This is a genomic window from Microbacterium wangyouchuni, assembly GCF_051546305.1.
In the GTDB taxonomy this organism is placed as follows: Bacteria; Actinomycetota; Actinomycetes; order Actinomycetales; family Microbacteriaceae; genus Microbacterium.
This window is the reverse complement of record NZ_JBPTMA010000002.1, coordinates 115,344-173,014: the sequence shown is the minus strand read 5'-3', so window position 1 is coordinate 173,014 and position 57,671 is coordinate 115,344. Positions and strand designations below refer to the sequence as shown.

Here is a 57,671-nt window from a genome sequence, read left to right as displayed (position 1 = left end):
GAGATCGGCAGCCGGCCGGAGGGGTTGACGCGTCCAGCGATCACTCCGGCCAACGCGGATGCGCCTTCCTCGCCGGGGAAGAATGACTGCACGACGGCAGCCGGGCGCTTGTCACCGTCGAGTGCCCAGCCGATCGCATACGGGCGTCCGGTGAGCATGACCATGACCACCGGCGTACCCGTGGCCACAACCGCTTCGACGAGCTCGCGCTGCACGCCGGGCAGGTCCAGACTCTCCGAGTCGTTGCCTTCGCCGACCGTGCCGCGACCGAACAGGCCGGCCTGATCTCCCACGACGACAATTGCGACGTCAGCGCCGGCTGCGGCGGCCTCAGCAGCGGCGAAGCCCGACCGGTCATCGCCCTCCACTTCGGAACCCTGCGCATAGACGACGTCGGCATCCACTCCGAACTCTGCGGTAACGCCCTCGAGCACGGTGGGGATCTCGATCCCGATCGGGAACTCCGGGTGGTGGGCGAGCACATGGTTGGCGAAGGAATAGCAGCCCATTAGCGCTTCTGCGCGGTGGGCGTTGGGCCCGATGACGGCAACCCGCGATTTTCCGGCATCCGCACTCATCGGCAGAATGCCGTCATTCGAGAGCAGGACCACCGACTCCTCAGCGAGGCGCCGAGCGACGTCGCGGTGGCGCGGCGAATCCAGATCGATGTTCGTCGGAGCCTCATCCTCGAAGACATCCGGCTCCAGCAGCCCGAGCTCCTCCTTTTGCGCGAGCGCACGCAGCACGGCACGGTCAACGAGGGCCTCATCGAACTGGCCCGCACGGATGCGCTCCGCCAGCGGCGCGAGATACGCGTCACCGGTCGGCAGTTCGATATCGATGCCGGCGGTGAGAGCGGCAGCTGCAGCAGCCCCACGGTCGGCGGCGATGGCGTGCATCACCTCGAGGAACGCGACGGCAAAGTAGTCGGCGACGACGACGCCATCGAACCCCCAGCGCTCACGGAGCAGCTCGGTCAGATACTCCTCGCTCGACCCGAGCGGCACCCCGTCGATCTCCGCGTAGGAGTTCATCACCGAGCGTGCGCCGCCATCAAGCAGCGCCATCTCGAATGGCGGCAGGAAGACGTCTGCGATCTCGCGTGCACCGGCAGAGACAGGAGCATGGTTTCGGCCGGCGCGTGTAGCCGAGTAACCGACGAAGTGCTTCAGCGTCGCATGGATGCCGGTCGCCTGAAGCCCCTGCACGTAGGAGGTGCCCAGCACACCGACGACGTACGGATCCTCAGCGATACACTCATCCACCCGGCCCCAGCGCGGATCGCGAATGACGTCGAGCACCGGCGCGAGGCCCTGGTTGATGCCCAGCTCCCGCATCGATTCACCGATGACAACGGCCATCTCGTGCACGAGCTCCGGATCGAACGACGCTCCCCAGGCCAACGGCGTGGGGAAAGCGGCCGCCTTCCAGACAGCGAGACCTGTCAGGCACTCCTCGTGCACGAGCGCGGGGATCCCCAGACGCGTCTCGCGCTTGAGCCGGCGCTGCTCATCCCACAGCCATGCCGCGCGCTCGTCCGGATCCACCGGCCTCGTGCCATACACGCGGCTGTACTGGCCCAGCCCGTGCTTGGTCACCTCGGCGAGCTGGCCGGCGTCCTTCTGCCCGGCAGCCATCTCGGACTGCATGGGCGCTGCCATACCGTTCTGGTCGAGCCAGTACCCGACGATCTGCGCCAGCTTCTCGTCCAGAGTCATTCGCGCGTGCAGTGCACGGACGCGTTCGGAAACTGCAGGCATTGCGGGAACTCCCGCTGTCGTATTCGACACGGATCTCTCTTTCATTGTGCTCAGCCCTTGACTGCCCCGGTGAGTCCGCCGACGATACGGCGCTCGAACAGACTGAAGAACACCAGTGCGGGCACCATCGACAGCGACGTGTACGCGAGCACACGCGCGGTGTCGACGGAGTACTGCGAGGCGAAGTTCTGCACGCCCAGTGGGAGCGTGAACAGACTGGAGTCGTTGAGGATGAACAGCGGCAGCATGTAGCCATTCCACGAGCCGACGAAGGCCAGGATGCCGACGGTGACGACGCCGGGCAGACTCAGCGGGATCACCATTCGCCAGAAGAACCCGAGACGGGACGCGCCGTCAATGGATGCTGCCTCCTCGAGCTCCTTCGGGATCGCTCGCAGGAACGGTACGAGGATGATGATCGTCGTCGGCAGGGCGAAGGCGATCTGCGGCAGGATGATGCCGGCCAGACTGTTGACCAGTCCGAGGTTGCGGATCAGAAGATACAGCGGCGTGATCGCGACCGTGATCGGGAACATCAGACCCGCGGCGAACAGCGAGTACATCACGCCCCGGCCGCCGAAGTCGTAGCGGGCGATCACGTAACTGGCCATCAGGCCCAGCAACACCGCACCGAGGGTGGTTCCGACGGCGGCGATGGTCGAGTTGATCATCGCTGTCCAGAACTCCGAGCTGGCCAGCACGTCGCCATAGTTGGCGATCTGCCAGGGCGCCGGGAACCCGGACGGGTCCAGCGTGATCTGGGAGTTCGTGCGGAACCCGCCGACGATGATGTACAGCACCGGTGTGATGCAGATCGTGATCAGCACGATCGCGATCAGGTAGATGCCGGGGCTCCCCCAGCGGACCTTCGGCGACCGTCGCCGGCCGCGCGGTCCAGAGGGCTGGACGAGCACGGAAGTGGGCAAGCTCTCGGTGGTCATTTGCGCTTCCTTCCGCTTTCTCCGGTCACGGCGCCCTGTGTGTCACGACGCAGCACGAAGCGCTGGTAGACGAGGGCGATCACCAGGGAGATGAGGAACAGCATCACGGCGACGGCGTTTCCGTAGCCGTAGCTGCCAGCGAGGTGTCCGTTCTGGTACATGTATGTCGCCATCGTGGATGTGCCGGCGGTCGCAGCGATGTACTGGCCCCAGATGATGTTGACGAGGTCGAACAGCTGCAGCGAACCAATGATGGACAGGAACGCCCAGATGCGCAGGGTCGGCCCGAGCAGCGGCAGCGTGATGTGCCACTGGATTTTCCAGAAGCTGGCGCCGTCGATGGCCGCAGCCTCGTAGAGCTCCTCCGGGATCGACTGCATGCCGGCAAGCATCAGGATCACGGCGAAGCCGATGTACTTCCAGGTGATGATGACCATCAGCGTCCATATGGCAATGGACGGGTCTGCCAGCCAGGACTGCTGGAACTCGCCCAGACCCCACTTCTCCAGCAGGGAGTTCACAGCGCCCGCATCCTGCATCATCAGGCTCCACCCGATACCGACGATGACCTCAGAGATCACGTACGGCATGAAGATGAGCACGCGGATGATGGAGCGGCCGCGGATCTTCTGGTTCAGCAGCAGCGCGAACAGGATCGCAACCGGCCCCTGCATGATCAGCGAGAGAACCACGATGACGAAGTTGTGCGTCACCGCCTCGCGGAACGTGTCGTCCTGCCAGATCAGGATGTAGTTATCCAGTCCGACGAACTCGGTCGGCCAGCCGAAGCCGTTCCATTTGAAGAAGCCGTAGAACGCCGCCATCATCACCGGGAAGATGACGAAGCCGACGAAGACGATCAGAGCGGGGCCCGAGAGAAGCGCGATCTCGCCGCGCTTGCGCCAGTCGACGCGTCGCGGTCGACGCACTGGGGCCGACGAGTTGTCGGCCCCAGCACGAACGTTCTTCTCAGGCACGGCGACCGCCGCCACCTGGGTTTCGATCATCGCCCCGATCAGCCTCTCGCCGCAGCGGTGGTGATCTGCTCCACGAGCTTGTCGGGGGTGCCCTGACCGGCGAGCATCTCCACGACGCCGACGTTGAGCGCGTTGCCGACGTTCTGGCCCAGCGCGGTGTCCAGCCACAGCGAGACGTACGGCGCCTGCGCGTATGCCTCCATCAACGGCACCAGTGACGGGTCGGTGACGGCGCCCGTGGCGTCCTGGGAAGCGGGGATGGTCTGGAAGGCCACCGCGTACTTCTCCTGCCACTCGGTTGTCGAGACGAAGTTGAGGAACTCCTCGCACGCTGCGGGCGAGTCGGCTGAACACGAGTAGCCATCGACGCCACCCATCATCGCTCCGGCTCCGCCGTCGCCACCGCTCACCTCAGGGAACGGGAACCAGCCGAGGTCCGGCAGCGGCTGCTCGTCGGCAGTCAGACTCGCGATCACACCGACGTTCCAGGCGCCCATCAGTTCCATGGCTGCCTTGTGGTTCGCCAGCAGTCCGGCGGACGAGTTCGCGCCCTCCTGCGGGGACGTGGTCAAGAAGCCCTGGTTGAACGGCTCGATGCCGGCGAAGTCGGCGAGGTTCTCAGCGGCGGTCAGCCAGCACTCGTCAGTGAAATCGGGATTGGTGGCGAGGCTGGAGACGATGGCCTTGTCGCAGGCACGCAGCGCGAAGAAGTAGTACCAGTGTGCGGCGGGCCAGGCTGCCTTCGCACCGAGAGCGATCGGCGCGATGCCAGCACTCTTGAGCTTGTCGACAGCACCCTCGAGGTCATCCAGGGTCTTGGGCTCTTCGGTGATTCCGGCCTGTTCGAACAGGTCCTTGCTGTAGAAGATGCCGCCGGGGAGCACGGCGCTGGGCATGCCGTAGATCTTGTCGTCGACAGTGAATGCTGCGAACGGCGCTTCGCCGAATGCGGTCTTCACATCGGCGTCGATCAGTCCGGTGAGGTCTTTCACTTTGCCTGCGTCGACGATGTCGGCGAGTTTGCCGCCACCGCGAGCCATGAAGATGTCGGGCATGTCGCCCGAGTTCACGGCGGTCTGGAGTTTGCCGTCCATGTCTTCGTTCTGGATGGAGGTGACCTTGATGGTCACTTCGGGGTTCTCTTCTTTGAAGGCGGCCGCAGCATCGTCCCAGTACTGCTTGCCATCTCCGGTGGTGGAGTTGTGCCACATGGTGAGCGTGACGTCTCCGCCGTCGCTCCCCTGGTCGCCTCCGCCACCTGCACAGCCGGACAGCAGCATCGCAATGCCGGCCCCCAGCGCAACTGCTGTCGCGCCTCGCGTCTTGCGTGTCATCATCAGCCCTTTCGTCATCCTTGACAGATCGTGGGACCGCTCCCTGAGCGGTTCAATTCTTGACATTGCCAGACTCGGCACCGTTTAGTCAATCGATATCGATAACGTTTTCCAAACACCTCGTAAATCCACCCGATCGACCGCTCCGGCGGTTACGATCACGATGTGGACCTTAATATTCGCCCTAGTCGCGCAACGATCACCGATGTCGCACGGGTCGCGGGAGTCTCCGTCTCAACCGTGTCGAAGGTGATCAACGGCAAGGACGGCATCGCCGCCACCACTGCCGCGCACGTCCTCGCCGTCGTCGCGGACCTCGGATACGAGTCTTCCATCGTCGCAAGCAGCCTCCGCCGCGGACGCACTGGCGTCATCGGCGTGCTGCTGGCCGATTTCGAACCGTACTCCACCGAGCTGCTGAAGGGGATCTCTCGGGCAGCCGAGGCGACCGACTATGAACTCCTCGCTTACGCCGGCGGCAATGACAACGGCAAACGCACGAACTGGGAGCGGCGCTCACTGTCCCGCTTGGGCGGAACGCTCATCGACGGTGCGGTGGTCGTGGCACCAACTATGTCGATGACTAACGGCACCAGCATCCCTGTGGTTGCCATCGACCCGCATTCCGGAGCCGAGAGCGTACCGACTGTCGACGGCGACAACATCGGCGGCGCACGCGCGGCGACGGAGCTGCTGATCGGCCTTGGCCACCGTCGCATCGCCCACCTGGGCGGGCGGCCCGGACTCGAATCGTCCCGCTTGCGCCGCGAGGGGTACCTGCAGGCACTCGAGGCAGCAGGCATCCCGGTCCACCCCGCTCTCGACCGGGTCGGAGGCTACCGAGCCGATCTCACCGACGCTCCTGCCCACGAACTGCTGGGACTGCCCGCCGACCAACGCCCGACGGCCATCTTCGCCGCGAACGACCTCTCTGCCCTGCACGTCATGGAGGTCGCGCACGAGTTGGGTCTACGGGTGCCGCACGACCTCTCGATCATCGGATTCGATGACATTCCGGAATCATCGACCAGCTCCCCGCCTCTCACGACAGTGACCCAGCCCCTTCAGTTGATGGGCGCGGAGGCCCTGCGCATCCTCGTCTCCCTCCTCACCGGCGTCACGGTCGAGCAGCAGCATCGACGCCTGCCTGCCAGCCTCACCGTGCGGGAGAGCGTCGCCGCGCCCCCGAGCGTGCGCTGATTCCCCACCTCCGCCTCGGCGTCATCGACGCCCCAGCCGAGCCGGGCGCATGGCCACCAGCATCCCACCGATCACGAGCAGCAGGGCGGCCGCCAATGCGATGCCCCACGGTAGCTGCGCACCGGTGACGGCGAGTTGCCCGGGCGCAACGACCCTGACCTCCGCACTGATCGGTTCGAGCTCCCCGGACGCGATAACCAGGGTGTGTGCACCGAGTGGCAGATCCGCAGGGATCGACACGTCGAAGGCCACCCGACCTGAGGAATCAGCCGCGGAGATGCCGGCGATCTCGATCGGATCGCTGAACAGCGTCGCCGTGATCTGCTGACCGGGCTCCAGACCCGACACGGTCACAGGCAGGGCTCCACCCTGCTCCACGCTGCCGTCGCCGACGTCAACCGTCGCCCAGACGACCACTCCATCCTCGCCCGGATCCCCCGGCTCCGTCGGCGTACCGGGTTCCGTCGGTTCCGACGGTTCCGTCGGCTCCGTCGGCTCCGTCGGCTCCGTCGGCTCCGTCGGCTCGCCCGGCTCGCCCGGCTCGCCCGGCTCTTCGGCCGACACCAGGCGTGCGACGCCCCAGCGTGCGGTGTTCTGGTATCCGGTGCCGGTCGGCTCCGCCCAGGTGTGCACGGCGAAGCGGGCGCCGTCTCGTCCATCATTGACCTGGAAATCCAGTCCATGGAAGGTGTTGAGGCCGCCGAGTGGAACGTCGCTCTGACCGCCAGACTCGCCGACGAGGTCGATCGCGACCTCCACGACATATCCAGTTTCGGTCAGAGCCGTCGCGCTACTGGCCACACGTGCCTGCTGCAGCGCGGCATCGCCCGTGCCGAACGACAGGTCCCCGTCGGTCGTGATCCGGATCTGCGTGTCGTTCGGGCCGTACGTCCCAGCCTTCGTGTTGCCCAGATCGAGAAACACTTCAACGGAATCGCGGTTCCATGCATCACTGTTGCTGTTGTCGACGACCGGATCGGTCACCTCGTACAGCACGTAGAGCTGGTTCCCCTGCCAGAGCGTGCGCACCTGCGCCTGGGCGCCGCTCGCATCCCCCTCGACCGTCCTCGCCGTCTGCGCCACGGCGGCATCTGCCCACACCTCGTCGACGATGCCATCGACCGTCGGGGCAGGCAGCTCCGGGATCTCCAGGTAGGAGAGCGGCTCCAGGAATGTGAGCCGGCCCGTCTCACCGGGCGAATTCCATGCGCCGGCGACCGAGTCGTTGACGATGACACGCACATCGAATTTCGCCGAGGAGCCCTCGACGACCTCGCTGTGCGGCACGTGCACCGCAATGAGATGCTCACCCTCGACAACGGTCTCGATACCGGGGACGGAGTCCGGGGCATCCTTCTGGTAGACGAACTCTTGGTCGCCATAGGTGAACTCGACACGGTCTGGGGCGACCGTGCTACGAACCAGAACGGTCAGGTGGTCATCGCTCCAGCGCGATTGGAACCCACCCACGTCTCCGGTCAGCACGTTCTCTGGCAGGTTCTGCCATTCGATCGCGCCCGCGAATCCATCGGTCAGCGCGATGTCACCGGCGAACACGTTCGCGGTCGTGATCAGCGCCGGCAGGCCATCCGGATCATCGATGACTCCGTAATAGGCGGGCTTGGCCTGCAAACCGGCACCGAACACCAGTGGCTCCTGCTCAGATCGCCATGAGCGGTTGTCGGTGAGACCCCAGATAGTGGCGGCAAACACCTTCTCCGCATCCGGTGCCGCCGCGTCATAGTCACGCAGCAGCCGGAACACATCGCGGTAGAAGTATCCCTGCCGGATCCGGTTAGCCTCTGTGGCCGGGTTGATCGTGACGTCGAGCTCCGTGACTTCCTGCAGCAAGCCGAGGCCGGCGAATCGGTCGAGCGCACCCTGCAGCGACGCGATCGTGGTGTTGATTGAGACGTGGAACTGGTGGCCCACGCCGTCCAATGGCACTCCAGCTGCCAACAGTCTCTTCACGAGGGCCTCATACTGCGCGCCCTTACGATCTTGCTCGGTGTTGTAGTCGTTGATGAAGAGCATCACCGGGCGATCGGTGCCCGACGCTGCGTACGTATTGTTGAAGGCCTCCTCCGCGAGCTCGAAAGCGAGCGGGATGTACTCCTCGCCCAGCACTTGATACCAGCGGCTCGTGCGCAGCCCATCGTCAGTGCTCTGATCCGCCACCACCTCGTTGACGACGTCCCACGCGATAATCGGATTGGTCGATGAGCCGTACAGGCCGTAGTCATCAGAAATCGATCGGGCCACGTTGTCGATGTGGGTCGCAAGACGGTCGCGGAGGATCTGCTTGTCAGCATCGGTGTCGGTCAGTTCGCGTCCGGAGTCATCCTGGAAGAACCAGTCCGGCGTCTGCGAGTGCCACAGCAGCACGTGTCCATACATTCGCAGGTCATTCTGCTGCGAGAAGTCCAGCAGCGCCGTTGCCTCGGCGTTGCGCTGGAAGTCACCGTTCTCGTCGTACCAGGCTTCCACCTTCATGTGGTTCTCAGGCGTGATCTGGTCGAAGTGGTGCAGCAGCAGGTCGGCTGCGGCTCCGCTCGTCTCCCGAGAATCGATCGCGACACCGACCGGGAAGTCCACGGTGTCCTTGATCGGCACCAGGCTGGTGTCGACCGGGTTCGGCTCCGGTACGCTCACGCGCAGCTGATCGACCAGGAACGCCGAGGTATTGCCACTGTCGTAGCGAGCCTCGACATAGAGTTCGGCGGCCGTGTCGTAGGCGGGCACCGTGAACTCACCGGACACGGTGGTCCACACCTCGGCGCTGGCATCCTCGATCTGGAGCAGGTTGGCGTACGAGGCGGACTCGCCCGTAACGGTACGCATCGAGATACTCAGCCCCTGTCCGACGTCTGCGCCCTCGGCGAAGCGCACAGCGGCCTCGAGCAGGTAGGTATTTCCTGGCAGCAGCACGTCAACGACGTCGAACTGGATGCCGTCACCCTCGTGCGTGCGGTCGGAGACCTGCGCGGCGAATGCCGAGTCGTCGGCACCGCCTGGCACGACTGAGATGGTCGGTGCCGATTCTCCCGATCCGGAGCGGGCGAACCATCCGTCCAACTCGCCATCGTCGAAGTTCGTGTCGATGAGTGCGCCCGTCTGCTGCGGGGCGGGAGTGCCGAGCGGGAGGGTGAAGACCCAGCCGTCGGCCAGCCGCTCGTCGACGACGGTCGCGACCGCCTGCAGCGACGGTTCGCGGTCACCGCCGCCGTCATGCACGAGCACGATCTCGCCGGGCTTCATCGCGGTGCGCAGATTCTCGGTGAGTACGGCCGGGTCGGTCTCTGCCCAGTCGTTAATCGTGTTGGTGACGGCCAGCGGCTGCATGCCGAGCGAGACAGCGACGGCGGCAGTGGCGCCCCAGCTGCCGTTGGGCGCGCGGAAGAACGGCACCTGTGCGTCAGGGTCGCCGAGCGCCTCGCGAATGATGCGCAGATTCTCGACGAGATCGGTGCGGATGCTGTCGGCATCCCAGGAACCCATGTCCGTGTAGCTCGTGGTGTGGTTACACAGTGTGTGCCCCTCGGCGACGGTGCGCCTGAGCAGATCGGCACCGCCGGGCGCGGTGATGTTCTGGCCGATGACGCAGAACACCGCGTGGATGTCGTTGGCCTTCAGATAATCGAGCAGCGCCGCGGTGGTGGCACCGTTGGGTCCGTCATCGAATGTGAGGGCAGAGACGTTCCCGCTGCCGGAGGCGAGGCTGACCGGTGTGGTTGTCGGGTCGACGGCGCCGCCAGGGGCGACGTCGGAATCTCCTCCGCCGGGCGCGGGGGCACGCGTGATGAGCACATCGTCAAGATAGAACGATGATGTCGCCGGGTCCACCTCGATGTAGACCTGCGTGTCATCCGCGTCTGCGGTCAACGTGCCGGAGATCGTGGTCCACTCCCCCGCGGGGATCGCCTTGTCGGCGACCCAGTGATAGCCATCCTTGACGAGGAATCGGGCTTGCGCGGCAGCATCCTGTACCAGCACTCGCGCCGAGAGCGTATACGTCACGCCCTCGGTGAATAGGCCCTCAGGGCTCTGCAGCGTGTGCCACGTCTCGGTGCGGTCGGCCACGCTCAGTACCTGACCCGCGCCTCCGTTCGGGTCGGCGGTGACGGTGAGGGTGGGGTCGCCGCTGGCGAACCAGTCGCCGGTCGTACCGTCCTCGAAATCGACGCTCGAGATGATCTCAGGATCTGCCGCAGCAGCGGAGATAGGGATAAGTGGGGCCGCGATGAGAGCAGCGGCGGCGGAGAATGCCAGCAGGGTTGATCGACGTTGCACGGGGCGCTCCTTTGCGCAGATGATTTGTCGTTGGCCCAAACATATGGAGTAAGCCCCCACCCGTGTCAACCCGTTACCAGAAAGTTACGTGCAGTCCGCCGATAGTTTCGACGGACACCATCGGACACCTTTCGAGCGCCGGAAGCGCTGGACGTAGGTGCCCATCCTGCTATAGGTTGTGAACAGCAACAATTTACGTACGCGACGACGCGTCGCAAGAAGGAGCCGTCATGGTCACCCCCACCCGCGAAGACAAGTTCTCCTTTGGTCTGTGGACCATCGATTACAACGGCACCGACCCGTTCGGCGGTCCGACCCGGCCGCGTCTCGACGTCGTACATGCAGTTGAGAAGCTCTCCGAACTCGGCGCCTACGGTCTCACCTTCCATGACGATGATCTGTTCGCCTTCGGCTCGACCGATGCCGAACGCCAGAAGCAGATCGATCGTCTGAAGGGCGCGCTGGCCGACACCGGCCTGGTCGTGCCGATGGTCACCACCAACCTGTTCAGCGCACCGGTCTTCAAGGATGGCGGCTTCACCTCGAACGACCGCGACGTGCGCCGCTTCGCCCTGCGCAAGGTTTTCCGCCAGCTCGACCTCGGTGCTGAGCTCGGCGCCAAGACGTTCGTAATGTGGGGCGGCCGCGAGGGCGCCGAGTACGACTCGGCCAAGGACGTCCGCTCGGCGCTGGAGCGCTACCGCGAGGCCGTGAACCTCCTCGGCGACTACGTCACCGACAAGGGCTACGACATCCGTTTCGCCATCGAGCCCAAGCCCAACGAGCCCCGCGGCGACATCCTCCTGCCGACGCTTGGCCACGCGATCGCGTTCATCGGCTCGCTTGCACGCCCCGAGCTCTTCGGCGTTAACCCCGAGGTCGGCCACGAGCAGATGGCTGGGCTCAACTTCACCGCCGGCATCGCGCAGGCGCTGTACCACGACAAGCTCTTCCACATCGACCTCAACGGTCAGCGCGGCATCAAGTACGACCAGGACCTCGTGTTCGGTCACGGCGACCTGCACAACGCATTCTCACTGGTCGACCTGCTCGAAAACGGCGGCCCTGGCGGTGTCCCGGCCTACGACGGACCGCGCCACTTCGACTACAAGCCGTCGCGCACCGAAGACGAGACCGGCGTCTGGGACTCTGCCGCCGCCAACATGCGCACCTACCTGCTGCTGAAGGAGCGTGCTGCGGCCTTCCGCGCCGATCCCGAAGTGCAGGAGGCACTCGCCGCGGCCAAGGTCGACGAGCTGGCCAAGCCCACGCTGAACGACGGTGAGACATACGACGACTTCCTCGCCGACCGCAGCGCCTACGAAGACTTCGACGCCGACGCTTACCTCGGCGGCAAGGGCTTCGGGTTCGTTCGTCTGCAGCAGCTCGCTACCGAGCACCTGCTCGGCGCACGCTGATCGTGACGCTGGTCGCCGGCGTCGACTCGTCGACGCAGAGTTGCAAGGTCGTCATCCGTGATGTCGACTCCGGTGCTGTCATCCGGTCCGGCCGTGCCGGGCATCCGGAAGGCACCGAGGTCGATCCCGCCGCCTGGTGGGACGCGCTGCAGAGCGCGATCACGGATGCCGGTGGCCTTGACGACGTCGCCGCCATCGGCGTCGGCGGCCAGCAGCACGGCCTGGTGGCGCTTGACGCCGCCGGTCACGTCATCCGTCCGGCACTGCTGTGGAACGACACCCGTTCCGCAGACGCAGCAGCAGCCCTCGACTCCGAAGTCGGAGCCGCCGAATACGCTCGGCGCACCGGCGTCGTGCCGGTCGCATCGTTCACGGCGAGCAAGGTGCGCTGGGTCGCTGATGCCGAACCCGAAAATGCCGCCCGCATCGCGGCGATCGCGCTCCCCCACGACTGGCTGACCTGGCGTCTGCGCGGCTACGGTCCCGCAGACCAATCACCGCTCGGCGCCGTGCTCAGCGAGCTCGTCACCGATCGATCGGATGCCAGCGGCACCGCATACTTCGATCCGGCCAGAAACGAATACGACCGGGAGCTGCTGTCGATCGCGCTGCGTCGCGATGCCGCTGACATCGTGCTCCCCCGGGTCCTCGGCCCCTCCGATCACGTCTCGGGGCACAACGGCATCCTCGTCACCGGTGGCGCTGGAGACAACGCCGCCGCAGCTCTCGGAATGGGCGCCGGCAGCGGAGATATCGGTGTCTCCATCGGTACCAGCGGCACCGTGTTCGCAGTGACTGATGTCGCTGTCACCGACGCCTCCGGCACCGTCGCCGGCTTTGCTGATGCCTCCGGTGGATTCCTTCCCCTGGTGGCGACGCTCAACGCGGCCCGTGTGCTGGATGCCACGGCATCCCTGCTCGGTGTCGATCACGATGAACTCGGCCGGCTGGCGCTGGCGGCAGAACCCGGTGCCGGCGGACTCGTCCTGCAGCCCTGGTTCGAGGGCGAACGCACACCGAATCTGCCGAATGCCACGGCGACCCTGTTCGGGATGACACTGGGCTCCACCAGCCGTGAGAACCTTGCCCGCGCTGCGATCGAGGGCGTGCTGTGCGGTCTGGCTGAGGGCCTTGACCGCATCCGCAGCCACGGTGTCAGTGCCGAGCGCATCCTGCTTGTGGGCGGGGCGGCGCAGAATGAGGCCGTTGCACGGATCGCGGCGCAGGTGTTCGACGCCCCCGTCGTGGTGCCCGCTCCCGGCGAGTACGTCGCGATGGGCGCTGCAATCCAGGCGGCTTGGGGCCTCACCGGCACCGTGCCGACCTGGTCGGTCGCGATCACCGCGCGTGTCGATGCGCAAACTCAGCCGATCATCCGCGAGCAGTACGCCGCGCGGCTCGAAGTGAGCAAAAGTGGCGAACTCATAGGCGGAGCCTCCACACTAGAAGCATGACCTTCGCAGCCCTGCAGCCTCTCGCCGATCGCGCCGCACTGTTCGTCGCTCTCCGACAGGAGGCGCTCACCGCCGCCGCCGAGCGACTCGGTGAGCACCGCTGGGATGCGGACATGACAGCGGGAACGCTCACCTTCACGTCCAATGCGAATCCGGAGCAGCAGCTGGTCAGCGCTGCACACCTGGTGGCGACGATCGCTCCGGGGCCACGATCGCTGCTGTGGGCGTGGGCGCACCCGCAGGGCGACCCGAACGGCATCGCCGGACAGTTGCGCGACTATGGCATCAAGTACGACATCGCAGCGCTGGCACAGTCCGAGCTGCTCTTCCCCGAAGACACCGGCGACGATCTCGATGAGTGGATGACGCAGGCCGCACACCAGGTCGGCAACGTCGCGGTGGAGATCACCGGACGCTCGCCGTACTACTCGGCTCCGATCGATGGCGGCACACGCGCGGTCTTCCTGCTGGATGCTCCCCTCGATCCGCTCACTGTGCGAGATGCCGTGATCGCCGCGCCCCGCTTGTTGGAAAGCCTCGCGCTGCGCGACGCCCGCTCGGCGGTGTGGGATGCCGCTCGCCTCGCCGGCTGGAACATGCAGTGGACGGACGAGCAGTTCTCGGGTGCCACTGTCAGCGACGCCAGCGGCGAAGCCACTTTCCGCTTCGACGAGCAGGCTCGAGTCATCGGTGTGGAAAGCACACTCGGAGCCTAAATCTCTTCGGTGTTCTCGCGCCGTCCGGTGCGAACGTGACATGCTGTGAACATGAAGAAGTGGCTGGTGCGGGCCGTCTCGCTGTATGTGTTCAACGTGGCAGCGCTGCTGTTGATCGGACTGATCATGCGCAGCGTGCAGGTCGGCTGGCATGCACTGTGGGCAGCGGTCGTCTTGACACTGGCAACGCTTGCGCTGAAGCCCCTGCTGCTGAAGTTGTTCCGCCAGTCAGCCGCGAAGTCGGCCAGCGCACGCACGAGGTTCGGCGAGAAGCTCGTGCAGTACGTGCTCGTGTTCGTCGTCGAACTGATCGTGTGGGTGCTGACCGTTATCTTCAGCGGTGTCGCGGTGCACGGATGGTTCTGGGGCTACGTTCTCCCGCCGGTCTACCTGCTCATCGCCTGGGTGATCTACGACCAGATAGACGATCGGATCGAAGCGAAGACCGGCGCCGTGATCGGGTCGGTGCGGTCGAAGATGACGGGTACGACGGCATCCGATTCGATGCCGCCGTCGCCTGCGGCATCCTCGGGGCGTGCCGAACTGAATGATGGTCTGACGCCCGAACAGCGGCGGATGCTGGACAACCTGTAGCCGGCGGGCCGCCGCGTTGTTGCATTCCGCGGAGCCTGTGACGAATGTCGGAGGTTCTCGCCGAATCTCTCCGACATGCGTCACAGGGTCCGACAGGTGTAACAGTCAGTCCGCGGCAGCAAGCCGTTCCGCGGCCTCGACCACGTTCGTCAGGAGCAAGGCGACGGTCATCGGACCGACACCACCGGGGTTCGGCGACAGGAAACCGGCGACCTCGGCGACATCAGGATGCACATCGCCATAGACCTTGTTCTTACCGGTCTCCGGGTCGCTTTCGCGCGTGACGCCGACGTCGAGAACAGCTGCCCCCGGCTTCACGTCTTCCGCACGGATGAGGTGCTTCACACCCGCACCGGCGACGATCACATCGGCCTGACGAAGGTACGGCGACATGTCGGGCGTGCCGGTGTGCACCTGGGTCACGGTCGCGTTGATGTCGCGGCGCGTCAGCAGCAGCCCCATCGGCCGCCCGATAGTCACCCCGCGTCCGACGACCACGACGTGCTTCCCCGCGAGGTCGTATCCACTTCGCTGCAGCAGCTCGATCACGCCGCGCGGTGTGCACGGCAGCGGCGTGTGGATCGGCGCGTTGACGTTGAGCACAAGCCGACCGAGGTTGGTCGGGTGCAGGCCGTCGGCGTCCTTGTCCGGGTCGATCCGCTCGAGAATCGCATCGGTGTCGATGTGCTTCGGCAGCGGCAGCTGCACGATGTAGCCGTGGCAGTCCGGGTCGGCGTTGAGCTCGTCGATCAGCGATTCGACCTGCTCCTGTGTGGCATCCGCCGGTAGCTCACGCTGGATCGAGTTCATTCCGACCGCCTCGGACTGCCGATGCTTCATCCCGACATACAACTGGGATGCCGGATCTGCGCCGACGAGCACCGTTGCGATGCCGGGCGTGATGCCCTTCGCCCTGAGCGCGGCGACGCGTTCGGTCAGTTCCGCTTTGATCTCCGCGGAGGCCGCTTTGCCGTCGAGGACGACAGCGGTCACTGCTGCAGCCCCGGGTAGAGCGGGAACGCACCGGTGAGAGCATCGACGCGCGCCTTGAGAGCCTCGACATCGGCGCCCGGCAGCAGCGCCAAGGCGATGACGTCGGCAGCCTCGGTGAACTCGGCGTCGCCGAAACCACGGGTCGCAAGCGCCGGGGTGCCGATGCGCAGGCCCGACGTCACCATCGGCGGACGCGGGTCGTTCGGCACAGCGTTGCGGTTGACCGTGATGTGAATATCGTGCAGCAGATCCTCGGCCTGCTTGCCGTCGATCTCGGCGTCACGCAGGTCGACGAGCACGAGGTGCACGTCGGTTCCGCCAGAGCGCACGGCGATGCCGGCATCCTTCACGTCCTGCTGGGTGAGTCGCTCGGCGAGGATTGCAGCCCCGCGGACGGTGCGCTCCTGGCGCTCCTTGAACTCCGGCGACGCCGCGATCTTGAACGCGGTCGCCTTGGCCGCGATCACATGCATGAGCGGTCCGCCCTGCTGGCCGGGGAAGACCGCCGAGTTGATCTTCTTCGCAAGGTCGGCGTCGTTGGTCAGGATGAAGCCCGAGCGCGGACCACCGATTGTCTTGTGCACGGTTGAGGAGACGACGTGCGCGTACGGTACGGGGTTCGGGTGGATGCCGGCGGCGACGAGACCGGCGAAGTGAGCCATGTCGACCCAGAGTAGGGCACCGACCTCATCGGCGATCGCGCGGAACGCGGCGAAGTCGAGCTGGCGCGGATAGGCAGACCAGCCAGCGATGATGACCTTGGGCTTGTGCTCGATGGCCAGTCGGCGCACCTCGTCCATGTCGACGAGCGAGGTCTCCGGGTTCACCCCGTAGGCGACGATGTCGTAGAGGCGGCCGGAGAAGTTGATCTTCATGCCGTGCGTCAGGTGCCCGCCGTGGTCGAGCGACAGCCCGAGCAGCGTGTCACCGGGACGTGCGATGGCGTGCAGCACGGCGGCGTTCGCGGTCGCACCGGAGTGCGGCTGAACGTTCGCGAACTGGGCACCGAACAGGCTCTTGGCCCGCTCGATCGCGAGGGACTCGGCGACGTCGACCTCTTCGCAGCCACCGTAGTAGCGGCGACCGGGGTAGCCCTCGGCGTACTTGTTCGTCAGCACCGATCCCTGAGACTGCAGGATGGAGACGGGTACGAAGTTCTCGGATGCGATCATCTCGAGGTAGCCGCGCTGCCGGTTCAGCTCGCGCTCGAGAACCTCGGCGATCTCAGGATCAACCTCGGAAAGCGGGGCGTTGAAGTACGGGTCGGTCATGTCGTCCTCTTTTCGTCAGGATTCGGTCGTGTGAGCACATCCGCACAGCGGACGCGTCAAAACGCATCGGCCCAGGCGCGCGGTCGAATTTCCGTAACGGTCGCTCCCCGGTGGTGACCCACCCAGACGCCAGTCGCGACGGTTCGAGCATAGCGGAATTCCCGAGTCCCACAGTAGCCGTGAAGCCCCGCGGACACAGCGCCACAGGATAGATTTCGTTCATGGTCCTTCCTGTTGTTCCGCTCCCTGCTTCTCTCGTGGAATCCCCCGGCTCGCTCACGCTCACCCCCCGCACACGCATCGTCGCGAATGACGAGACGGATGCCGCGGCATCCATCCTCGCGAAGTCGATCGCCGAACGCACCGGGCTCACGCTCCCGGTCGTCGCAGAACCGGCCGCAGCCGGTGACCTCGTGCTGCGACACACGAAAGACACCGGCGAGGGGTACGCACTTCGCATCGACGACGCCGTCGAGCTCTCCGGATCAGCCGCTGGTCTCTTCTACGGCATCCAGACCATCCGTCAGCTGTTGACCGGCGCCGATGACGTCTGGACTCTCCCCCGCGTCGCGATCGACGACGCGCCGCGCTTCGGCTACCGCGGCGTGATGCTCGATGTCGTTCGCACCTTCTTCGATGTCGACACCGTCAAGGCGTTCATCGACCGGGCGGCGTCGCTGAAGTTCAACCGTCTGCACCTGCATCTCACCGACGATCAGGGTTGGCGTCTGCATATCGAGAGCCGCCCGCTGCTGACCGAACGCGCCGCCAGCACGGCTTCCCTCGGTCGCCCTGGCGGGTTCTACACGCACGACGACTTCCGCGAGATCGTCCGATATGCCGCTGAGCAGCACGTGATGGTGATTCCGGAGATTGATCTGCCCGGCCATACCCATGCGATCGGTCTCGCCTACCCCGAGCTCGTCGAGGATCCGGTGATGACCGACAACCTCCGCGCACAGGCTCGCGAACTCGGACAGCCCCTGCCCGTGGCGGGCGAACCGTACCGGGGCTGGGGTGTCGGACACTCGTCGGTGAAGATCCATGACGAGGCGACGTGGACGTTCCTCAGTGACGTGCTGACCGAGGTCGTAGCGCTCACTCCGGGTCCGTATCTGCATGTCGGTGGCGATGAGGCTCACGGCACACCGCAGACCGACTTCGACGCATTCGTCGAACGTGTCACGGCACTCACCACGCGCCTCGGAAAAACTCCCGTCGCCTGGCATGAAGCAGGATCCGCGCAGGTCGCCGAGGGAACCATCGGCCAGTACTGGGGCAGCACAACTCCTGCCGGCACGAACGCTGACGATGTTCGTCGGTTCGCCGAGCGCGACGGCGCGGTGATCATGTCACCGTCAGATACGGCCTACCTCGATCAGAAGTACGACGCGGACTTCCCCCTCGGGCTGGATTGGGCGGCGCTCATCGATCTGGAGACCGCGTACAGCTGGGAACCGGCATCCATCGTCGCCGGTCTGCCGGAGACCGCGATCATCGGTGTCGAAGCGCCGCTATGGTCTGAGACTCTCACCTCGCTGGCCGACATCGACCAGCTCTTCTTCCCCCGTGCCGCAGCAATCGCCGAGGTGGCTTGGTCATCAGCCGATTCTCGCGATTGGGCATCGTTCCGTTCTCGCATCGGGCATCTCGATGTGCGTTGGGATGCCGCAGGCTGGGGAGGACACCGTCCCGCCGAGATCACTTGGAGCAACCGTTGAACACCACCCTGATCCACTCCGCTCGCCTCATCACCGAAGGTGAGGAAACCGCTGATGCCTGGGTGCGGTTCGAAGGTGGCGTCGTCGCGGCCACCGGCACGGGTAGCGATTGGGCACCTGCTGACGCCGTGATCGACGCGACCGAGGTTGCCGGTGCCGGCGCCATCCTCACGCCCGGATTCATCGATATCCACGGTCACGGCGGCGCCGGGGCAGCCTTCGACGACGGCATCGAGGCGATCCGCACCGCCCGCGACCTGCATCGCACGCACGGTACGACGCGAGCTGTGATCTCTCTGGTTACAGCCCCCGTCGATGATCTCGTCCGTCGGGTCGGTGAGATCGCCGATCTCATGCAGACGGATGCCGACATCGTCGGTTCCCACCTCGAGGGCCCTTACCTCGACCCGGCACACAAAGGTGCGCACGAGCCGACGCTGCTGCGGCATCCGGAAGCCTCCGAGGTGCAGCGCCTGCTGGATGCCGGTCGCGGCACGATCCGCCAAGTCACCATCGCCCCCGAGCTTCCCGGTGGAATCGAAGCGATCCGGTTGATCGTGGCTTCGGGCGCCGCCGCGGCTGTCGGTCATACGAGTGCCGATGCCGCGCAGGCCGTCGCCGCGTTCGAGGCGGGTGCGACGATCCTCACGCACGCTTTCAACGCCATGCCGGGCATCCACCACCGCGCCCCGGGACCCGTGCTCACCGCTGCAGCCGACCACCGCGTAATCCTCGAGGCGATCGCCGACAATGTGCACCTGCACCCGCCCGTGATCAAGTTGCTCTTCGACTCGGCGCCGGGACGCGTGGCGCTGGTGACGGATGCCATGGCCGCAGCCGGCAGCGCCGATGGCAGCTACGACCTGGGGGCGGTGAAGGTGACGGTGACCGATGGCATCGCCCGCACCGACGAGACCGGATCGATCGCCGGATCGACGTTGACGCAGGATGTGGCCTTGCGACGAGCCGTGCAGGCCGGGGCGTCTCTCGTCGAGGCGATTCGCGCGCTGACGGAGACGCCGGCTCGAGCTATTGGTCTCGGTGACCAGCTCGGACGGCTCATTCCCGGATATCAGGCGGATGCCGTACTGCTGGATGCCGACCTGCAGGTCGTCCACGTGCAGACGGGCGGCGCACTGCGCTGAGCGCGGGCGCGGGCGCGGGGCTGAGCGCAGGGGCGGGCCACCACTCCCCAGCAGCAGCCCGCGCTCCCCAGACGCGAGACAGGCGGCCCAGGAACTCCTCCCCCGAGGCACCTGAGCCGCCTAACCGTGCATTTCCCCCGCACGGTGCCGAACTCCGCCCCCCGGTGGAGTTCTGATGGCTGTCTCTATTTGATGAGACGACGACCTGGTGGATTCATTACGCGAAAGTCGAAGATTCTTTTCGAGAGTTGTTCGTTCGCGATGAACAGGGGTGACATCACAGGCAATTTCGAGGAGAATAGGCCAGTCGCGTGATGAAAGACAGCATCCCGCGTCTCTTCTTGTGAGAGCAACTCCGTCTCTCACGACCAATGGAAACCAGTGCAGAACGACGAGACTTTTGAGGCCGGCCCCGCCGATGCCGATCTGATCCTGCGCACCCGTTCGGGTGACAGCGCAGCATTCGGTGAACTCTGGCGACGCCACTACCCGTCGGGGATGTCCGTCGCGCGCTCGATCACCTCCAGCATCGACCCGGACGATCTGGTGCAAGAGGCGTACACACGCATCTATCAGGCGGTGCTCAAAGGCGGCGGACCGAACGGTTCGTTCCGTGCATATCTGTTCACCAGCATCCGGAACACCGCGGCATCGTGGGGCCGTTCGCGTGTCGAAACGCCGATGGACGAGCTCGAGACCATCCCGGATCCGGACAGCACCGACCAGGCCGCGAACGATGCTCTCGACCGCAGCCTCACCGCCCAGGCATTCCGCAGCCTTCCCACGCGCTGGCAGGAGGTGCTCTGGTACACCGAGATCGAGCGGATGAAGCCAGCAGAGGTCGCACCGCTGCTGGGGATGAAGGCTGGCGCGGTCTCGCAACTGGCATTCCGTGCGCGCGAGGGCTTGCGAGAAGCGTGGATCGGTGCGCATCTGCGCAGCACGAAAGACGGCTCCGAGTGCCACTGGACCATCGAACACCTCGGTGCGTATTCGCGCGGCAACCTCAGCGCTCGCGATCAGAAGCGCGCTGATCTGCACCTCGATGAGTGTGCCCGATGCATGATCGTGGCAGCAGAGGCGAAGGACGTATCCAACCGGCTTGCTCTCGTTCTGCTCCCTCTCGTGCTCGGTGTTGCCGGGGCAGCCGGATACGCCGCGATGCTTCAGGGCAGCGGGGTGCCAATCGTGGCGCTGGCTGCGATGCCGTCATCCGTAAGCGGTAGTGCTGTCAGCGTCGGCGGCGCGGGAGTGACTGCAGGAACCGGCGCGCTTCACGGCAATAGTGGGGCGGCTGGAGGCACAACGGCAGGAGCCGGTTCCGGCGGCGCAGTCGGAGGCGGCGCGACCGGGGTCGGTGCAGCAGGCGGTGGTATCTTCACCGGCATCGGCGCTCTGGTCGGCGCCGGATCCGCGGCAGTTCTCGTCGCCGGCGCAGTCGCAGCGGCAGCGATCGTCCCGGGGCTGGTCAACGCCGCTCCCGTCATGTCGATGTCCAGCGCCAGCGTGCCGGGCGACTCATTGATCACAACGGAAGTCGCCCCGGACGAGAATCTGGATGCTGACGAGAAGTTCGTCCTCGAGATCGCCGAGGATGCTCCCGAGCACGGCACCGACACGAGCACGGAGCCTGAAGTTGAGGCTTCCACTCCACAACCGTCGACTCGGCCCGCCGAGCAGGAAGATCGCCGAGAGGGCGAGGGTGGCGACCAAGTCCCGGCGCCCGAGTCGGAAAAGCCAGCTGAGCCTGGGCCTGAGGTTGTGCCTGACGAGCCGGTCGAGATTGTGCCGGTCGATCCGGCAGACCCGCCTGTCGAGCCAGAGACTCCGCCTGTGCCGGAGATTCCCGGCGATATCCCGACCGGGCCTGTGCCGGATCCTGTTCCCGTGCCGGAGCCCGCGCCTGAGCCAGCCCCCGCGCCTGAGCCAGCCCCCGCGCCGAAGCCTGAGCCAGCCCCCGCGCCTGAGCCAGCCCCCGCGCCGAAGCCTGAGCCAGCCCCCGCGCCTGAGCCAGCCCCCGCGCCGACACCGACACCGACACCGACTCCAGAACCAACACCGGAGCCGACACCAGAACCAACACCGGAGCCGACACCAGAACCAACACCGGAGCCGACACCAGAACCAACACCGGAGCCGACACCAGAACCAACACCGGAGCCGACACCAGAACCAACACCGGAGCCGACACCAGAACCAACACCGGAGCCGACACCAGAACCAACACCGGAGCCGACACCAGAACCAACACCGGAGCCGACTCCAGAACCGACCGACCCTCCCATCGATGAACCGGAAACTACCGTCCCAACCGCTGCAGTCACGCTCGGCGCGACTACGGTCTGGTACGAAGACACCGGTGAACTGTTCAAGAAGACCCACATCACCGTGGTTGTCTCGGGCGTTCCCGGCGAATGGGTTCAGCCGCGAATAGCCGGTGATACCGACGGTACGACTGCGATGATGCTGGATGAGAATGGCCAGGCCACATTCGACCTACGCCCGGGCGGCCTGGAGTTGCTACTCGGCGCGACAGTCACTTTTTCGTATACCGATCATCCGGATGCGCCAGTGGCTACGACGACTCTTGCTGCGCTGATGGGCGCAGCCGTCGACTGAGCAACCTCCCCCGGCCGAATAGACTGGGAGCATGTCCGAAGCTCCTGACGCAATCCCCGGTGTCAATCGTCCGAACATCGCTCCGCTCGACATCATCCGGGCCGTGATCCTGGTCGCAGCGATCGCATCGCTCGTGCTCTGGGGCTTTGCGATGTGGGCCTTCCCGTGGAACCTCGTGTTCGGTATCGGTGCGCCGTTGCTCGTTCTGGTCATCTGGGCGCTGTTCCTGTCGCCGCGTCCTCTGCTTCGCCTGCATCCATTCGTGCGCGCGGTCGTTGAACTGCTCATCTATGCCGGTGTCACCGTTGTTTGGTGGTCGATGGATCAGGCCTGGGTCGGACTCGGCTTCGCCCTCGTCGCCGTCACCGCCGGACTCTTCGCGGGTCGGAGAAACCTGCAGTGACCGTCGCTGCGGCCCTGCGGGACGCTCTCGGCGACATCGTCGATGTCACCGACGGCACGCTTGAAGCCGCGCGCGCAGACCGTTCCGGGCATGCCTCCCCAGGCCGCCCGCTCGCTGTCATTCATGCCGAGACCGTCGAGCATGTGCAGCAGACGATGCGAATCGCCACGCAGACCCGCACACCTGTCGTGGTGCGCGGTGCAGGCACCGGGCTCGCGGGGGCTGCCAACGCCGGGCCCGGTGAGATCGTCCTGTCGACTGTGCGGATGAACCGGGTGCTCGAAGTGCGCCCCGATGATCTCTTCGCCGTCGTCGAGCCCGGCATCCTGAACGCCGAGCTGAACACGCTGCTCGCAGAACACGGGCTGTGGTGGCCGCCCGACCCGGCCAGCCGAGACATCTCCACGGTCGGCGGCAACATCGCCACCGGTGCCGGTGGACTGCTGTGCGCGAAGTACGGCGTCGTGCGCGATGCGGTTCTTGCGATCGATCTCGTACTCGCGGATGGACGGCTCCTGCATCTGGGCCACCGCAGCGTCAAGGGCGTGACCGGGCTCGATCTGACCTCTCTCGTCATCGGTTCGGAGGGAACCCTCGGCGTCGTGGTCGGCGCGACGCTGAAGCTCAAGCGTGTCGTGGCCGGAGACGTCTGCACCATCACAGCGCTGTTTCCCACCGTCACCGATGCGGCCACCGGGTCGGCAGTGGTGACGGCATCCGGCGCTCAGCCCGCGATCATGGAACTCATCGATGCGACCAGCCTCGCAGCCGTCCACCGATTGCTGAGCCTGCCCGCTCCCCCGGCTGGATCGTCTCAACTGACGATCCAGACAGACGGCCCGGCTGCCACGGCAGAGGCCGATCTCATCGCCGCAGTGCTCACCGACGCCGGCGGGCAGGTCGTGCTGAGCTACGACCGCGCTGAAGGCGAACGGTTGCTCGCGATCCGCCGCTCGATCCATCCGGCGCTGTCAGCTCTTGGCACCACGCTGATCGAAGACGTCTCGGTTCCGCGCAGCGCCCTGCCGAGCATGTTTGACGAGATCGCGCGGATCGAGCAGAAGTTTGGCCTGACGATCCCCACCGTTGCGCATGCGGGTGATGGCAACCTGCATCCGAATTTCATCTTCGAGGGGCCCGACGTTCCTGCCCAAATCTGGGAGGCGGCCGATGAACTGTTCCGTGCCGCCATCCGCTTGGGAGGGACGCTGACCGGCGAGCACGGCATCGGGATGCTGAAGAGCCGCTGGCTCGCCGAAGAACTCGGTGAAAACCAGTGGGAGCTGCAGCGTCAGATCAAAGCTGTCTTCGATCCTCTCGGCATCCTCAATCCCGGGAAGGTATTCAACCGTGCCTGACATTCATGTGAGCGCAGCGATCATCCAGGACCCCGCTGGCCGGGTGCTCGTGGTTCGCAAGCAAGGCACGATCGCCTTCATGCAGCCGGGCGGGAAGCCCGAGGCTGGCGAGAACCCCGCGCAGACACTCGCCCGGGAACTCGATGAGGAACTCGGCCTCAAGGTCGATGAGAACGCACTGCGCCCGCTCGGACGGTTCATCTCTGCCGCCGCGAATGAGCCGGGATACCGTGTGGTCGCGGATGCCTTCGCCCTCACGATCGATGCGAGCGAGGTCGCGGTGCAGGCGGAAATCGCCGAGCTGCGTTGGATCACTCCTGCGGAGATCGGCACGCTGCCCTTGGCCCCGCTGAGCGTGGAGCATCTGCTCCCCCTCGCCTGGCCCGCTGTTTCCCCCTAGCGAGCGGGCGGCTGTGGCTCATAAATCGCGAAAACTTGAGCCACGCGCGCCCACTCGCAAGCAGGGGGTGAGGGTGTGGGTGGGGTGGGGGTTAAATTCCCTGCCAGGCGGGCTTGTTCGCGAAGGCGTACCGGTAGTAGTCGACGAGCTTCAGCTTCGACGCTGCTGCCTCGTCGACGACGACTGTGACGTGCTGATGCATCTGAATCGCGGATGCCGGCACCAGCGCGCTGACCGGTCCTTCAACAGCCTCCGCCACAGCACGTGCCTTGCCCTCGCCGAACGCCAGCAGTACCAGGTGACGCGCGCGCAGGATCGTGCCGAGCCCCTGCGTGATGCAGTGCCTCGGCACGTCATCAATCGAGTCGAAGAAGCGCGCGTTGTCCTTGCGTGTCTGCTCGGTGAGTGTCTTCACCCGGGTCTGTGAAGCAAACGACGAGCCCGGCTCGTTGAAGCCGATGTGCCCATCGGTTCCGATCCCGAGGATCTGCAGGTCGACGCCGCCCGCTGCGGTGATCGCTGCTTCGTAGTCGGCGCCGGCGTGCTCGATTCCGTCGAGAGAGCCGTTGGGCACGTGTACGTTCTCCGGGTTCAGCCCGAGAGGTTCGACGACCTCTCGAGTGATCACCGAGCGATAGCTCTCCGGATGCTTCGGGTCGATGCCCGCATACTCATCCAGCGCGAAGCCGCGGACCTGCGACACATCGGTGCCCGCGAGTCGTCCGTGAAGCGCCTGGTAAACCGGCAGTGGCGTCGAACCGGTCGCAAGGCCCAGCACCGTATCCGGGCGGTGTGCGATGAGTCGCACAATCTCGCCCGCCACCAGTGCACCTGCAGCAGCGGCGTTCTCGACAACAACGACTTCAGCCATGGACGACAGTCTCCTCTTCACGAACATGTGCTCCCACCGGCGCGGCGCTGAGAGCAGCCGCAGGGGAACCGGATGGAAGCAGTTCAATTCTCTCATCGAGGCGCGATGGAATCCGCCCGGCCAGACCTCTGACCGGGCGCACCACTGCCACTATGAGACTCCTAATTGTCCCGACAGCACCATCACCGTGGTGCCGAGCAGGACGATGTCATCCTGCGGGGTCAGACGAATTACCACGTCGCGGAACTCGTCGAGAGTCCGCTCGCGAAATGCTGCGAGTGCGGCATCGATGAACGTTCCGCTGAGCAGTTCCGCTGGTCCGTCAACGACGACGTCAGTCAGATCGAGTGCAGCGACGGTGGCAGCGATCGCGATCGCCAATCGGGTACCGGCGTCGCGCAAGATCTCCTCGCGCGCCTCGGGATTGGCATCGATCTCGGCGGTCAGGCGCGTGACGCTCAGCCACGCTTCCAGGCAACCGCGTTTGCCGCAGATGCACTGTGGGCCCCCATCGGTGCCGACCACGACATGGCCGATTTCACCAGCGGCGAAGCGACTGCCGCGCAACGGTTGTCCACCGGAGATGAGTCCGGATCCCACGCCGACCCCGATCTTGATCAGGATGAAGTCCGCACGAGCGGCGCCGAAGGTGTATTCGGCGAGCGCTGCCGCGTTGGCATCATTGCGCACCAGAACCGGGAGGCCGAGAGCAGCGTTCAGCTTCTCCTCCAGCGGAAAATCGATCCAGCCCAGGTTCGGCGAGTTGAGTACGACCCCGTCGGTGCGCACGACACCGGGGGTTCCGACGCCGACGCCGAGCAGGGTTTCTGTGGATGCCGCGATGAGGTCGCGGCCGAGTCCCAGCACCGCGGCAAATGCGGCATCCCCGTCGCCCCGCTCTGTGCGTGCGATCTCGCGACGCTCCACGACTTCACCATCCAGGGTGAGCACGGCGCCCCGGAAGACCTCAGCATCGGAAAGATCTATTCCGATGATCTGATGTCCCTTGCGGTCGATGTCGATGAGAATCGGTGGTTTGCCCGGACCAGAGGTCTCTCGCACACCGAGCTCGACGACGATGCCGTCAGCGATGAACTCCGAGACCAGATCCGAAATAGTCACCCGGGTCAGGCCCGTCTCGCGAGCCAGATCCGCCCGGCTCATCTCGCCTTCGTGGTACAGCATCTGCAGCACCAACGCGCGGTTGTGGCCGCGGGCGTGCTCAGGAAGCGCCTTGACCCGCGAGCGCAGCCTGCGCGATGGCCCGAAGGCATGAGAGCCGACAGTAACTGACTCAGTTACGGGCGCCTGAGGCGTGTCATCCAATGCGGACATATTTGTTAGTAGACCTTACGAACGACAGTTTCGCAACCACTTTTACCCCCAGAGTAAAAAGTCCACGAAAGCAATTTCCTCATCCTACGCCGCAGCTCACCCCTGCCCCGCGACCAACCGTTGCCTCTCCGTTACCCGGCGCACCGTATGATAAAGGGAAGTATGTCGCGTCAAAATCACGGGGGGTGAATTCGTGACTGATCTTGCTGCCACTCCAGGCGCAGACACTGCACAGACCACGGTTGTCACACCGGCGCCACCGCCGCCGGGCGGCAGTGGCCCGTCAGTCGAATGGGCTCCGCACGAGCCCGCACCGAAGAAACGCCGTGTCGGCCTCTGGGTCGGAATTGGCGCAGGAGCTCTGCTGGTCGCTGCCGGTGTTGCCTCCGTATTCTTGATCGCACCGGGAACGACGATCGCTGGCGTCCCTGTCGGAGGCCTGACCCCCGGTGGCGCAACGGATGCCGTCAACTCGCGCCTAGCGAACCTCGAGATCACCCTCACCGATGTCGCCGACGAGCAGGTCATCACCGGCGCCGAGCTCGGCGCTGCCATCGACGCCGGACCTCTGGCTGAAGAAGCATTCGCCGCTCACCCGATGTGGAAGCTCGGCGAATGGATGCCAGAACCGCTCACCGGCACGATCGCCGTCGATCCGGAACTGGCGACCGACGCATTGCGTGCGCTGATTCCGGCCAGCTACACGGATGCTGTCGACGCAACCGTCGCGTTTGACGCGGGCACCGGCACTTACGTCTCCACGGCAGCTGAAGCCGGAACCGGCATCAACCTTGCCGATCTCACCACCGCCATCACCGAAGCTCTCGCTGACGGTGAGAGCTCGATGAGCTACTCCGCGGCTCCCGCCGAATCTCCGGCGCTCATCAGCGACCAAGAAGCCGCCACCACCGTGGAAGAGCTGAACACCATGCTCGCCGCCATCGGCTTCTACGTCGGCGAAGAGCGCACGGTCCCCGTCGAACCAGCCGTCGCCGCCACCTGGCTCAACGTCTCCAACGACGGCAGTGAGTTGAACATCACCGCGGACGAGTCCGCGATCCAGGCTATCGTCGACACCCTGCCCGAACTCGTCAATCGTGCCGCCGTCAACGCCGATGTGATCGTCAACGGCGCAGGAGACGTGCTCCGCGAGATCGTCGCCGGCGTCAGCGGTCGCGAGTTGGGCGACGTCAGCAATGCGGCATCCGACTTCGCTGAGCAGCTTCAAAGCGGCGACGCCGCATTCGAACTGAACGTCAACGAAACCGCGTTCGAGACCACGACGCGGCTGCGTCAGATCGACATCAACCTCGCCACTCAGACCATCACTGTTCTGGAGAACGGCAACGCCATCGACTCTTGGCTCGTCTCCTCCGGCGTCAATGGTTTCAACACGCACACCGGCTCGTACCAGGTCGGCTGGAAGACGTCCAGCCAGAACATGGGCAACCGTGACCTCGCACAGGCTCCGCACTACTTCCAGCCGAATGTGAAGTCGGTCATGTATTTCAACGGCGACCAGGCAATCCACGGTGTGTACTGGCACGAAGCCTGGGGCACGCCCAAGAGCCACGGTTGCGTGGGGATGCCTGAGTGGCGCGCGCAGTGGCTCTACGACTGGTCACCCGAGGGCGTCGGCATCAATATCCACTACTGAGCCAACACTGGCAACAGACAACAATGGGGCCGGATGCCACAGCATCCGGCCCCATTGTTGTCCCTGTGCTTACGCCAGAGCGTCGATGATGCTGTTCAGCGTCGCTGACGGACGCATGATCTTCGCGACCTTGGCGGTGTCGGGGCGGTAGTAGCCACCGATGTCGACGGGGTTGCCCTGTGCGGCCTTCAACTCCTCGACGATCTCCTGCTCCTTGGCAGTGAGGTCTGCGGCGATCGGACCGAAGGCGGCGGCCAGATCTGCATCCTTCGTCTGTGCCGCGAGCTCCTGCGCCCAGTACAGCCCCAGGTAGAAGTGGCTGCCGCGGTTGTCGATCGTGCCGAGCTTGCGGCCGGGCGAACGATCCTCTTCGAGGAACGTTCCGGTCGCAGCATCCAACGTCTCGGCGAGAACGCGCGCCTTCTCGTTTTTGGTGCGGTCTGCGAAGTGCTCGAATGACGCTGCCAGCGCGAAGAACTCGCCCAGCGAGTCCCAGCGCAGGTAGTTCTCCTCCACCAGCTGCTGCACGTGCTTCGGCGCCGATCCACCGGCACCGGTCTCGAACAGGCCTCCGCCGGCGAGCAGCGGAACGATCGAAAGCATCTTGGCGCTCGTTCCGACCTCGAGGATCGGGAACAGGTCGGTCAGGTAGTCACGCAGCACGTTTCCGGTGACCGAGATGGTGTCTTCACCGCGACGCAGGCGCTCCAGCGAGTAACGGGTGGCGTCCTCCGGAGCGAGGACCTTGATCGTCAGCCCCTCGGTGTCGTGATCCTTCAGGTACTCATTGACCTTGGCGATGAGTGCCGCGTCGTGCGAACGTGCCTCGTCCAGCCAGAAGACGGCCGGCGTCGCACTCGCGCGAGCTCGCGTGACGGCCAGCTTCACCCAGTCACGGATCGCAACGTCCTTGGCCTGAGTGCCGCGCCAGATGTCGCCCGGCTGAACGCTGTGCTCGAGCACGACGTCGCCAGCTGCGGTGACTACCTGGATGCGGCCGGCTGCAGTGACCTCGAAGGTCTTGTCGTGGCTACCGTACTCTTCGGCCGCCTGTGCCATGAGGCCGACGTTCGGAACAGTACCGATCGTGGCCGGGTCAAGCGGACCATTGGCGATGACGTCTTCGATGGTCGCCTGGTAGACGCCCGCGTAAGACGAGTCGGGGATGACCGCAATCGTGTCGTCCTCGCCGCCATCCGCTCCCCAGAGCTTTCCGCCGTTGCGGACGAGCGCCGGCATGGATGCATCGACGATGACGTCGGAGGGCACGTGCAGGTTCGTGATGCCCTTGTCGGAGTTCACGTACGACAGGCGCGGCCCATTCTGCATGGCACGGAAGAACGCCTCGGCGATCGTCTCGCCACCGTCGAGGTCGGCGAGTCCTGCGAGGATCGAGCCGAGACCGTCGTTGGCGCTGAGGCCGGCCGCAGCCAGCTTGTCGCCGTACTCGGCGAACACATCAGCGAAGTAGGCCTTCACGACGTGACCGAAGATGATCGGGTCGGACACCTTCATCATCGTGGCCTTGAGGTGCACCGAGTAGAGCACGTCATCCGCCTTGGCGGCGGCAAGCGTCTCAGCGAGGAACGCGTCCAGGGCCGCGGCCGAGAGGAACGTGGCATCCACGATCTCGCCGGGCAGAACCTTCAGGTTCTCCTTGAGCGCGGTAACCGTGCCGTCTTCGGCGACGTGCTGGATGGTCAGCACATCATCGCCGGGGCTGACCCAGCTCTTCTCGTTGGCCTTGAAGTCGTCGTGACCGAGAGTCACGACACGAGTCTTGGATCCGTCTGCGAACGGCTTGTTGCGGTGCGGGTGCTTCTTGGCATAGTTCTTCACTGCCAGCGGCGCGCGGCGATCGCTGTTGCCCTCGCGCAGCACCGGGTTGACGGCCGATCCCTTGATGCGGTCGTAGCGTGCGCGCACGTCCTTCTCTTCGAGAGAGGAGGGCTCGTCCGGGAAGCTGGGGACGTCATAGCCCTGCGCCTGCAACTCGGCGATGGCCGCCTTCAGCTGCGGGATCGATGCCGAGATGTTCGGCAGCTTGATGATGTTCGCCTCGGGGAGCGTGGCCAGTCCACCCAGCTCAGCGAGAGCATCAGAGACTTCCTGGTCGGCCGTCAGCTTCTGAGGGAAGGTCGCGAGGATGCGGCCGGCCAACGAGATGTCGCGGGTTTCGATGTCGATTCCGGCCTGTGCTGCGTAGGCCTGGACGATCGGGAGGAACGATGCAGTGGCCAGAGCCGGTGCCTCGTCCGTGTACGTGTAGATGATGGCGTCGTCGGTCACCGGGAGATTCTCCGTTCACGAGTCAAATTTGTCTCGATACCAAGATACCTGAGTGCCCTCGAAGCCGTTCGCAGACATCTTTTGCCCGCAAAATGCTTCGAGAGGTTACCCTGGGCTTATGTCGGAACTGCGCATGGTCGAACTATCCGCTGCGACGATCGTCGCTGTGAACAACATGTCGCTCAAGCCTGGGCAGGAGCAGTTCCTCGCTCCGGTGTCCTACGGTATCGCCGCCACGGTGATCAACCCGCAGACCTCATGGCAACGAGTCGTCTTGGATCGCAACGAGGTCGTCGGCTTCGTCAGCGCCAACTTTGACGATGAAGCACCCGAAGAGCACTTCCGGTCCGTCCTCTGGCGCATCAACGTCGACGCGGACGATCAGGGTCGCGGTATCGGCCGCTTCGCCGTGGCGAATCTGCTTGATGAGGCCCGCACGCGCGGCATGGAACACGTCAATGTGATCTATGAGGCCGGCAGCGATGGCCCTGAGGCGTTCTTCCGCCGCGTGGGGTTCACCCCGGTCGGCGAGACCGCGTATTCCGAAGTGATCGCCGAAATCCGTCTGACCCCCTGATACCGGCGGCGGGGCTTCGGATCCCCTCCCCCACCGAGGCCTCGTCGCCTTTCTTTTGTTGGCCTTGACCACAAAAGGCTTGCGCTCGCGCTCGAACTCTGCGTAGTATCACTGTCGAAGCGTTTCGCGAAACGCTTCGACAGCATTCCGCAAGAGCGACGAAGGAGTCCGGATGACGTCAATACACGACGTGGCCAAGGCCGCCGGCGTCTCGATCAGCACTGTGTCTTATGCGCTCAGTGGCAAGCGTCCTGTTTCCGCAGACACTCGCCGACGCATCGAGGAGGCTGTTGAGAAGTTCGGGTATCAGGCCAACGCCGGAGCCCGAATGCTCGCAGGAAGCCGCACCCAGATCTTCGCCCTGACGGAACCGTTCCGTGCTGACACCCATGCGCCGACGCACATGGCGTTCGTCCTCGGCACCTCGATCGCTGCGCGACAGGTCGGCTACGACATTCTCCTTCTGACCGACGTGGAAGCGTCGGCCGGGATGCAGCGCGTGGCGTCCAGCGGACTGGTCGACGGGATCATCGTCCTCGACGTCGCACCGGATGACGATCGGGTCGCGCTCGCGCGGTCGATCGATATCCCGACCGTGTTCATCGGCATTCCCGACGAGCACGAGGGACTGGTCTGCGTGGACTTCGACTTCGAGGGAGCGGTCAGACTGGCAGTCGACAGGCTCACGACAGCAGGACACCAGCGAATCGGCATGCTCGGACATCCCGAGCATGCCTATGAGGTTTCCAACTTCCCGCCCCGAGCACGTGACGCGTTCTTGGGGAACCCCGACACCCAGGGGCCAGAAGCCCTCTTCGTTCCGATCGAGACGACTGTTCACGCGGCTCTCGACAAGCTTCTTTCTGCCGGGGTCACCGGGATCATCCTGCAGACAACCCAGGAGGCGCACGCCGCGGTGACGCAGCAGCTCGCCGAGCGCGGTCTGCGCGTTCCGGAAGACATCTCCCTGATCTCCGTCGGTGCAACGTTCGACATGGACTCCTTCGCCACTCCGCTCGATGCGATTCCGCTGGTTCCCCAACCGTCCTGCGACCGCGCCGTCAAGCTCATCATGCAACTGCTTGAGGATCCACATCTCCCCGCTGGCATCCACCTCATCGACCCGACCTACACCGAGCGAGGCTCCGTCTCGGTCGCCCGCGCCGACTGACCACCCCCGCACTCCGAGGAAGATCATCATGCCTGACATCGAAGCGCTTCGACCCCACCTTCGTTCCGGACTGTGGTTCGGCGGCGACTACAACCCGGAGCAGTGGTCGGATGAGGTGCTGACCGAGGACGTAGAACTGATGAAACGCGCCGGTGTCAACACGGCGACCGTCGGCGTCTTCTCCTGGGCGTCGATCGAGCCGTCCCCCGGCGAGTATCGCTTCGACTGGCTGGATGCGGCGATGGATCGACTGCATGCGGCCGGGGTGGGCGTCGTCCTCGCCACGCCGACCGCGTCACCACCGCCGTGGTTCTCGCGTCTGCACCCGGAGGCGCTTCCCGTACGGCCGGACGGTACGCGGCTGTCGCACGGCAGCAGAGACACGTACAACCCCGCGGCTTCCGCGTATCGCGAGGCAGCGAAGCGGATCACCACCGTCCTCGCCGAGCGCTATCGGGATCACCCGGCTCTGGTGTTGTGGCACCTTCACAATGAATACGGCACCGTATCGCATGGCCCCGTGACCGACGCAGCCTTCCGGATCTGGTTGCGCGATCGTCATGGCTCACTCGAGGTCCTCAATCGGCGTTGGAACACCGCATTCTGGTCTCAGGTCTACAGCGACTGGGAAGACATCACTGCTCTCGCCCCGACGCAGTACCTGCCCAACCCCGCGCAGGTCCTCGATTTCAAACGGTTCAGTGCCGAGACGCTGCTCTCGCGTCTGAAGGATCAACTGGAAATCGTGCGGCGGATCACACCAGGCGTCCCGACCACGACGAACTTCATGCTGCCGACTTGGAACCACTACGACCAGTGGGCGTTCGCGAGGGAGATCGATGTGGTCTCGATCGATCACTACCTCGACGACGAGGGGCCAGAGGGCGAGACCCACGTCGCCTTCGCCGCCGATCTTGCCCGCTCGTTCAACGGTGGTCGTCCGTGGCTGCTCATGGAACAGTCGACGAGCCTGATCTACGACTACGCCGGCGGGCGCATGCTGGTGAAGGAACCGGGTCGAATCCGACGCAACACCTACCAGTACCTCGCTCGCGGAGCGATGGGCTCGCTGTTCTTCCAATGGCGTGCACCGCTGGTCGGTGCCGAGTTCTTCCACTCCGCGATGGTGCCGCACGCGGGTGCCGACAGCAGGATCTTCCGCGAGCTGAGCGAACTGGGCGTCGAACTCGGCCGCATCCCGGAGATCGCTGAGCCGCCACTGAGCGGACCCGTCATACAAGCGAAGGTCGCGATCGTCTGGAGCGCCGAGGCATGGTGGTCAGCGGAGACCAGGGCGATGCCTTCATCGGACATCGCGTTCTTGCCTGCTGTGCGCGCAGTCCACACTGCGCTGAGCCATCTCGGCCAGCTCGTCGATGTGGTCTCTGCGGACTCTGACCTCTCCGCATATCGCGTCGTGCTGGTGCCGAGTTTGCTTCCTACCACGGACGAGCAGCAGAACCGCTTCGCCGATTTCGTCCGCTCCGGCGGGCATCTGGCCGTTTGGCATCTCGCCGGCTCCGTCGACGAAAATCTCCACGTCCGTACCGGCGGATACTCCGCCGCCTTCGCCGAAGTGCTCGGCATCCGAGTCGAGGAGCACGTCCCGCTGCGCTCGGACGACAGCGTCACACTCTCCGACGGGACCCGCGCGGAATCATGGACCGAAGTTGTGCACCTCGACGGTGCGGAAGCGGTGGTCACCTACACAGATGACGCACATCCGGTCATCCCCTCCGGCAGTCCTGCGTTCACCCGCAACAGGTTCGGCACTGGACTCGCTCACTACCTGTCGACTCGCCCGGATGCGGCAGGCCTCACCCTCCATCTGCGTCGGATTCTCGCCGAGGCGGATGTCCCCCAGGACAACCCGCTCGTGTCCGAGCACGTCGAACTCGTGCGCAGGAACGCCGGAGAGCACACCTATCTCTTCGCGATCAATCATTCCGACCGCGACTGTCATGTCGAAGCACACGGCTTCGAGCTCCTCACGCAGACATCCGTCGATGGAGCCCTCCTCATCGCAGGTGGCGATGTGCGGATCGTTCGCGAACACTCTGTCCCCACACCCGAAGAAGACAACTGAGAAAGGGGTGCCGAAGATGGCACAGCTACACAGATCGAAGCGACTCCTGGGCGTCACCGCGCTCGGAACGGGCATTGCGCTCGCCCTCGCCGGATGCAGCGGCGGGTCGTCCGCAGAGGACCCGAGCGACGGACCGGTGACACTGGAGTTCTGGGGCTGGGTCCCCGGACTTGAAGACGCCGTCGCCACCTGGAATGAGGAGAATCCCGACATCCAGGTCGACTTCTTCCGCATGACCGGAGACGACGGAGACAAGATCCCCGCCGCCATCGATGCGGGCACAGCACCGGATATCGTGCAGATGTCCGCGCACTCACTTCCCGGACACATCGTCAACAACCGCCTCACCGATCTCACGGAGCACGCGGCAGATCTGGAATCCGCGTTCACGAAGAGCGCATGGGGAACGGTCACGTTCAACGACTCGGTCTACGGGATTCCGCAGGACTCCGGCCCGACCGGCCTGATGTACCGGACCGACATCTTCGAACAGCACGGGCTGGAGCTTCCGGAGACGTGGGACGACTACCTCGAGACCGCACGTGCGCTGAAGGCAGCCGATCCTAATCTGTACATCGCCCAGTTCTCCCCGAACGAGTCCGGCTTGTGGATGGAGACCATCTGGCAGAACGGCGGCAGCTTCTTCCAGATCGAGGACGATTCCTGGGTCGTCACCGTAAACGACGAAAAGAGCCAAGAAGTCGCCGAGCTCTGGCAGACCCTCCTCGACGAGGATCTCGTCAAGGCCGTCGAGATGTGGACGCCGGAGTACTGGGCCGAGGTCAACGCGGGCACCATCGCGACGATCAACTACGCCGCGTGGTTCCCCGTCCTGCTGGAGGAGAGCGCTGCACAGACCGCAGGCAACTGGGCGGTTGCTCCCACCCCCACCTTCGGTGATGCCCCGAGCGCCGGCGAATCCGGCGGCAGTGTCGACGTTATCCCGACCGGCACCGAGCACGTCGCGGAAGCCGTCGAGTTCGTCGCTTGGCTCAACAGCAGTGAGGCGGGTCTCGACTACCTGATCGACGGCGGCGTCTTCCCGTCAGCGGTTGAAGGCCTCGCCTCCGAGAAGCTGCTGGTGGAGAGTGAGTTCTTCGGCGGCCAGGTAATCAACGAGGTCTTCGCCGAGGCTGCCGAACGAGTGCCCGGCACATGGACGGCAGGTCCCACCCACGATGTGACGGTGAACTCACTCAAGGATGAGTTCGGTCGCGTTGCTGCAGGAGCGATCACCTTCGCGGAGGCGCTCGACATCGTGCAGAACAAGACGCTCGATGAGATGACCGCGCTGGGTCTCGACGTCCGCTGATGAGTCCGACAGCCCCAGAGCTGGCCACCCCGCGCCGCCGCATCCGCGGGGGGGCGGNCCCCCCCCCCCCCCCCCCCCCCCCCCCCCTCCCCGCGGGGGTGCGGCTGGCCCCATACCTCTTCCTTCTTCCCTTCATCGTCCTGTTCATCGTCTTCCTGGTGCTGCCGATCGTGACGGCGGTGTGGATGAGCTTGTTCTCCGTGCAACGCGACGGCCTCGGGCTGGGTGGCAGCGCCAACGAGCTCGCTTTCGTCTGGTTCGACAACTACATCCGTGCATTCCAGAATGCGGGTTTCATCGAGAGCTTCGGGCGAGTGCTCCTGTTCGGCATCGTCCAGGTCCCGGTGATGATGGTCCTAGCCATCCTCCTCGCTCTCCTGTTCGACTCGGCCGTCGTGCGAATGAAGCCGTTCTTCCAGTTGAGCGTCTTTCTCCCCTACGCTGTGCCGTCCGTCGTCGCTGCCCTCGTCTGGGGCTTCCTTTACCAGCCTCGCGTTAGCCCCATTGTCGAAGGTCTGCGTGATCTCGGCATCCCAGTGGACTTCCTGGCCCCTGGCACCGTGCTGTGGTCGATCGCCAATGTGTCGATCTGGACTGTCACCGGCGTCAACGTGATCATCATCTTCGCTGCCCTGCAGACGGTGCCGCGAGATATGTACGAGGCCGCGCGGCTCGACGGTGCCGGCGAGTTCCGCACTGCACTGCAGATCAAACTGCCGATGGTGATGCCAGCAGTGATGCTGACGATTCTGTTTTCCATCATCGGAACGCTGCAGCTGTTCAACGAACCCATGACGATGCGATCGATCACCTCGAACATCACCGGTGACTACACCCCGAACATGGCGATCTTCCAGGCGACGACGCTGGGCGGGAACATCAACCTCGGCTCCGCGATGGCAATCATCCTCGGCCTGGTCACATTCGCTCTGTCGATCCTGCTATCGCTCGTCCAGAACCGCCGGAAGGGAGCGACCGCATGAGCACTCGCGCCATAGTGACCAATGAAAAACGCTCCAAGCGTCGTCCTTTCCTTGCCGAGGGCGAGCGGCCCAGTGCCCTCGCCAGAGCGCTCGCGTGGATCTTCATGATCATCGTCGCGCTTTATTTCCTGGTCCCGGTGTACTGGCTCATCGTCGCTTCGACGAAGTCAACCGGCGACCTGTTCTCGACCCCGGGGTTCCTCTTCGCCGACATCAACCTCTGGGAGAACCTGGTCGCCCTCACCGCGCAGGCCGATGGAATCTTCTGGCGCTGGATGTTCAATTCCCTGATCTATTCGGGGCTCGGCAGCGTGCTGATGACGCTCATCAGCGTGATCTCGGGATACGCGCTGGCGATGTACCGATTCCGGGGGCGCACGGTGATCCTCGCCGCGGCTCTGGGCAGCATGCTCGTTCCGCAGACGGTCTTGGCGCAGCCAACCTACGTGCTGCTCGTGGAGATGGGATTGAACAACACCATGATCGGCGTTCTCCTGCCGAGCCTGGTGTACCCGTTCGGAGTCATGCTCGGCTTCGTCTACGCGCAGACGAGCGTGCCGATGGCCCTTCTGGAAGCCGCCCGCCTGGACGGCGCCAGTGAGTGGCGGGTGTTCTGGTCGATCTCGTTCAAGCTACTCAGCCCCGGCGCTGTGACGATCCTGTTGTTCGCCTTCATCGGGAGCTGGAACAACTTCATGCTGCCGTTGCTGGTCCTCAGCGACGCACGGCTCCAACCCGTCACGGTCGGCCTCTCCGGCTGGAGTCAGGCCGCGATCACCATCCCCGGACTGCAGTCACTCGTCATCATCGGAGCGCTGATCTCGATCATTCCGATCATCGTGATCTTTATCTCGCTGCAGCGGTTCTGGCGTTCAGGACTCACGATGGGCGGCGTGCGTTTCTGATATGACGACGTTGATGTATCACCGGCCATCGCACTCATGGTTGGACCGGCTCCCCCTCGGGAACGGTCGTCTGGGTGCGATGGTGGGTATCGAAGAGGGCGGGGTGCGGATCGGTCTGAACGAATCCTCCCTCTGGTCGGGCGGTCCGCAGAGCGCTCGCACTGACACCGTCTCCGCCGCGGCAGCGCACGACTCGCTGCAACGGGGGCGCGCCCTCTTCGACGCGGGCCGGCCGGTAGATGCCGAACGTGAACTCGCGACACTCTCGCACCGATATGCACAGAGTTTCCTGCCACTCGGCGAGCTTGTCATCGCCACACCCGACCTGACCGCAGATGTGGAGAGATCGCTCGCGCTGTCGGATGCTGTGCACACTGCGGTCCAGAAGGCACCTCTCACCTCGATCCGTTCTCGGACCGCAACGCTGGCGACACCCGACGTGCTGTTGCACGAGCTTCGCATCGAAGGCGAGCCCACGCCGGTGGAGATCTCCTTCTCCTCCCCACTGCGCGCCATCTCCGCCCAGCTCCGCACGGACGGACTCTCGTCTCTCGTCGCTGCGCCGGGCGACGCCGCGCCTGCCCACGAACCCGCAGAGCCTGCTCATCGCTGGGACGTCGATGGTGTCACTCCCGTGCACGCAGCCGTAGAAGTGCACATCACACATGATGGCGAAGCGATCGTCGATCGGGATGTGATCCGCATCAGGGATGCGGTGACGATTCGCGTGGTGCTCGCTGCAGCGACCACATTCGACACTGTCGGCACCGACCCTCGTGATCCGGCGGAGGCCATTGCAGCCGCTACCGCCCAGCTCAGGGCGAGTTCCTCTGCCTCGGCTGATGACCTCTTGGCAGCACACATCGCCGCGCGTCGATCCCGCCACGATCGGATGCGGTTGCGGCTGGGCCCGCACGCCGCCGAAATGCCCTTCTTCGCCGATACCATCGGCGAAGCCGCGCCGTCACAGGCACTCACCGTGCTGTTCGACTACGGTCGCTACCTGCTGTCCTCCTGCAGCCGGGCCGGCGGTCTCCCCGCGAATCTGCAGGGCATCTGGAACAACCAGATGCAACCGCCGTGGTCATCCGATTACACGCTCAACATCAATACCCCGATGAACTATTGGGGCGCAGAAACCACTGGCGCTTCCGATGCGCATCTCGCGCTGCTCGAACTGCTCGAGGGCCTCGCCTTCCGGGGTGCCGACACCGCACAGCGGCTGTATGGCTGCCGTGGATGGGTCGCCCACCACAACACCGACGCGTGGGCGTACTCGGAGCCCACCCGTGGAGATGCATCATGGGCGCTGTGGCCGTTCGGCGGCGCCTGGCTCGTGCGTCAGTTCGACGAGCACCGCCGCTTCGGTGCGATGTCGCCGGCGACCGCACAGCGTTTCTGGCCCGTCGTACACGGTTGCGCGCAGTTCCTGCTGGACTTCTCAGACCGGGCCGACGGCTCGGTCGAGACTTTTCCCTCCACATCTCCGGAGAACACCTACATCGCAGAAGGCGGGACGACGGCAGCGATCACGACATCCAGCGCGCTCGATCGCGCCCTGATCCGCGAGGTTCTGGAGACGACGGTTGCGCTCGCGGCTGAGAGCGGACACGAAAATGATCCGATCGTCGCGCGAAGTCGCAGCGCGCTGACCGCGGTCGACGGCCCGCGTATCAGCCAGGACGGCACGATCACCGAATGGGGAGAGCACCAAACAGCAGCCGATCCGGGTCACCGGCACATCTCACACCTCTTCCCGTGGTTTCCCGGCGACTCCGGCGTTGACGCCCGACACATCGCCGTCGCCAAGACCCTCGATGTACGCGGCGACGATTCGACCGGCTGGTCGCTCGCCTGGAAGCTCGCGCTTGCGGCGCGCATCGGAGACGGCGACCGCGCAGCTCGGCTGCTGCCGCTCGTGACCCGCCAGGCAACGGAGGGCGCAGCGCACCGTGCCGGACTGTATCCGAATCTTTTCGCCGCGCATCCTCCGTTTCAGATCGATGGCAACCTGGGGCTCGTCGGCGCACTCGCCGAGATGATCGTGCAGAGCCAGCGGCCAGGCAGAATCGATCTTCTCCGAGGACTCCCGTCCGAGCTGTCGTCCGGAGAGGTGACCGATCTGGTCGCTCGGCCGGGGATCACCGTGGATCTGTACTGGTCGGCCGGTCGCCCGCAGACCGTGTCGCTTCTCGCTCGAACACCCCGTGCCGCCGGACCCCGCACGCTGGTGTTCGCGAATGAATCCGTGACCATCGACCTTCCTCTCGGGAAACGGCACACAATCACCTGGGCGGATCACGCCCACAACCACAGACAGGAGCATCCGTGAAGTTCACCGACGGGTTCTGGCAGCTGCGACCCGGCGTCACCGCCCTGTATGCCCAGGAGGCGTACGACATCTTCGAGACCGATATGACCTCCGACGGCCGCGGGATCGTGGTGACCGCGCCAACCAAGCAGATCGAACACCGCGGCGACACGTTGAACCGGCCGGTGCTCACGACCACGCTGTCCAGTCCTATGGAGGGTGTGATCCGTGTGCGAATCGAACACCATAAGGGTCACGGGTGGCACGGCGGGTTCTCCCTCCCCGGTGCGGGAGCGGGTGCAGGCACCACCCGGCTGAGCAACGACGAGGGCGTGTTCAGCACCGGATCGCTGACGGCACGCATCCGCTCCGGGGCACCCTGGGATCTGTCGTTCGACATGGATGGACGTCGACTGACTGGCAGCGGCGCGCGGTCACAGGCACTGGTGACGCTCAGCCCTGATGCCCTCGTTGACTCGGGCATCGTCGAGATCCGCGAGAATCAGCCGACCACGGCCTCCGCTCGGGTCTTCATCCACGAGCAGCTCGAACTCGGAGTCGGCGAACTGATCTACGGTCTCGGCGAGCGGTTCGGACCGCTTGTGAAGAACGGCCAGACGGTGGATATCTGGAACGCAGACGGTGGGACCTCCAGCGAACAGGCGTACAAGAACGTCCCGTTCTATCTCTCCAATCGCGGCTACGGCGTGCTCGTCAACGACCCGGGGCATGTGTCGTTCGAGATCGGCAGCGAAGCGGTGGAACGGGTGAAATTCTCCGTACCCGGTGAAGCGCTGGAGTACTTCCTTATCGCAGGTGCGACCCCGGCTGCCGTGCTGGAGCGTTACACCGCTCTCACCGGACGCCCTCCGGTGGTCCCCGCGTGGTCGTACGGACTGTGGCTGTCGACCAGCTTCACCACCGATTACGACGAGAAGACCGTCTCCGCGTTCGTGGACGAGATGGCCAGCCGCGAGCTTCCGGTGTCGGTGTTTCACTTCGACTGCTTCTGGATGCGTGAGTTCAACTGGTGCGACTTCGAGTGGGATCCGCGCACCTTCCCCGACCCGGAGGGCATGCTCGCCCGCCTGCACGAGAAGGACCTGCGCATCAGCGTGTGGATCAACCCGTACATCGGGCAGCGTTCATCGCTGTTCGCCGAGGCGGTCGAGGCCGGGCATCTGGTCAAGCGCCCTGACGGATCGGTGTGGCAATGGGATCTCTGGCAGGCCGGGATGGGTCTGGTCGACTTCACTAATCCCGACGCGACCAGCTGGTACCAGTCGAAGCTACGAGTCCTGATCGCACAGGGTGTGGACTGCTTCAAGACCGATTTCGGCGAGCGCATCCCCGTCGATGTGGTCTGGGCCGACGGCTCGCACCCGGCTCAGATGCACAACCTCTACACCCACCTGTTCAACCGTGCTGTGCACGACGTTCTGGTCGAGGCTCGTGGCGAGGGCGACGCGGTGCTCTTCGCGCGCTCTGCCACCGCAGGGGGCCAGACGATGCCCGTGCACTGGGGCGGCGATTCGACCTCCACTTTCACCTCAATGGCCGAGACGCTTCGGGGTGGTCTATCCCTCGCGCTCAGCGGATTCGCGCACTGGAGTCATGACATCGGCGGATTCGAGGGCACGCCTGACCCCGCGGTGTACAAGCGCTGGACCGCGTTCGGGCTGCTCTCCAGTCACAGTCGGTTCCATGGTTCGCGCAGCTATCGGGTCCCGTGGGCCTTCGACGATGAAGCCGTCGAGGTGACCCGGATTTTCACCCATCTGAAGATGCAGTTGATGCCGTATCTCTTCCAAGCGGGAATGGATGCCACCCGCTCCGGCATCCCGCTCATGCGCCCGATGTTGCTCGAGTTCCCCGACGATCCTGGCGTCGCGCATCTGGATCGGCAGTACATGCTCGGCTCGGAGATCCTGGTCGCACCGGTGTTCTCGGAATCGGGCGAGGTGGAGTTCTATCTACCCGCAGGCGAGTGGACGCATCTACTCACCGGCGAACACGTCACCGGTGGCGGCTGGCGACGCGAGACGCACGGTTTCGACTCTCTGCCGCTGTACGTCCGCCCTGGAGCAGTGATCCCCTGGGGAGCACGGACCGACCGCCCGGACTACGACTACCATGACGAACTGAAGCTGCGCGTCTTCCCCGGTGGTACCGGGAGCCGCACGATCACGGTGACGTCGCCTGGCGGAGTCGCCCGCACCTACACCGCAGACCTCGAGGAGACCACCGAATGACTGCCACAACTGGCTCGGCCGACTACCGCGATTCCGGCCTCGTCTTCCCCAAGAGTTTCACGTTCGGCTCTGCCACCGCCTCGTACCAGATCGAGGGCGCAGCGGCCGAGGACGGACGTACCCCGTCGATTTGGGACACCTTCAGCAAGACACCCGGCAAGGTGTGGAACGGCGACACGGGAGATGTGGCATGCGATCACTACCACCGCGTCGATGAAGACCTCGACCTCATGAAGGAGCTCGGACTCGAGGCGTACCGCTTCTCGATCGCCTGGCCACGGATCCAGCCGACCGCCGACGGTGCGGTCAATCAGTCGGGCATCGACTTCTACTCGCGCCTGGTGGACGGGCTGCTCGAGCGCGGCATCCGTCCTGTCGCGACGCTGTATCACTGGGACCTCCCCCAGTACCTCGAGGATGCCGGAGGCTGGACGTCGCGCGCGACCACCGATGCTTTCGAGCGCTACGCGGAGATCATGGGCACGGCGCTCGGCGACCGCGTGCACACCTGGACCACGCTGAACGAGCCGTGGTGCTCGGCGTACCTCGGCTACGGCCAGGGCGGGCACGCCCCCGGACGCACCGAGCCAGCATCCGCGCTCGCAGCCGTCCACCACCTGAACCTCTCCCACGGTCGCGCGATCCAGGCACTGCGAGCAACCTCCACCGGAGACCCCGACTACTCGGTCACGCTCAACTTCCACGTGCTGCGCGGCCAGGGCGATGGTGCTGCCGAGGCGATGCGCCGCATTGATGGTCTCGCGAACCGCGCGTTCACGCATCCGATGCTGCGCGGCGAGTATCCCGCCGACCTGCTCGCTGATACCGCAGAGGTCACCGACTGGTCTTTCGTGCAGGACGGCGACCTTGCCACGATCAACCAGCCGATCGACGTGCTCGGTGTGAACTACTACTCCACCGCGACCGTTCGGCTGTGGGACGGAGTCTCCGCGAAGCAGCAGAACGACGGGCACAAGGGCACCTCAGCCGGCACGGCCTGGCCGGGCAGCGACCAGCTCGTCGAGTTCGTCCAGCAGCCGGGGCCGTACACGGCGATGGGCTGGAACATCGCACCCGAGGGTCTGGAGGAGCTTCTCGTCTCGCTTTCGGAGCAGTTCCCCGAGCAGCCACTGATGGTCACCGAGAATGGCGCAGCCTTCGAAGACGAGGTTGCTGAGGACGGCTCCGTGCCCGACCCCGAGCGCACCGACTACCTGCGCCGCCACTTCACCGCAGCGCACCGCGCCATCGAGCGCGGCGTCGACCTGCGCGGTTACTTCGTGTGGTCGCTGCTGGACAACTTCGAGTGGGGCTACGGCTACGCGAAGCGGTTCGGCATCGTGCGCGTCGACTTCGACACGCTCGAGCGCACGGTCAAGGACTCCGGGCACTGGTACCAGGAGCTCGTGCGCACCCGCGCGCTCCCCGCGTAATCGCTACGGCTGCGGCGGCGTCTCGTCTTTGCCGGGCCGCCGCCGCGCCGGCTTCGCCGTGCTGCTGTCGGTCTCGGCCCGGGATTCATCGGCCGAGCGATCCTTAGCCGGACGCCGCTCGTTCCAGGCTGCGAAAGCGGATGCTGCCGCACCAGCAGCCTTGTCAAAAGCTTCCGCTGACCGTACGAACACCTGCTGCGCGGCATCCTGCCAGGCCTGTCCCGCATTCGGATCCACACCGTTCGCGCGTGCCTTCGCTGTGTGCTCAGCCACGTCGAAGGCACGCTCAAGGTGTGCGACGGCATCACGATAGGCCGAGAACTCCGCCGTGGTGACACGAGGGCTGAGCGACGCACGCAGCTCGCTCGCTTGCTGTGAAGCGGTCAGAAAAGCCGAAGTCGCCGGCTCCTTGCCATCGCTCATGGCGGGATAGGCGATCAGCTTGGCAGGATCGGTCTCATAATCCATCCACCGCGCGAGCACGGCGTCATGCGCGCGGTACAACTTCGTCAGCGGATAGCGCTCACGTGCAGACGTCGGCGGAATCTCCGCGTATGCGACCTTGACGTGGACCCGCCGAGCGCGCACATCCGCTGCCGCCACCTTCAGATTCTGCTCGGCCTGTTTCAGCATCCGGCGAGAGCTCGCGACATCGGCACTGCTGGCCCGCGATGCCGAGCGTTCGGCAATCGCCCTGGAGTGCTCGGCCCGCGCGACTTTCACGGCCCGACGGTGCTCACCGACCTCGAGCTGCGCCTCTTTCAGGTCTCGTCGAGCCGCGTCATGAGCCAGCCTCCGCTCCACGCTGCTGCGACGCCCGCGCATACCGATTGCGGTCGCTGCTCCGGCTCCGGCCGCGACGGCTGGCGCGATCCACCATCCGTCCGCTGCCAGCGCCACCACTCCGATCACTCCTTCATCGTAGTCACCTCATTCCCCGCAATCCCCTGCGCCCGTGAAGTAAGCTGCTCCCTTTCCGCGGCCCGTCACAACTTCAGCGGCCATAAACCCGTAATGTCTCCGCAGAAGTTGCTCCCGGCCGCCGAACTTGCACCTCCACTCTTCCTGCACAGTTCCTGCCTCGGGCGACTTGTCCACCGTTCGCGCTTGCGCGACCACGCCGAACGCGTCGCACACGCCACGGTGTTCACATGGATCTGATCACCTGGCTCAGCGACCGCAACGGCATCGGCCATCGAGCGGATGCTCGTGCGGCAGGGTTCTCGCCGCCCCATGTCCGCGCAGCTATTCGGGCGGGGCGCGTCGGCCGCATCCGCGCGAGCTGGATCGCGCTGGCTTCGGCTCCGCGCGAGCTGGTGGCGGCCGCCGCGGCTACCGGCCGACTGACCTGTCTGTCCCTCGCTCGCCAGCGCGGTTGGTGGATTCCAGACGGAGCCTCGGCCCGGCTTCATCTGCACGTCGGGACCAACGCGCACCGATTGACTGCGGACGCCGTTCTGCACTGGGCCAAGCCGCTCGTGGATCGCGGAAACCGCGTGCTTGAAGCATCCATAGAAGATGCACTCGCCCATCTCGCGCAGTGCTTGACCTACGAGGATGCCGTGTCCGTCTGGGAATCCGCGGCCAAAGCCGAACGGCTCGACCCGGAATCGTTGCGCACTGTCCGCTGGCCGGATGCCGCGTCCCGCGCGTGTGCGAATGCGGTCACCGGCCTGTCCGACTCGGGGCTGGAGACCGTGTTCGTCGTACGACTGAGCACGTGGGGAGTCCCGATCAGACAGCAGGTTCGACTGGCAGGACACAACGTCGACGTGCTGATCGGCACGCACTTGGTCGTCCAACTCGACGGGTTCGCGTTTCACTCTTCCTCGGCCGATCGCACCCGTGATGTCAGGCACGATGCTCAGCTGCGTCTGCGCGGCTACACCGTCCTGCGCTTCACCTATGCGCAGGTCATTCATGATTGGGCCTATGTCGAAGCCACCATTGCCGGCGCGATCGCACGCGGTCTGCACCTGCGCCCCGCCTGATAGCAGCCAACTTCTACGGTCAATTGCAACTTTGGCGGCCAGCATCCGAAGATGTGGCCGCCAAAGTTCCTCTGCCCCGCCAAAGTTAGAGGCTGCTAGACGAGCGTCTGCTGCCACGCGGCGTGCAGCTGCGCGAACTTGCCGGTGCCGCGGATGAGCGCATCAGGCGTGTCATCCTCGATGATCTTCCCGTGCTCCATCACCAGCACCCGATCGGCAATGGCGACTGTCGACAGCCGGTGCGCGATGATGATCGCTGTTCGATCGGCCAGCAGCGTCTGCAGGGCGTCCTGGATGAGCCGCTCCGACGGAATGTCGAGCGATGCCGTGGCCTCATCGAGGATCAGCACTGCGGGATCGGCGAGGAACGCTCTTGCGAACGAGATCAGCTGACGCTGCCCCGCCGACACGCGACCGCCGCGCTTGTTCACATCGGAGTTGTAGCCGTCCGGAAGCGCCGAGATGAACGCATCCGCACCGACCGCACGTGCTGCCGTCTGAATCTCTTCCAGGGTGGCATCCGGTTTTCCGAGCGCGATGTTGTCCGCGACCGTACCGCTGAACAGGTAGGCCTCCTGCGTGACCATCACGATGGCCCGGCGCAGATCCTTCGGATGCAGCGAGCGCAGATCGACACCGTCCAGCGTCACACGCCCGACGGTGGGATCGTAGAACCGCGAGATGAGCTTCGCCAGCGTCGACTTGCCGGCACCGGTGGTCCCCACCAGCGCGATCGTCTGCCCGGCCGGGATGTCGAGTGAGAAGTTCGGCAGGATGGTCTTCTCCCCTGAGTATCCGAAGGTGACCTCGTCGAAGTTGACGTGTCCGCGTGATTCCCAGAGGTCGATGGGCTTGTCGGGGTCCGGAACCGTCGGCACCTCGTCGAGCACACCGGATACCTTCTCCAGCGCCGCGGTGGCGGACTGGTAGGAGTTCAAGAACATCGCGATCTCCTGCATGGGCGCGAAGAAGTTGCGCACGTACAGAACTGCAGAAAGCAGAACTCCAACCGTCAGCGCACCATCGGCGACACGGATGCCGCCCCACAGCACGACCAGTCCGAGGGTGAGCGCGGCCACGCCCATCAGCCCGGGCTCGAACGTGCCGAACAGCAGCATCGAGCGACGGTTCACATCCCGGTAGTCACCGGCGACCTTCTGGAAGGCGACATCGTTTCGCGGCTCCTTGCGGAACGCCTTGACCGCGCGGATGCCGGTCATGGTCTCCACGAACTGCACGATGACCCGGGCACTGATGACCCGCGATTCCCGGAAGATCAGCTGCGAGCGCGAGTAGAACCAGCGCATCAGCAAGAACAGCGGCACTCCCGCCAGCAGCAGGATCACGCCCGATTCCCAGTCCCACACGATCAGCGCGATGAAGGTGAACGCTCCGAACAGCACACCAGAGACGAGGTTGTTCAGACCACCGTCAAGCAGTTCACGAATCGAATCGAGGTCGCTCGTCTGGCGCGAAATGATGCGCCCGGACGTGTACGTCTCGTGGAACTCCAGGCTCAGTCGCTGCGTGTGCAGGAAGATTCGCTTGCGCAGATCGATGAGCACTGCCTGGGTGATGCGCGCGGCCACGACCACATACCAGCCGATCAGTGCAGCAGCAGCGGCACCGGCGAACAGGTAGATGAACCCGATCGTGAATGTCGGCATCCAGTTCGCGTTCTTCAGCACCTGCGGCAGCGCCCAGTCCAGCCCGACGCTGATGAGGATGGGGCCTGCGACCTGCAGGGCCGTCGAGATCACCAGCACGGATGCTGCGAGCACGATCTGCGCGCGCAGCGGAGACACGAGCGAACCGAGCAGCCGCAGCGAACGCCGGCGGATCGCCTTACTCTCTTCTCGCGTGTAGTTGGAACGGTCCTCATCCTGTGTTCCCGTCAGTGCGGCGCTCATGCCTGCACCTCCTTCTCGGTCGCTGCGAGGTCCTCATCGGTGATGATCGGGATCGCTCCAGTGCGCGCTGCCTCTTCTGCTTCCAGACTGGAGATCACATGTCGGTAGTGTCTGCTGGTCTTCAGCAGCTCGGAGTGCGTTCCCACGGCGGTGATGCGGCCGCTCTCCAGCAGCGCCACCCGGTCGGCGAGCGCCACGGTGGAAGGCCGGTGGGCCACGATCATCGCTGTGGTCTCGGCGAGCACATGACGCAGCGCTTCTTCGACAAGAGCCTCGGTGTCGACGTCCAGTGCCGACAGCGGGTCATCGAGCACCAGCACCTTGGGTGCAGCGGCGACGGCACGCGCCAGGGCGAGCCGCTGACGCTGGCCTCCCGAGAGGCTGAGGCCTTCTTCCCCGATCACGGTCTCCACGCCGTCAGGCAGGGAGTCCACGAAACTCGCCTGCGCGACGTCGAGGGCTTCACGCAGCACGCGCTCGCCCTCCGCACTGTGGATATCGAGTTCGGCGCGCCCCAGCAGCACGTTCTCCCGAACGGATGCGGAGAACAGCGTCGCGTCTTCGAACGCCATCGCGATGTGCCGGCGCAGCTCTGCCAGCGGCAGGTCGCGCACGTCGACGCCGTCGAGCAGCACGCGCCCGCCGGTCACGTCGTACAGGCGGGTGGGCAACGTCGTCAGCGTGGTCTTGCCGCTGCCGGTGAGTCCCACCAGCGCCATCGTCTCGCCAGGTCGCAGCACCAGGTCGATCCCGTCGAGCAGGTCGCGCTCTGCAGCACCGGCATCCTGATAGCGGAAGTGCGCTGCTTCGAACACCAGCTCACCGCGCGGCTCGTCGATGTGCACCGGGTTGTCCGGGTCGGTGATGCTGTTCTCCTCGGAGAAGATGTCGAACACGCGGTCGGTTGCGGTTCGGGCATCCAGCATGAACGAGAACAGGAACCCGATCGACTCGATCGGCCACCGCAGCACGGTCGCCATCGCGAAGAACGCAAACAGCTCCGGCAGTTCGATCATCCCCTGCGAGATCAGCCAGATTCCCGACATCAGGCTCACCCCGAAAGCGATCTGCGGCATCAGGTCGAGGAAGAACCAGAGCCCGCCCACCGAATGCGCCTTGCTCATCTCGGTTTCCCGCAGGGTTTCTGCCTGCCCGGTGAAGCGATTCAGCGCGTGCTTGCCGCGGCCGAACGCCTTGAGCACCCGGATGCCATGCACGCTCTCCTCGACGCTGGTGGCCAGGTCTCCCGCCTGGTCTTGGCTGCGGCGGGTCAGTACGCCGTAGCGCTTTTCGAACAGGTAGCCGCGAATCCACATCGGGATGCCCGTGACCAGGAAGATAACCCCCAGCAGCCAGTGCCAACGGAACAGCAGTACCGAGCCGATGGCGATCGTGAGAATGTTCACGACCAGCAGGATCAAACCGAAAGCCAACCAGCGACGAATGAGGCCGATGTCCTGCATCATGCGGCTGAGCAGCTGACCCGACTGCCACCGATCGTGGAAGGCCACGGGCAGTCTCTGCAGGCGCGAGTAAAGCTGGGAGCGCATCTGGAACTCGACCTCGGTGGAGGGCTTGAGGATGAACCAGCGGCGAAGCCACACCATCACGGCCTCACCGATTCCGAGCGCAAGAACGGCGAGAGCGCCGAGCGCGATGAGGTTGACGTCACCGGACTCGATCGGTCCGCGCACGATCTGTTCGAGCACGATGGGGATCATCAGCGCGATGACGGCCGCGCCGAGCGCACTGGCCGCGCCCCCGACGAGACGCCAGATGACGGGACGGACGAATGGCTTGAGCCGCCACAGGGCGGCGGGGGTGGACAGCGAAGCGGATGATCTTTGCGATGACGACGAGGAAGACATGACTCTCAATGAGTGGAGTTGCGGAAGGGAAGGAGCGGGGCACACCTGTGGTGTGCAAACCCCCGGGAGAAACGCGGCTGTGCTAGCGGGGAAGACCAGCCAGGTTCGAGCCCAGAACGGTGATCGGCGCGATGGCGATCGAAATCATGGTGTCCTCCTCAAGCTCGACATCGTCGCCCGGTCTGCGCGACAGCCCTCCAGCCTATGGCTGTGAGCTTGCTGAAGGCAAGCAGTATTTTCTGTCGCCCCTAGGCTGAGCACATGAGTTCTCGTTTGCGCATTGAAAGCATCGACATCGGGCCCGAAGATCTGGCGGCACAGTTGCCCGCTGAAGCGCGGTTGCTTCGTCAGGCATCGGGGCCGGATCGCACCGATTACTTCTTCGCTGTGCTCGATGAGGCACTCACTTACCGCACGTCGCTGACGGCGCTCGGCGAAGCAGGCGTGAATCCGGATGCTGCAGATCCCCAGTTGATCACGATTCACGAGGACGGCACCGTCGACCTGCGCGTGTTCGGAATCGTGTTCGCGGCACGTCTCGCCGGTGCGCACCCGCACGCCGGGATGAAGGACTTTCCGGTCATGCTCGCGTATGTCGTCGATAACACCGCTATGCGTGACGAGGTGGTCGACTTCTCCAAGCTCATCTATGCCGCGGTCGCGTTCATCAGCGACATCGATGAGGAAGCGCCCGCACCGCAGCCGACGTCAGCGTGAGCTGAACTCCCGCTCGCGCGCCAGCAGACTCTGTTTCACCGGCAGCCCCCAAGCGAAACCGCCCAGCGAGCCGTCCGAGCGCAGCACGCGATGGCAAGGGACGAACAGCGCCGGAGCATTGCGTGCGCAGATGGATGCCGCAGCGCGCACCGCGCGCGGATTGCCCAGGGCTGCGGCAAAGGATGTGTAGGTGAGCGGTTCGCCCGGTGCGATTCGCCGCAGAGCCTCCCACCCCGCCTGCTGCAGTCCCGTGCCGATCTGACGTACGGCGACGGAATCGATCGCCGCCAGATCCCCGTCGTAGTACGCACGGACGATGGATGCCGCATCCGTATCGTGCTCGCGCACCGCGGTGGGTCGTGCGTGTTCGGGCAGACGATTCAGGATTGCGACATGGTCGTGTGTCCACCCGGACGCGAGCACGTGCTGCCGTGCGTCGACCAGCAGGGTGAATGCGCCATCCGGGGTCTGGAGAGTCTCAATGAACGCGGTCATGAGTCGGCCTTTCGTTGGGAGGTTCGCACGGGGGCCGCCCGCCACAGGTGCGCGGTGAAGTAGCTGCGCCAGGGCGCGATCTGTTCTGCCCACGCCGTGAGCGGGGCAGGGTCTGACGGGATGCCAGCAGCCGCTGCCCCGGCACGAACAGCGACGTCGCCGGGCAGGAAGACATCGGGGTCGCCGAGCACGCGCATCCGGACGTAGTCAGCGGTCCAGGGTCCGATGCCCGACCTGGCGAGCAGCACCTCGCGCTGAGCGACGCGATCGTCGCCGACGGTGAGCGTCAAGGAACCGTCCGCGAGTGCTGCGGCAGCACCGGTGATCGCACGGATGCGCGCTGCGGGCCCGCGCAGCACCTCGGCACCGTGCTCGGCGATCGCCGCCATGGTCGGGAAGAGAAGGCCGGGGCCGTCATCGGCTGCGGGGCTTGCTGCAGCCTCTCCGAGAGCCTCGGCGAGCGCCGTCAGCGCCGTGCGTGCGGCGGCGACGGTGATCTGCTGGCCCACCATCGCCCGGATGAGCATTTCATGCGGATCAGCGGCGCCGGGCACGCGGATGCCAGGGACTCTGGCGACGAGCGGAGCAAGCAGCGGATGCGCGGAGAGTGCGGAGTCGACGGCGACAGGGTCAGCATCGAGGTCGAAGATCCGCCGAGCTGTCGAGACGAGAGGCGCCAGGTCGCTGAGGTGTGCGACACGAGCCCGAAGGCGCAGGCGACCGGTCTCATCCTGTCGCACCTCGAACCACGCAGGCCCCCCTGCCATCCGCAGGTTGCGCGCGAACGAGGTCGCCGTGCTCGTCTCCACTCCGGGGATGGCTCGTGCGTTCATCCAGGCGAAGATGCCGGCGGCATCCATCGGCTCACGATGCGGAAGGAGAAGGTCGATCTCACCGAGTGCGGGTACTCCGATGGCGTTTGCCGGATGGCGACGCGCTCTGAGCTCAGTCGGCGTCAGCCCGAACACCTCACGAATCGTGTCGTTGCACTGGCGGACGCTGGCGAACCCGGCCGAGAACGCGATGTCCGAGATGGGAAGATCCGTGCCGACCAGCAACATCCGCGCATTATGAGCACGATGCGCACGGGCAAGGGCGAGCGGTCCGGCACCGAGCTGGGTGGTCAGCAGCCGAGTGAGGTGACGGGAAGAGTACCCGAGGCGGGCGGACAGACCGGATACGCCTTCGCGTTCCACTACCCCGTCGGCGATGAGACGCATCGCCCGCGCGGCAACGTCACCGCGCAGGTCCCAGGCGGGCGAGCCCGGGGCAGCTTCGGGAAGGCACCGTTTGCAAGCGCGGAACCCGGCCTCGTGTGCGGCTGCGCTCGTCGGATAGAAGCTGACGTTCTCGCGCTTCGGGGTACGCGCGGGGCATGAGGGCCGACAGTAGATGCCCGTGGTGTGCACGGCGGTGACGAACTGACCGTCGAAGCGGATGTCCCGTGCGTCGATCGCACGGTACCGCTCGTCGAAACTCATCGTCGGGAATGCCATGCCTCCACTCTGACACGCCCCCACGCCGATGGCTCGCGGAAATCGGACACGACTGTGCCCGCGGATCAGTGGAAGAAGTGCCGCTCCCCCGTGAAGAACATGGTCACGCCCGCTGCCTTAACCGCCGCGACGACTTCGTCATCGCGCACGGATCCACCAGGCTGCACGATCGTGGTGATACCGGCATCGATGAGCACCTGGGCACCGTCAGCGAACGGGAAGAACGCGTCGGATGCCGCAACAGCCCCAGCCGCACGGTTGCCGGCCCGCTCCACCGCGAGGCGGCACGAGTCGACACGGTTGACCTGGCCCATGCCGACACCGACAGTCGCGTTGCCCTTGGCGAGCACGATCGCGTTGGATTTCACCGCGCGGCAGGCTTTCCACGCGAAGATCATGTTCTCCAGCTCCGAGTCATCCGGACGCTCACCGGAGACGAGCTCCCAGTTCTTCGCCACCGAGAGGATGTCGTCGGGGAAGCGGTCGGCGTCCTGCAGCAGCAGGCCGCCGGAGACCAGTCGCACGTCCATGCGCTCCTGCTGCCAGTCATCGGGCAACTGCAGCAGACGCAGGTTCTTCTTCGCCTTGAATACTTCCAGTGCTGCCGGCTCGAACGACGGGGCGACGATGACCTCGGTGAAGATGTCCTTGAGGTTCTCGGCCATCTTCAGCGTCACGGTGCCGTTGGTGGCGATGACGCCGCCGTACGCCGACACCGGGTCGCACTCGTGTGCACGCAGGTGGGCGCTGGCGATCGGGTCGAGCGCGTTGGGCGCGGTGGTCGCGATACCGCACGGGTTCGCGTGCTTCACGATAGCGACGGCCGGAAGGACCATGTCGAACGCAGCGCGCAGCGCAGCATCGGCGTCGACATAGTTGTTGTACGACATCTCTTTGCCCTGCAGCTGCACGGCCTGCGCGATGCCGTGGCCACCAACACGGGTGTAGATGGCGCCGCGCTGGTGGGAGTTCTCGCCGTAGCGGAGGGTCGAGAGGCGTTCGGCCTTGATGGTGAGGTGCTCAGGCAGTTCGCCGCCCTCGTTGAGGGTGCGCTCGGCGAACCAGGCGGCCACAGCCGTGTCGTAGGACGAGGTGTGCGCAAAGGCACGCGCGGCGAGCTCACGTCGCTGCGTGAGGGTGGTCCCCCCGGCCCCGATCGACTCGATGATCGCCGGGTACGACTCCGGAGAGACGACGATCGCAACGTTGGCGTGGTTCTTGGCCGCGGCGCGCACCATGGCGGGACCACCGATGTCGATCTGCTCGATGACGTCGTCGCCGCTGGCGCCGGAGGCGACCGTCTCCACGAAGGGGTACAGGTTCGCCACGACGAGCTCGAACGGGGCGATGCCCAATTCGGTGAGCTGACGCTCGTGGTCCTCGAGACGCAGGTCAGCGAGCAGACCGCCGTGGATGCTGGGGTGCAGCGTCTTCACACGACCATCGAGCATCTCGGCAATACCGGTGACGCTGGCGACGTCGGTGACCTCGTGGCCGGCGTCGCGGATCGTTGCCGCAGTCGATCCGGTCGACACGATCTCAATGCCGGCGTCGGCGAGAGCCGCGGCCAGCACGAGCAGATCGGTCTTATCGCTCACCGAAACCAGTGCACGCTTGATCTCGACGACATCGCGTTCGCGGTACAGGGACGAATCGTGGCTCGGACCGGCCATAAGAGTGCTCCTTCGTGCTGTGGACGTTCGGGGGTCAATGAGTCAGAACGAGCTCGCCGGTCGCGACGCGGCGCACCACGTCGATCAGCAGGCGTCGTTCGACGGGTTTGATGCGTTCATGCAGGGCATGCTCGGTGTCATCTTCCTGCACCGGAACACGTTCCTGGGCGAGGATGGGCCCGGAGTCGACGCCGTCATCGACGACGATGACGCTGGCGCCGGTCTGGGTGACTCCGGCGGCAAGCGCATCGCGAACGCCGTGGGCACCGGGGAACTCCGGCAGATATGCGGGATGGGTGTTGATGATCTGCGGCGCGTACCGCGCGACAAGGGCCGCGGGCAGCAGGCGCATGAGACCGCTGAGGACGATGAGGTCCGGTGTCCAGACGTCGAGCTGACGAGCGAGTTCTTCGCCCCACGCTTCGCGGTTGTCGAAAGAACGGAACGGAACGGTGAAGCTCGGGATGCCGAAGGCTTCGGCGTGCGCGAGCCCTTCGGCGTCGCGATCCGCTCCGACGACGACGATTCGGGCCGGAAAATCAGGGTGGCTCGCAGCTTCGAGCAGAGCCCGGAGGTTCGAGCCGGAGCCTGAGATGAGAACGGCGACCGTGAGCACCCCGCCAGTCTACCGGGGCGTGGGAGTACTGCCGTCCGCGAAGAAACCGTGCTCATCCAACGGCTGGGTGTCGGCGGCATCCGAGGTCGGCGAAGCGCCCATCTCGGCGACCCAGCGATCGGTGCGCTCCTCGGCGAGCTCGTCCCGATGCCGGGGAGCGAGCAGCATGATCGCAGCACCGATGAGTACTTCGATGCCCACAGCCAGCGTGATCGCTCCGACATTCGGTCCGGTTTCCGCGAGCCGGCCTGGTCCGATCGATCCGGATGCCAGCATCGTGGCGACAGCGGTGACCGCTGCTGTCAGTGCCGCGGTGCTTACCGCGATCACAGCCCGCGGGGCGATCGCGTGCGCCACGTCTTCCCAAACGAGCCGGGATCGGATGATCCAGCCGGCGAAGGCGCCGGCGGCAACCGGCAGCAGCACGACGATCAGCATCCAGAACGAGCTGCCCTCCGGCAGCAGACCGAAGATCGGCAGGCCCGGAACAACACCGAGTTCCGTGCCCGCCGGCGATACGGCAGTGCCTACCCCCACCGAGAATCCGGGGCCAGCGATCCAGGCCAGTGCCCAGACGAGCATGGTCGGAAGGTAGGCGAGGTGACCGAGGGTGAGCACGGTGGCGCCGGTCGCATCGACGCGCGCGGCTTCGAAAAGGGCGACGACCTCTCCCCCGCGCGTGGCAACCGCCACCGCAACAGTGAGGCCGGCGACACCGGTGAGTCCGACGAGCACCGCGGCTGCGCCCCGAAGAGCCTCGACCGGCACGACACCCCAGTCTCCCCAGCTGTCGACGGCGTCGTGCAAGCGGTCGATCAGGCCGTTGTCGCCCTCTCGCCAGGCGTAGCGGACGGCGCCGAAGACGGTACCGATGACGTAGACGACCGCGGGCAGCAGGATCGCGAGCGCCACTGGCGTCTCAGCAATCTCCGCCCTGGATGTCAGAGCCACCGCTGCTGCGATCAGAGCGAATGCGACGGACCCGGCGATCACGCCCAGCATCCAGGCACCGGATCGCGCAGCCCGGGCACCGGAGCGGGCCGCGAACAGCAGCGTGAAGAGGAGGAACGCCAGCGGCGTCAGTGAGAGCACGAAGTTCGCGGCCTCCGGTGCGATACCGACGGCGGCGGTGACGGCATCCGGAATCGCAATACTGATCGGCACCCCGTGGCCGAACTGCCAGAGCGTCCCAGTGACGGGCCAGAGCGCACCCCACTGGGCGGTCACTCCGAACGCGAGAGTCCACAGCAGGGTCAGCGGAGCGAGCAGCACGGCGAGGCCGACGGCCGCCGCGATGGCAGCGTCGACGGCGGCGAGAATCGCGACGAGGAGGCGTTGCATGACTCCATGAGACTACGACGAGAACCTGACTGCCTCGCGGGGACGCGCGAGGTGTCGCCGACACGATATCGTCTCCAAGGAGGTTTACCCGATGACTACTGCCCCCTCGACCACAACTGACCAGACGGCTGAGCCCGCTGCTGAGCCGAAGAACGCGTTGGATCGCTTCTTCGAGATCAGCAAACGCGGATCAACGATCGGCACGGAGGTCCGTGGCGGCCTGGTGACGTTCGTCACGATGGCCTACATTGTGATCCTCAACCCCCTCATACTTTCCACCCCCGACGTCGATGGCACAGTGCTCGATGGTGGTGCCGTCGCGGCGGCCACTGCCTTGACAGCCGGTGTCATGACGCTGCTGTTCGGCATCGTTACGCGTCTGCCGTTCGCATTCGCCGCGGGCCTGGGTATCAACGCCTTCGTGGCGTTCTCCGTCGTCGGGTCCGTGACCTGGCCGGAGGCGATGGCCCTGGTGGTCATCAACGGTGCCGTCATCGTACTGCTGGCAGCGACCGGCCTGCGCAAGATGATCTTCGACGCTGTTCCTGTGCAGCTCAAGCTGGCGATCACGGTCGGAATCGGCCTGTTCATCGCGTTCATCGGCTTCGTCAATGCTGGCTTCGTCACCGCGACGGGGAACCCGTCTCCCCCGGTCGACCTCGGTGTCGGCGGCTCCGTCGCCACGCTGCCGACTCTGTTGTTCGTCATCACCCTGCTTATCGGCGGTGTGCTCATCGCGGTGCGCCTGAAGGGCGCGATCCTGATCGCCCTCGTCGGCGGCACGGTGCTCGCGGCGATCGCCAACCTCATCTGGCCGTTCGGTCTTGATTTCGGTTTCGCCGGCGGCATCATGAGCATGCCGGACCTCAGCCTGATCGGCGCGGTTGACTTCGGATTCGACCTGTCGAAGGTGAGCGTCGTCGCACTGGTGATGTTCGTGTTCACCCTGGTGTTCTCGAACTTCTTCGACGCCATGGGCACGATGACGGGGCTCGCGAACGAAGCGGGCCTGGCCGATAAGAAGGGTGACTTCCCGCGCATCAAGTCGGCACTGGTCGTCGAAGGTGTCGGCGCGATCGTCGGAGGCGGCACGTCGTCCTCGTCGGCGACGGTGTTCGTCGAATCGGGCTCTGGAATCGGCGAGGGCGCCCGCACGGGCTTTGCCAACGTCATCACGGGCCTGATGTTCCTGCTCGCGATGTTCTTCACCCCGCTCGCATCGATCGTTCCCGGTGAGGTCGCCGCGGCAGCACTGGTGCTGGTCGGTGCGATGATGCTCGCGCAGATCAAGAACATCGACTTCAGCGACTTCCGGGTGCTGCTGCCGGTGTTCCTCACGGCGACCGTGATGCCGATGACCTACTCGATCGCCAATGGCATCGGTGCGGGCTTCGTCAGCTGGATCATCGTGAATGCGTTCTCCGGCAAGGCGAAGACCATCCACCCGCTGCTGTGGATCGTCGGCTTCGGCTTCGTGCTGTTCTTCGCCCGCGGGCCGATCGAGGCACTCTTCGGCGTGGCCTGATACGCCGCCACCACCTGACGACGAGGGACGGATGCCACGGCATCCGTCCCTCGTCGCATCTCCGAGACTTCACCGGAACTGCTTCACGCGTTAACCCGTGTCCGGCAGGTTCGGAGCGTGAACCCACGCCGCAGGTCCCACCGTCCCAAGCACCTCGAGATCGCCGCTGAGCTCACCGCCGACATCACTTCGGGACGAGTTCCGATCGGCGAGGCACTGCCCAGTGAATCCGCACTGGCGGCGCGCTTCGATGTCGCGCGAGG

General features: G+C 65.2%; 43 protein-coding genes and 1 riboswitch (2 of these 44 cut by a window edge). Of the genes, 25 read left to right on the top strand and 18 right to left on the bottom strand.

Translation table 11 applies throughout. The features are described 5' to 3' along the window. The 4 genes in view from ACSS7Z_RS04110 to ACSS7Z_RS04095 are tightly spaced (at most 8 nt apart) and all read right to left on the bottom strand, a layout consistent with a single transcriptional unit that may run on beyond the window. Positions 1-1,805 carry the 5' portion of a beta-xylosidase/alpha-l-arabinosidase gene (locus tag ACSS7Z_RS04110; RefSeq protein WP_438253215.1) on the bottom strand. The gene continues 574 nt to the left of window position 1, outside the view, so only the first 1,805 of its 2,379 coding nucleotides appear in the window; the start codon lies at positions 1,803-1,805; its stop codon lies beyond the left edge, outside the window. A 5-nt stretch (positions 1,806-1,810) separates the two neighbouring features. After that, the gene (locus tag ACSS7Z_RS04105; RefSeq protein WP_438253214.1) at positions 1,811-2,701 is read right to left on the bottom strand and encodes a carbohydrate ABC transporter permease; all 891 of its coding nucleotides are present in this window, start codon (positions 2,699-2,701) and stop codon (positions 1,811-1,813) included. Next, positions 2,698-3,708 carry a carbohydrate ABC transporter permease gene (locus ACSS7Z_RS04100; RefSeq protein WP_438253213.1) on the bottom strand — a complete coding sequence of 337 codons (1,011 nt, stop codon included), beginning with the start codon at positions 3,706-3,708 and terminating at the stop codon, positions 2,698-2,700. Before ACSS7Z_RS04100 ends, ACSS7Z_RS04105 begins: the two co-directional genes overlap by 4 nt. An 8-nt stretch (positions 3,709-3,716) precedes the next feature. After that, the gene (locus tag ACSS7Z_RS04095) at positions 3,717-5,015 is read right to left on the bottom strand and encodes an ABC transporter substrate-binding protein (protein WP_438253212.1); all 1,299 of its coding nucleotides are present in this window, start codon (positions 5,013-5,015) and stop codon (positions 3,717-3,719) included. A gap of 162 nt (positions 5,016-5,177) precedes the next feature. On the opposite strand from ACSS7Z_RS04095, the gene ACSS7Z_RS04090 reads away from it, so the two are divergent. Further along, entirely contained in the window at positions 5,178-6,212 is a 1,035-nt protein-coding gene (locus ACSS7Z_RS04090) for a LacI family DNA-binding transcriptional regulator (protein WP_438253211.1), read from the top strand. Positions 6,213-6,233: 21 nt separating this feature from the next. Here the strand turns inward: ACSS7Z_RS04090 and ACSS7Z_RS04085 are convergent, their stop codons facing one another. Then, the gene (locus tag ACSS7Z_RS04085; RefSeq protein ID WP_438253210.1) at positions 6,234-10,502 is read right to left on the bottom strand and encodes an endo-1,4-beta-xylanase; all 4,269 of its coding nucleotides are present in this window, start codon (positions 10,500-10,502) and stop codon (positions 6,234-6,236) included. A gap of 230 nt (positions 10,503-10,732) precedes the next feature. Between ACSS7Z_RS04085 and xylA the strand changes: the two genes are divergently transcribed. The 4 genes from xylA to ACSS7Z_RS04065 are packed head-to-tail and all read left to right on the top strand — an operon-like array spanning position 10,733 to position 14,684. Continuing rightward, positions 10,733-11,920, top strand: a complete 1,188-nt coding sequence (xylA, locus tag ACSS7Z_RS04080) for a xylose isomerase (protein ID WP_438253209.1) — start codon at positions 10,733-10,735, stop codon at positions 11,918-11,920. A gap of 2 nt (positions 11,921-11,922) precedes the next feature. Next, positions 11,923-13,374, top strand: coding sequence for a xylulokinase (gene xylB, locus ACSS7Z_RS04075; RefSeq protein ID WP_438253208.1), 1,452 nt, complete (start codon positions 11,923-11,925; stop codon positions 13,372-13,374). Next, positions 13,371-14,090 carry a DUF6882 domain-containing protein gene (locus tag ACSS7Z_RS04070; protein WP_438253207.1) on the top strand — a complete coding sequence of 240 codons (720 nt, stop codon included), beginning with the start codon at positions 13,371-13,373 and terminating at the stop codon, positions 14,088-14,090. The genes xylB and ACSS7Z_RS04070 overlap by 4 nt, the downstream gene beginning before the upstream one ends. A gap of 51 nt (positions 14,091-14,141) precedes the next feature. Further along, positions 14,142-14,684: a hypothetical protein gene (locus tag ACSS7Z_RS04065; protein ID WP_438253206.1), complete on the top strand. Its 543-nt coding sequence runs from the start codon at positions 14,142-14,144 to the stop codon at positions 14,682-14,684. A 105-nt stretch (positions 14,685-14,789) separates the two neighbouring features. Here the strand turns inward: ACSS7Z_RS04065 and ACSS7Z_RS04060 are convergent, their stop codons facing one another. Beyond that, positions 14,790-15,677, bottom strand: coding sequence for a bifunctional methylenetetrahydrofolate dehydrogenase/methenyltetrahydrofolate cyclohydrolase (locus ACSS7Z_RS04060; RefSeq protein ID WP_438253205.1), 888 nt, complete (start codon positions 15,675-15,677; stop codon positions 14,790-14,792). Then, positions 15,674-16,948 carry a serine hydroxymethyltransferase gene (gene glyA / locus ACSS7Z_RS04055; RefSeq protein WP_438253204.1) on the bottom strand — a complete coding sequence of 425 codons (1,275 nt, stop codon included), beginning with the start codon at positions 16,946-16,948 and terminating at the stop codon, positions 15,674-15,676. Before glyA ends, ACSS7Z_RS04060 begins: the two co-directional genes overlap by 4 nt. Positions 16,949-17,010: 62 nt before the next feature. Further along, a riboswitch (ZMP/ZTP riboswitch) is annotated at positions 17,011-17,095 on the bottom strand. Between the two features lie 74 nt (positions 17,096-17,169). Between glyA and ACSS7Z_RS04050 the strand changes: the two genes are divergently transcribed. The 6 genes from ACSS7Z_RS04050 (at position 17,170) to ACSS7Z_RS04025 (ending at position 24,594) form a co-directional block, all read left to right on the top strand. Further along, positions 17,170-18,669 (top strand): beta-N-acetylhexosaminidase, encoded by a 1,500-nt coding sequence (locus ACSS7Z_RS04050; RefSeq protein WP_438253203.1) that lies wholly within the window; start codon positions 17,170-17,172, stop codon positions 18,667-18,669. Next, entirely contained in the window at positions 18,666-19,814 is a 1,149-nt protein-coding gene (nagA, locus tag ACSS7Z_RS04045; RefSeq protein WP_438253202.1) for an N-acetylglucosamine-6-phosphate deacetylase, read from the top strand. The genes ACSS7Z_RS04050 and nagA overlap by 4 nt, the downstream gene beginning before the upstream one ends. A 381-nt stretch (positions 19,815-20,195) precedes the next feature. Continuing rightward, a complete protein-coding gene (locus ACSS7Z_RS04040) occupies positions 20,196-22,433 on the top strand; it encodes a sigma-70 family RNA polymerase sigma factor (protein WP_438253201.1) in 2,238 nt (745 codons plus the stop codon). A gap of 31 nt (positions 22,434-22,464) precedes the next feature. Then, the gene (locus ACSS7Z_RS04035; protein WP_438253200.1) at positions 22,465-22,836 is read left to right on the top strand and encodes a YrdB family protein; all 372 of its coding nucleotides are present in this window, start codon (positions 22,465-22,467) and stop codon (positions 22,834-22,836) included. After that, entirely contained in the window at positions 22,833-24,194 is a 1,362-nt protein-coding gene (locus ACSS7Z_RS04030; protein ID WP_438253199.1) for an FAD-binding oxidoreductase, read from the top strand. The genes ACSS7Z_RS04035 and ACSS7Z_RS04030 overlap by 4 nt, the downstream gene beginning before the upstream one ends. Then, positions 24,187-24,594, top strand: a complete 408-nt coding sequence (locus tag ACSS7Z_RS04025) for an NUDIX hydrolase (RefSeq protein ID WP_438253198.1) — start codon at positions 24,187-24,189, stop codon at positions 24,592-24,594. Before ACSS7Z_RS04030 ends, ACSS7Z_RS04025 begins: the two co-directional genes overlap by 8 nt. A gap of 91 nt (positions 24,595-24,685) precedes the next feature. Here ACSS7Z_RS04025 and nagB read toward each other — a convergent pair whose 3' ends face one another. Together nagB and ACSS7Z_RS04015 are read right to left on the bottom strand one after the other, a co-directional pair. Next, complete coding sequence (nagB, locus tag ACSS7Z_RS04020) at positions 24,686-25,465, bottom strand: glucosamine-6-phosphate deaminase (RefSeq protein WP_438253197.1); 780 nt, start codon at positions 25,463-25,465, stop codon at positions 24,686-24,688. A 150-nt stretch (positions 25,466-25,615) separates the two neighbouring features. Beyond that, positions 25,616-26,800: an ROK family transcriptional regulator gene (locus ACSS7Z_RS04015; RefSeq protein ID WP_438253196.1), complete on the bottom strand. Its 1,185-nt coding sequence runs from the start codon at positions 26,798-26,800 to the stop codon at positions 25,616-25,618. 193 nt (positions 26,801-26,993) lie between these two features. Here ACSS7Z_RS04015 and ACSS7Z_RS04010 point away from each other — a divergent pair, with 193 nt between their 5' ends. Further along, positions 26,994-28,457 carry a L,D-transpeptidase gene (locus ACSS7Z_RS04010; protein WP_438253195.1) on the top strand — a complete coding sequence of 488 codons (1,464 nt, stop codon included), beginning with the start codon at positions 26,994-26,996 and terminating at the stop codon, positions 28,455-28,457. A 69-nt stretch (positions 28,458-28,526) separates the two neighbouring features. On the opposite strand, the gene ACSS7Z_RS04005 is transcribed toward ACSS7Z_RS04010, so the two are convergent. Then, positions 28,527-30,746, bottom strand: a complete 2,220-nt coding sequence (locus tag ACSS7Z_RS04005; RefSeq protein WP_438253194.1) for an NADP-dependent isocitrate dehydrogenase — start codon at positions 30,744-30,746, stop codon at positions 28,527-28,529. Positions 30,747-30,864: 118 nt separating this feature from the next. On the opposite strand from ACSS7Z_RS04005, the gene ACSS7Z_RS04000 reads away from it, so the two are divergent. From ACSS7Z_RS04000 to ACSS7Z_RS03960, 9 genes are all read left to right on the top strand, one after another. Further along, the gene (locus tag ACSS7Z_RS04000) at positions 30,865-31,323 is read left to right on the top strand and encodes a GNAT family N-acetyltransferase (RefSeq protein WP_438253193.1); all 459 of its coding nucleotides are present in this window, start codon (positions 30,865-30,867) and stop codon (positions 31,321-31,323) included. Between the two features lie 172 nt (positions 31,324-31,495). Beyond that, positions 31,496-32,494 (top strand): LacI family DNA-binding transcriptional regulator, encoded by a 999-nt coding sequence (locus tag ACSS7Z_RS03995; RefSeq protein ID WP_438253192.1) that lies wholly within the window; start codon positions 31,496-31,498, stop codon positions 32,492-32,494. A gap of 28 nt (positions 32,495-32,522) precedes the next feature. Then, entirely contained in the window at positions 32,523-34,580 is a 2,058-nt protein-coding gene (locus ACSS7Z_RS03990) for a beta-galactosidase (protein WP_438253191.1), read from the top strand. 16 nt (positions 34,581-34,596) lie between these two features. After that, entirely contained in the window at positions 34,597-35,892 is a 1,296-nt protein-coding gene (locus ACSS7Z_RS03985; protein ID WP_438253190.1) for an ABC transporter substrate-binding protein, read from the top strand. Positions 35,893-35,990: 98 nt separating this feature from the next. Further along, positions 35,991-36,875 carry a carbohydrate ABC transporter permease gene (locus ACSS7Z_RS03980; protein WP_438253189.1) on the top strand — a complete coding sequence of 295 codons (885 nt, stop codon included), beginning with the start codon at positions 35,991-35,993 and terminating at the stop codon, positions 36,873-36,875. After that, positions 36,872-37,780, top strand: coding sequence for a carbohydrate ABC transporter permease (locus tag ACSS7Z_RS03975; protein ID WP_438253188.1), 909 nt, complete (start codon positions 36,872-36,874; stop codon positions 37,778-37,780). The genes ACSS7Z_RS03980 and ACSS7Z_RS03975 overlap by 4 nt, the downstream gene beginning before the upstream one ends. 1 nt (position 37,781) lies before the next feature. Further along, positions 37,782-40,112, top strand: coding sequence for a glycosyl hydrolase family 95 catalytic domain-containing protein (locus ACSS7Z_RS03970; protein ID WP_438253187.1), 2,331 nt, complete (start codon positions 37,782-37,784; stop codon positions 40,110-40,112). Next, positions 40,109-42,343, top strand: a complete 2,235-nt coding sequence (yicI, locus tag ACSS7Z_RS03965; RefSeq protein ID WP_438253186.1) for an alpha-xylosidase — start codon at positions 40,109-40,111, stop codon at positions 42,341-42,343. The genes ACSS7Z_RS03970 and yicI overlap by 4 nt, the downstream gene beginning before the upstream one ends. Beyond that, positions 42,340-43,776, top strand: coding sequence for a GH1 family beta-glucosidase (locus tag ACSS7Z_RS03960; protein WP_438253185.1), 1,437 nt, complete (start codon positions 42,340-42,342; stop codon positions 43,774-43,776). The genes yicI and ACSS7Z_RS03960 overlap by 4 nt, the downstream gene beginning before the upstream one ends. Positions 43,777-43,779: 3 nt before the next feature. Here the strand turns inward: ACSS7Z_RS03960 and ACSS7Z_RS03955 are convergent, their stop codons facing one another. Beyond that, the gene (locus ACSS7Z_RS03955; protein WP_438253184.1) at positions 43,780-44,688 is read right to left on the bottom strand and encodes a hypothetical protein; all 909 of its coding nucleotides are present in this window, start codon (positions 44,686-44,688) and stop codon (positions 43,780-43,782) included. A 239-nt stretch (positions 44,689-44,927) separates the two neighbouring features. Here ACSS7Z_RS03955 and ACSS7Z_RS03950 point away from each other — a divergent pair, with 239 nt between their 5' ends. After that, entirely contained in the window at positions 44,928-45,767 is an 840-nt protein-coding gene (locus ACSS7Z_RS03950) for an endonuclease domain-containing protein (RefSeq protein ID WP_438253183.1), read from the top strand. A 95-nt stretch (positions 45,768-45,862) separates the two neighbouring features. On the opposite strand, the gene ACSS7Z_RS03945 is transcribed toward ACSS7Z_RS03950, so the two are convergent. Together ACSS7Z_RS03945 and ACSS7Z_RS03940 are read right to left on the bottom strand one after the other, a co-directional pair. Next, on the bottom strand, positions 45,863-47,677 hold the full coding sequence (locus ACSS7Z_RS03945) for an ABC transporter ATP-binding protein (protein ID WP_438253182.1): 1,815 nt from the start codon (positions 47,675-47,677) through the stop codon (positions 45,863-45,865). Then, positions 47,674-49,545, bottom strand: coding sequence for an ABC transporter ATP-binding protein (locus tag ACSS7Z_RS03940; RefSeq protein ID WP_438253181.1), 1,872 nt, complete (start codon positions 49,543-49,545; stop codon positions 47,674-47,676). The genes ACSS7Z_RS03945 and ACSS7Z_RS03940 overlap by 4 nt, the downstream gene beginning before the upstream one ends. Before the next feature lie 261 nt (positions 49,546-49,806). On the opposite strand from ACSS7Z_RS03940, the gene ACSS7Z_RS03935 reads away from it, so the two are divergent. After that, positions 49,807-50,262, top strand: coding sequence for a hypothetical protein (locus tag ACSS7Z_RS03935; RefSeq protein ID WP_438253180.1), 456 nt, complete (start codon positions 49,807-49,809; stop codon positions 50,260-50,262). On the opposite strand, the gene ACSS7Z_RS03930 is transcribed toward ACSS7Z_RS03935, so the two are convergent. The 5 genes from ACSS7Z_RS03930 to ACSS7Z_RS03910 all read right to left on the bottom strand — a co-directional run bounded on the left by ACSS7Z_RS03930 (position 50,254) and on the right by ACSS7Z_RS03910 (position 55,883). Continuing rightward, a complete protein-coding gene (locus ACSS7Z_RS03930; RefSeq protein WP_438253179.1) occupies positions 50,254-50,757 on the bottom strand; it encodes a methylated-DNA--[protein]-cysteine S-methyltransferase in 504 nt (167 codons plus the stop codon). The two genes, ACSS7Z_RS03935 and ACSS7Z_RS03930, sit on opposite strands and share 9 nt — an antisense overlap. Continuing rightward, complete coding sequence (locus ACSS7Z_RS03925) at positions 50,754-52,253, bottom strand: DNA-3-methyladenine glycosylase 2 family protein (protein ID WP_438253178.1); 1,500 nt, start codon at positions 52,251-52,253, stop codon at positions 50,754-50,756. Before ACSS7Z_RS03925 ends, ACSS7Z_RS03930 begins: the two co-directional genes overlap by 4 nt. A gap of 65 nt (positions 52,254-52,318) precedes the next feature. Next, positions 52,319-53,926 (bottom strand): bifunctional phosphoribosylaminoimidazolecarboxamide formyltransferase/IMP cyclohydrolase, encoded by a 1,608-nt coding sequence (gene purH / locus ACSS7Z_RS03920; protein WP_438253177.1) that lies wholly within the window; start codon positions 53,924-53,926, stop codon positions 52,319-52,321. A 34-nt stretch (positions 53,927-53,960) separates the two neighbouring features. Then, on the bottom strand, positions 53,961-54,542 hold the full coding sequence (purN, locus tag ACSS7Z_RS03915) for a phosphoribosylglycinamide formyltransferase (protein ID WP_438253175.1): 582 nt from the start codon (positions 54,540-54,542) through the stop codon (positions 53,961-53,963). A gap of 9 nt (positions 54,543-54,551) precedes the next feature. Continuing rightward, positions 54,552-55,883, bottom strand: a complete 1,332-nt coding sequence (locus tag ACSS7Z_RS03910) for a cell division protein PerM (RefSeq protein WP_438253174.1) — start codon at positions 55,881-55,883, stop codon at positions 54,552-54,554. 91 nt (positions 55,884-55,974) lie between these two features. Here ACSS7Z_RS03910 and ACSS7Z_RS03905 point away from each other — a divergent pair, with 91 nt between their 5' ends. Together ACSS7Z_RS03905 and ACSS7Z_RS03900 are read left to right on the top strand one after the other, a co-directional pair. After that, positions 55,975-57,408: an NCS2 family permease gene (locus ACSS7Z_RS03905; RefSeq protein WP_438253173.1), complete on the top strand. Its 1,434-nt coding sequence runs from the start codon at positions 55,975-55,977 to the stop codon at positions 57,406-57,408. A 117-nt stretch (positions 57,409-57,525) separates the two neighbouring features. Beyond that, positions 57,526-57,671, top strand: partial view of a GntR family transcriptional regulator gene (locus tag ACSS7Z_RS03900; protein ID WP_438253172.1) — the beginning only. It continues 610 nt past the right edge of the window; 146 of the gene's 756 nt are visible here — the first part of the coding sequence; it begins with the start codon at positions 57,526-57,528; its stop codon lies beyond the right edge, outside the window.

What these genes read in the sequence shown, in the direction of transcription:
- ACSS7Z_RS04105 (WP_438253214.1), bottom strand. Translation starts at nt 2,701, where the DNA reads ATGACCACCGAGAGCTTGCCCACTTCCGTGCTCGTCCAGCCCTCTGGA.
- ACSS7Z_RS04100 (WP_438253213.1), bottom strand. Translation starts at nt 3,708, where the DNA reads ATGATCGAAACCCAGGTGGCGGCGGTCGCCGTGCCTGAGAAGAACGTT.
- ACSS7Z_RS04095 (WP_438253212.1), bottom strand. Translation starts at nt 5,015, where the DNA reads ATGATGACACGCAAGACGCGAGGCGCGACAGCAGTTGCGCTGGGGGCC.
- xylA (WP_438253209.1), top strand. Translation starts at nt 10,733, where the DNA reads ATGGTCACCCCCACCCGCGAAGACAAGTTCTCCTTTGGTCTGTGGACC.
- ACSS7Z_RS04070 (WP_438253207.1), top strand. Translation starts at nt 13,371, where the DNA reads ATGACCTTCGCAGCCCTGCAGCCTCTCGCCGATCGCGCCGCACTGTTC.
- ACSS7Z_RS04065 (WP_438253206.1), top strand. Translation starts at nt 14,142, where the DNA reads ATGAAGAAGTGGCTGGTGCGGGCCGTCTCGCTGTATGTGTTCAACGTG.
- glyA (WP_438253204.1), bottom strand. Translation starts at nt 16,948, where the DNA reads ATGACCGACCCGTACTTCAACGCCCCGCTTTCCGAGGTTGATCCTGAG.
- ACSS7Z_RS04050 (WP_438253203.1), top strand. Translation starts at nt 17,170, where the DNA reads ATGGTCCTTCCTGTTGTTCCGCTCCCTGCTTCTCTCGTGGAATCCCCC.
- ACSS7Z_RS04035 (WP_438253200.1), top strand. Translation starts at nt 22,465, where the DNA reads ATGTCCGAAGCTCCTGACGCAATCCCCGGTGTCAATCGTCCGAACATC.
- nagB (WP_438253197.1), bottom strand. Translation starts at nt 25,465, where the DNA reads ATGGCTGAAGTCGTTGTTGTCGAGAACGCCGCTGCTGCAGGTGCACTG.
- ACSS7Z_RS04015 (WP_438253196.1), bottom strand. Translation starts at nt 26,800, where the DNA reads ATGTCCGCATTGGATGACACGCCTCAGGCGCCCGTAACTGAGTCAGTT.
- ACSS7Z_RS04000 (WP_438253193.1), top strand. Translation starts at nt 30,865, where the DNA reads ATGTCGGAACTGCGCATGGTCGAACTATCCGCTGCGACGATCGTCGCT.
- ACSS7Z_RS03995 (WP_438253192.1), top strand. Translation starts at nt 31,496, where the DNA reads ATGACGTCAATACACGACGTGGCCAAGGCCGCCGGCGTCTCGATCAGC.
- ACSS7Z_RS03990 (WP_438253191.1), top strand. Translation starts at nt 32,523, where the DNA reads ATGCCTGACATCGAAGCGCTTCGACCCCACCTTCGTTCCGGACTGTGG.
- ACSS7Z_RS03985 (WP_438253190.1), top strand. Translation starts at nt 34,597, where the DNA reads ATGGCACAGCTACACAGATCGAAGCGACTCCTGGGCGTCACCGCGCTC.
- ACSS7Z_RS03975 (WP_438253188.1), top strand. Translation starts at nt 36,872, where the DNA reads ATGAGCACTCGCGCCATAGTGACCAATGAAAAACGCTCCAAGCGTCGT.
- ACSS7Z_RS03970 (WP_438253187.1), top strand. Translation starts at nt 37,782, where the DNA reads ATGACGACGTTGATGTATCACCGGCCATCGCACTCATGGTTGGACCGG.
- ACSS7Z_RS03960 (WP_438253185.1), top strand. Translation starts at nt 42,340, where the DNA reads ATGACTGCCACAACTGGCTCGGCCGACTACCGCGATTCCGGCCTCGTC.
- ACSS7Z_RS03950 (WP_438253183.1), top strand. Translation starts at nt 44,928, where the DNA reads ATGGATCTGATCACCTGGCTCAGCGACCGCAACGGCATCGGCCATCGA.
- ACSS7Z_RS03945 (WP_438253182.1), bottom strand. Translation starts at nt 47,677, where the DNA reads ATGAGCGCCGCACTGACGGGAACACAGGATGAGGACCGTTCCAACTAC.
- ACSS7Z_RS03940 (WP_438253181.1), bottom strand. Translation starts at nt 49,545, where the DNA reads ATGTCTTCCTCGTCGTCATCGCAAAGATCATCCGCTTCGCTGTCCACC.
- ACSS7Z_RS03935 (WP_438253180.1), top strand. Translation starts at nt 49,807, where the DNA reads ATGAGTTCTCGTTTGCGCATTGAAAGCATCGACATCGGGCCCGAAGAT.
- ACSS7Z_RS03930 (WP_438253179.1), bottom strand. Translation starts at nt 50,757, where the DNA reads ATGACCGCGTTCATTGAGACTCTCCAGACCCCGGATGGCGCATTCACC.
- ACSS7Z_RS03925 (WP_438253178.1), bottom strand. Translation starts at nt 52,253, where the DNA reads ATGGCATTCCCGACGATGAGTTTCGACGAGCGGTACCGTGCGATCGAC.
- purH (WP_438253177.1), bottom strand. Translation starts at nt 53,926, where the DNA reads ATGGCCGGTCCGAGCCACGATTCGTCCCTGTACCGCGAACGCGATGTC.
- ACSS7Z_RS03910 (WP_438253174.1), bottom strand. Translation starts at nt 55,883, where the DNA reads ATGCAACGCCTCCTCGTCGCGATTCTCGCCGCCGTCGACGCTGCCATC.
- ACSS7Z_RS03905 (WP_438253173.1), top strand. Translation starts at nt 55,975, where the DNA reads ATGACTACTGCCCCCTCGACCACAACTGACCAGACGGCTGAGCCCGCT.